Raw genomic sequence first — 57,671 nt, 5'->3', positions numbered from 1 at the left:
CAATTGCGCCGCCCAGGAACACGCCATCGCTTGTTATGCAGTCATAGGTCGTGGCGGTGCCAAGATCGATCACGATGCAGGGCCGGTGTTCGCGTTCGCCGAAGAGCCGAAAGGCTGCCAGTGCTCCCAGGAGCCGGTCCGTCCCAAGTTCTTCGGGATGCGGATATCGGATTTGGAGTGGCAAGTTCGAGCTCGAAATTACAAGTACGGTCGCGTCGGGATAAATCTCATGCAGAACGACAATCAACTCATCGGATGCCCACGGCACGACACTCGCGATGCCGATCGTAACGGGTTTCCCGAGCGGAGCGAGTGGAGCATCGAGCGTTTCGTGCGTCAGCGCACGATGCGTCAGCGTGCGTGTCGGAATATCGAACCGATGACGCAACGTACCCTGCTCGTCGAAGAAGCCAAGCGTCGTCGACGTATTCCCAATATCGACAGCAAGTAGTGACATCGTGCTTACGTAACGGAGAACGGAGAGAGGAGAGTTCTTTCTATGGCACGAAGAATTTCGTCGCGCACATTATTCACCGTTGTCGAGATCCGCGCTTGTTCAAGAGAGATGGCTGTTTCTGCGAGCGTGCCTTCAAAGCCCCACTGATGAACGTTCAGCCCGATCCCAATAAAGAGTGCGCGCAATGCATCGCCTTGCCAGACAGCCTCGGTCAGGATGCCGCATAGCTTCAGGCCATCGAGCAGGATGTCGTTCGGCTCTTTTATTGCCAGCCGTTCCGGTTCGATCGAAGTGCTGGCGAGTTCACGGACCGCCGCAATCGTGGCGTGCGCCGCCATCATTTGGAATGATTGTAAACTGTCTAGCGTCGCATGGCGAAGTACAGTGTCCGGCAAATGCTCAAGAAGAATTGTCATGAGCAATGATGCTCCCGACTGGTCGTGCCACTGACGGCCGGCAATGCGCCCGCGGCCACCAGTCTGGTGCCGGGCCTGGAACACATCGCCATGCTTCGCCTCGCCTGCAATCCATCGCTCTTTCGCAAGCGTGCTGGTGGAGAGGACTTCATCGAATTCTAAAATATTCCACATTTGTGAAATGTGAGAACAGGCTTCGGCGGTTACTCGTTACTTCGGACTCATTACTTGCGACGAAAGCTTGATCGTATATAAATTTGGCGGCGCGCTGGCGCGCTCAAAACGGGGACTTGAAGCGCTCGCGCAGATCGTGCGCGAGCGGTATGCCCGCGAAGTTGCCCGGGCTCGAAGAAGTAGCTCGAAGAAGAATGCCGAGCGGACGTCTGGTACGATCCGAGGTCTGGTCGTGGTCGTCAGTGCCATCGGCCATACGACGCGCCAACTCGCACATGCCGCTGAACTTGCCGAAGCAGGGAAGCTACCGGAAGCGGAAATTGCGCTCGACCGAACCATCGCGCAGCACGAACAACTGGCCGCCACACTGGGCCTCGATGGAGAAGACGATCTCTTCGAGGCGTTCGAAGAAATCGGCACAAGCGTTCGATCGCTTCTGGAGGGCATCGGAATCACACGCGAGCTTTCGCCACGTTCGCGCGATGCCGTAATTGCTCACGGAGAGCAGTTTGCAATGGCGCTCGTTCAGGCGTTGCTCATCGAGCGGGATATTCCGATGCATACCATCGATGCCCGCCGAGTCTTCATCACGAATGAATCCTTTGGACACGCCGTGCCGGACACGGTTGCCGTCGCAGATCGCGCCGAGAAGTTGATTGCTCCGCGCCTCCGGCGATCCGAAGTCGTATTGATGCAGGGATTTGTCGGGGCCACGCCAGATGGCGTAACGACAACGATGGGAAGCGAAAGTTCCGATCTCACGGCGACCTTGCTCGCGGCATCGCTCGGCGCCGAAGAAGTTGTAATCTGGAAAATGCTACCCGGCATTTACACTGCCGATCCTGAACTTGTACCACATGCGAGGCTCATTCGCTCGCTACGGTTCGATGAGGCGGAGGAAATTGGTCGCCGCGGCGCTCGCGTGCTGTTTCCATCGTTCGCGCATCCATTGATGCAATCCAAACCACCGACGGTCCTGAGGATTGCGACGCCATTCGGCAAGGGCGGTCATCAGGCGGCGCGACATACGATGCTCACGCGAGAGATCGCATCGCCCACTCGGACGCAACGCGCACTGGCCGTTGCGCTCGAAGAGAAACTTGTCATGATTCGGATTTCTCGTAAAGACCGAACTCCGAAGCCCGATCGCCGCAAACACGAACGAATGCAGGAAGCACTCGCCAGCGCGTTTGCCAGGTGGTCTACACCGGCGGAAACAATCGCGATCTTTTCACGCGATGATCGGCGCCGGATTGCGAGTGCAATCGATCGAGACGCATTCAGCGTGACAGAGCCCGCGTCGGTTGCGGCCATTGCTGTCGTAATCCGCAAAGGGAAGAGCGAACCCTTCGAGGGAAAATTCACGGCGCAAATTTCACGAAGCCTTCGTGCATGCCATCTTCATGCGATCATTCCAATCGAGCAAAGCCTCATCGCATTCGTGGATGATTCAGAAGGCCGGCCGGCGTTGCGAAAGCTGCATCACGAGCTGTTCGAAGTCTGAGCAGAGGTTATCGCTCGGACTCAACGTCGGCTCGCGACAAGAACTCGAGGGATACCTGCCAGATCGGGGACGATCCGCAAGACATACAGTCCGGCACTGCTCATAATGTCTGCAACACGCTCGCTCAGACCGAATCCAAGTTCCACGAGCAACCGGCCTGAAGGAGCGAGCAATGCTCCGGCCTGCTCGGCAAGTCGGCAATAGAAGGTAAGACCAGTACCCTCATCGGTCAGCGCTTCGCGAGGCTCGTGCTCGCGCAATTCCGGTTCGAGTGTCTCAAAATCCTCAAGGCTCACGTATGGAGGATTGCTCAGCAGCAGATGGATTGTTCCTTGCAGGGTGCCGAGCCATTCCGGCTGCATCATGTCGCTTTGGCGGAATTGCACGTTCGCAAGATCAAGTCGCGCTTGATTTTCTTCTGCAATCGCGATCGCTGTTGCGCTTACGTCCACACCATGCACTCTGGCGGCTGGTAGATGTTTTGCCATAGCCAGCGCGATCGCCCCAGAGCCAGTGCCGACATCGACAATCGTGATTCCTGCTGGCATGACAGCCGCTTCTTTGAGCGCCTCCTCGACCAGGATTTCCGTTTCGGGTCTCGGGATCAGTACGCCGGGTCGAACGATGATTGGTAGTCCAAAGAATTCCCACTCGCCGAGGATATACTGCAGCGGCTCGTGAAGCTCGCGCCGAACGATCAACTCGTTGAACGCATCGGCTTGCTCCTGCCGGACTTTTCCACGCCGTATGGCTCGCCACTCCGCGCGGCCTCGAACGCCACTGACGAACGCTGCCATATACTCGGCATTCGCTTGCGCATCGTCGATTCCGGCCGTCTTGAGTCTCATCGAGGCCTCAGCGACCAGTTCTTCCCAAGTCATTGTCGCGTCAGGCGATCGAAGAGACCTGCCAGCGTCCGCGTTGATTCGCGGCGTTCATAGCGGGAGATGACGTTCGGATCCATCGCAAATCCGGAGGCACCGCCAGCCCAATTGTCAAAGACTCGCTTAACGAGCCGCGCTTGCGAATCGATATCCGCTTGCGCGACAGCTTCGCCGGCTTGTGTCTCGCGCAGCAACTCACCAATGGCGCTGTGCGGCGGCGCAATTGCGATGATGGGCCGCATCGCGCCCAAATACTCATACACTTTGCCCGGCACGATGTGCGCGACGGTCGGGACTTCGTCAACGATGAGCAGCAGCGCATCGCTATCGAGCAACAGCTCCACCGCCTTCGCATGAGGCACGTATTCGATCTTCTCGACCATTGCGCGAATCATTGGCCGGTCCAGCATCTCGTGAATCTCCGAGCCGAACCGCCCGACGAAACGCAGATGCAATTTCTCCGGCTCGATCTCACGCCGCTCGATCAACTGCTCGATCGCTTTCAGAAAGCTTAGCGGATTCCGTGGACCATATAGCGAACCGGAATAGGTGATCGTACACTTCGCATTGTTCGGTCGCGCGGCGCGCTTCCGGATGTCCGGCTCCGGAAAATCCGCGCTATCGAAGCCGTTCGGGATGTGAATGAACTTCTCGCGTGGCAAATCCGGATATTTCGCCATCGCATCCTCCGCGATGCCTTGCCATGCAACTTCCACCAGATCCGCTTCGCCGAAGACCGAATGCTCCAGCGATCGATCGATCTTGCGCGGCAACAGCCAACGGTCCGGCGTGTTGTGGAATCCGGTCCACGGATCGCGAAACCCGGCAATCCATGGCGCTCTCGAGACTCGCCGCATCTTTCTCGCGATAAGCGCTGGAGTATAGGGCGGCGAGGATGAATAGATCATCTTCACCGGATACTCGCGCAGAATGCGCCGGCCTTCCTTCACCGCGCTCCAATACCACCCGATTCTTGCATCCGGGATGAACAGCGTGCCGCGGATAAACTCGGCGATGCGCTCCGTGCAAGAAAGCTTCGCGCCAGCCTCCTTAATCACATTCACATCCAGCGATTGCCCGGCTGGCTTGCTTGTGAAGCGGCGGTACAGCGCGTACGGCTCGAAGATCGGTGCGCGCCGGATGATGAGGTTCTCCGGCAGCTCCTTCACCAGCGATTCATCACGTGCTTGGTATTCCGGGTTCTCCGGAGCCAGCACGATCGGTGTCCAGCCGAACTCCGAAAGGTACTTGATAAACTTCGTGACCCGCTGCACCCCCGGCCCGCCGGCCGGTGGAAAATAGTAGGTGATGAACAAAACGTATTTCTTTTCGAGCATCGATGGATGATGGGTCATGCTAAGGATGTCCGGTCATGCGTGACACTACACGGTTTTGGCCGTTCGCGCTCCCGATGACAGGTAGATTTCAAGCATCGGTTCCTTCTGCATCAAATGTTAAGTCACTGGACTCTTCAGGCGGCGCTTCCGTCGGCTAAAGGAGAAGCAGGAACAAACGAATTCCGCGAGACCGAACGCCCAATGTTGGATTCATCTTTAGAGTTATTCAAAAAATCGGGAACGCGGTTCATGAAAAACAAACTCAAATGCTAAAATGAACCGAGGGAAGTATACTTTTCTTTTCAAGAAAATGGTGCCATTATTAAAAACAAACTCAAATACTAAAATGAATAGGTGGCATTGGGCAATGCGTGTTTCTCTTGGCAATTGACCAGGCCAGAATTCTTGTTATTGGCACGATTGTTTCATCGTGAACATTACTCTTTCGCTGCATGATCGTTGCGCTTCGGACAGGCAACCCAACCAAAACAACCCCGTGCTCGATGTTCGCGTGACCGGCCCCGAATTCTCGCTGGAGGAGAATCGGATGGCATTGCTACGAATCGCCGATGTGGCGGAGCAATTTGCCGCGCATAGCCGGGAAATCCTGCATCTGGTGCGTCAGCCGACCTCGCTCGGGCGCGATCATTTTGCGGTGCTTTGGTCGCGCGGCATCGGCTTGGTGGCGTTTTACGGCGAGTCGGGGTCAATTCGAGGCTCGCGTCGTGGCGCGTGGCTTTTGGAAAGTCCCGCGCATGTGCGCTCGAGCTTCGAAAATCCGTTCGAAACCCTGCAGAATGCGTCGAAAGAGCTCGAATCGCTCGCTGAGCGGCTGGGTCATGATGGTGCCTTGACGACCTCGCTTGTGGCGATTTTTAACGGCCCGGTCCGGGAAATCCGCGTAGAATCCGGTGAGAATGGCCAGCCATTCGCCTCGATGACTTTGGATTTTGCGCTTGCCCGGAACATCTCGCACCTCCCGAATTTGCTGCGAGCGATGGACCAAAAATCGCAGGCGCTGACGAATGGCGAGATGGAAATTCTGGCCGAAGCTTTCGAGCGCAACGCATTCGAGCATAGTGAGACGAATGCTCGCCACGATCGGGCAACGCAGGTGTCGGAGGTGGACCACATGTCGATCCGAGGTGCGATTTCCGGCTGGCAATCGCGGCGGTTGTGGGCGATTCCAAGTATTGTCCTGGCTGCGGCGATTGTGTACTATCTGGTGCGCTCCCTGGTGCATGCACCGTCCGTTCCGAAACCCGAGACTATACAGAAAGCGGCGCAAAGAAGCCAAGCGCCGGGTATGATCGTGATCGAACTTCCACGGGAAGTGCAGCTTTTCGTATCGCCGCGAATGTACCAAAGTCGTTTGGAACTTGACCGCGCGCTCGAGCATGGTGAAGGCGAGCGCTTCCTGCCTGCGACAGAGCAGATCGTGATCTTTGACAGCTTGACGCTGGCCAAGGGGGTCTATGGATATTTTAAGGTCGATAATGCGTGGCGAAAAGGCAAACTGTTGCAGACGTTCCAGCCTGCGGATACGATCCATATCGATAATTTCCTTGGACCCCTTCCATAATGGATGGATACCGAAATGGATGAATGATTAGAACAATTTCTCAACGCGTTCGTGAATAGAGTGAAGACAATGAATCACCAATTCCTACCACACACACTTTCATCATTCCTCATTCTGTTTTCAGTCGTGCTTGTTGCGTGCACGCTCGCGAGTTGCACCTATTATGTGCCTGCAAAGCTCTATGTGAACCGGGCCGGTGATTCACTGTTGGTCGCGCTCAATCCAGGGAGTTCCGCGCGATGGGATTCGCAGAAGGACAGCGTTGTACTCGAGTGCGGGAAATGCGATCCGGGTTACAATCGAATGGTAGAGCGATTCGATCAACATAACGATGCGGTGTACGAGGTGTCGCCGACTGAGGATCTTGTCCTCACGCTCTATTCCATGGGTAAAAAGGATTCCGTAATCGTGTTGCATGGCAGTGCGATCGCGCGAACCGACACGGCGCCAGCTCCGCTGAGTCGCTTCTATGCTCGACGAGCTCGACCAAGCACGACGACAACCGAAACAACCGCCGCACCACAAAAGAAAGTGGCGACGAAAAAGATTACGCAGCTTAAGGTGATTGCTCCAGAAGGAATTGCAATTTACAAGGATAAGACAAAGAAGGAAGTGCTGAAGATCTTGCCGCAAGGTACGATCTTGGGCCTTCTCTCGCGCGAAGGTGAAATCTATTCGGTGTCGGTCGATGGCGGAGAGGGATTTGTCGAAGCAGAAGCCGTACAGATCATTCAATAGATATCGTTCAATAGATGAGGAACGAAGATATCGGAGATCGAGAAATGGAGAGTGCAAAACGAGAGGCAAGAGATACTCGGCTTGGACCGGCGCGTTTGTCCTTCGTCGTTCTTTATCCACTATTCACTGTTTTTTTGATCGCATCCGGCTGTAGTTCGTCGGTTCCGAGAAATCCGGATACATACCACGTTGGTCAACATGGTTGGGAAGGAGATACGATTTACTTTCGAGTGTTTCGCACTTCCGAGCCGACGGCAATTCCATCGCTTCCAAAGATTATGCTGGAGTGCCAGTCATGCAATCTGGTGAAGAAACCCGAGCGGGTTATTTTCGATGAGTCCGGCATCGCGCATGTGTTCATCCCGGAAACGCGGGAGCTTATTAGCGCACGTCTGCACGTGAAAGGCCATGGCATTGACACGACGTTTATCCAGAAGCAGCGATCCCCAACAGAGGCGACAGAGCATTTTGCATTGCGTGATCCCTTGGTCGGTCGTGTGCTCGTCAATCAGCTTGCGCTGCTGTATCGTGACACCACGCAGGATTCGGTACTGACCGACGCGCAGGTTGGTGATGAACTAAACATCTACAGCGAACGAGGCAACTTCTTTGTCGTCCATCACCCGCGTTTCGCGGAGCCCTTATACCTGCTTAAAGAAGCTGCCATTCGATTGTATTGATTCTGACTAACCTCCGAGGAGGTATCGGTTGGGTATCCAATACTAACGGTGAATTTTCAGTAACAATCCGCGAAGGGCGGTGATGCGCCCTAACTTTTGGCTTTACACTACTGTTGGATTGCCTGAAAGACAGAAACAATTTTTCTCCGGCCGAAGTCTTTTTTCTAATTCCGGTCACTAATGTCATAGGGCGCATCACAAGCGATCCTTCGAAGAGTTCTCTTCAGTGAGTGCTCATCGGTCCGCATGGGTCCAGAGACAACGGTGGAAACGACACACGAAGATTTTTGGGAATTGGTCGATCGCGAACGCCACAGCCTCTGGCAGTTGGCGCGAGGGCTCGCGCGGTCGTATGATGAAGCGTGCGATCTCATGAGTGATACATGGGTCGCGGCCTATCGGAGTTTCCCGAACTTGCGCGATCCCTCCGCCTTTCATGCATTCGTAAGCACGATCGCAGTACGGTTGCATCGCCGCCGGAGATGGCGTGGGCGGCTCTTTGTGCCTCTTTCGGAAGCCGGTGAAGCACCTTACGAACTGACGAGTGAATCTGCTTACGATCTTGCAGTATTGATCGCTGCTCTAAACCGGCTTCCACTCCGTGAACGGGAGGCCCTTGTTCTTTTTGAGCTGTCCGGGTTATCTCTCAAAGAGATTCAGACAATTCAAGGGATCAGTCTTTCCGGTGTCAAATCGCGACTGGCGCGGGCGCGACGGAGCATCAAAACCATGCTGTCGGACACGCCAACAGAGCTATCGGAAGCGGTGCTGAGTACTGGGCTGCTTGATGCAACGCTTCGCTTTCAACAATCATGAGAGTATTCAAACGCATGCCGCAACGGAGCGAAGAGGGGTTCGATTACATCCAGCCGCTTCGTGCGCTGCATTCCCCGCTTGGCGTTGAGCGGATTCGCGAGTTTGTCCTCGATCGGGCAAGCACTGCTTCGTTCTGGTTCACGATTCGAGCAGCGTTCCGTGGCTTGTTTGCAGAGTGGGTGGCGCTTGGGACAATTGCCATATGTATGGTGAGTGCAGGGATCGCACCTTCGACGGGAAGTTATCCTGCATCCAACCCGACGGGTCGTGTTCCAACCGGCGTGGCTCATGCTTCGCGTGGAATCCCGATGGTACCTATGTCTTGCCCCGTTGGAGGTATCGCGCCCACTCGTAAACCGAGATTTGTCGCTGTGGCGAATCAACCAACCTTAATTGGTGAAGCTACGATTGCAGCGATGACTCTACCTGAAGAATCTGATTCGATCATCGCAGCTCCTCCGTCGGAGCCGGCTTGTACCAAGTCGCCCACATGCGCGGCGCTGAGTTCAAAAATAAATTATCGTGAAATGCCATCGACTTCGTTGTTCGCCCGATTCGATGGTGGATTCCTGTTCAAAGAATTTCATATGACAACCGAAGGCGCTGAACTCGGGATGATCGACGGTTGGAAGATGTTCGCGATTGAAGCCCGTTTAGGTACTGGTCATCGTGACAATCGGGATTCTGCACTCCATCATCTTGCAGATGGCTCCGTCCGGTTGTCGGAAACCGAATTGCAGTTTGGTATTCAGGCTGGGGCGACGACCCAATTGGGGAATTTTGTTTTAAGCGCCATGCTGGGACCCAGCTATTGGGTCACGACATCGATCATACTCGATCCAACAGCGCACACGCAAAGCACAATACAATCGCGGCGAGCTGGTCTTTCTGCCGAAGCGTCGATTGCATATTCACTCACTACGTCACTGCAAGCAGGCGTTGCCAGTCTGACGAGCTATCGCCGGCCGATCGACGATCGCTCTTCACCTTTCAATGCAGGCCTATCCGCATTTATTAGTTTCTCTCCGTAGACAGAAACAGCAGACGAGGACTCACCACACTCACTTTTTTCACGGAGTCCGCGCCAAGGGAACATACGATTATGACGAATACTGGATTCTCGAAGTTAGGTCTTCGATTATTGGACCGGATGACGGACCGCGCTCCGTTTTGGGTGCCGAGACTCTTTCAGCGGATGTTACTTGGCATTCTTGGCCGTCCCGTGGTCTATCAATGGTATTTGAGGCGATATCGGAAACAATGGCAGTCCGTTCGCTCGCCCTCGAAGATTCTACTCATTGTGGATATCAACATCGGCGATGCCGTTCTCGGGGCGCAATGCTTGCCGTTGCTGCAAGCCGAGTTTCCTGAGGCCGAGGTGCATCTGGCATGCAATCAATCTGGCGGTGAGCTTCTCGAGCGTATGCCAGGTATTTTCGTTCACAACATGTTCCGCGGCATGCGAGGGATGCCATCAAACGAGGACCTTGCGCGGCTTCGCGCGCTGCTGCACTGCGAGCGTTTTTCGGTTGTATTGAACATGTGCCCGTTCATCTCGAAGCGAACGCTCGCAACCCACACGCATCACCAAGTGCTGCAACTCTATGTGCCGTTCGCGGCATACGTCTTTCGAGCGTGGAAGACGAACGAAGAGCGCCACGTCTCGTTGCTCGCCCGCACATTTTTGCATGAGTTTCTCGAGAATCATGGTGCGGCTCGAATGGAGCACGATGAAGATCGGATCGGGGAATTTGAACAACATCTCAATACGAACGCGGTCTATCTTGGGATCGATGCCATCGAAGACGCCCGGCAATTTCTTAGGACTCATAACCTACGCGTCGGAAGCGGAATGATCTTTTACCATGTGGATGCAACCTCTCGGTTTGGGCTGGTCCCATTCAAGGTCCTGGTCCGCTTGCTTCGGCATGCGCTCGATAATGATGAGATCTCTTCGGTCCTGCTTGGACAGCCATTTACTTTCGCAAATCTCCACGAGCAACTAATTCGAGCCATCCCGCCCGAACTCAAAAAAAAGTTGGTAGTTATTCCGCACGTTCCGCTTGGGGTCTATACCGCGCTCATGGATGCGTGTGATATGTTCGTGGCCGGCGATACCGGTCCTTTACATATTGCGGCTTGTCGTAAGGTTTCGGCCGATGGCTATCCGGTGCTGCGGAATCAGACCGCGGTGCTGGCTATCTATGGTGCGACAGATTCCCGCATGTACGGCTACGATTCCACACTGCCATATCATGTACCCGCGAATCAGGATGTGCCGTCACGATCCGTTGCGGCGCCGACCCCCTGCCGGAATATTACCTGCATCAATAAGTACGGAAAATTCTGTCAGGAAGTCCGATGCTTCGATGAGCTTCCTGTGTCCTCGATCGAGGCGCACATTGACAGCCATTTCCACCGCGTTGCAATGAATCGGCCCTTCCAAATCACTATTCCGGCAGCGGACCGCTCTGCCATTTCAGAACGTGCCTTCGCTCATTAATACGATATTACTGTTTGGATGCGTCTACGTGTTAGGATTTCTTGCAGCGATTCCGGTCGGTGCCTCGCAATTCGAGACGGCTCGACGTGCCCTGGCCGGATACCTCGGTTCCGCGTTTGCCGTTGTTGCAGGTTCGGTATCGTCGGATCTCGTTTATGGATCGGCCGCGATGTTCGGGTTGGCATTGTTCATGCAGCGGCCCGAAGTCGAAGCTGTATTCTGGTTGGTCAATGCGATTCTCACGATGATCTTGGGAATAGCCGCCATCCGAGAAAGCCGGGAGGAGGAGGAGATGCCGCGATCGACGGCCACAGCCAAGCCGGGGGACACCCCAAGCCGATTGCGGAATCCAGCGATCGGCTACGTGACGGGATTCTCGCTGGCCTTCACCAACCCGATGATGATCGCGTGGTGGCTGTTGGCAGCTCGGTTCGTAAAGGATCTGGGGATTACGGGCGAGCTTACTCTCCAGACGCGGGTACTCTTCCTGGTTGCCGGAGGTCTCGGAATTGGCTCCTACTTGTCGCTGCTGGCAATCACCACCTACCGAGCAAAGAAGTCAATCACGAGGGAGCGTACGAAGAAGGTCACGATCGGCTTTGGAGTCGCGATGATCGTATTGGCAATATATTTTACCGTGAGAGCGATCATGGTGATCGAAGGATGAGAATCGGGGTGAATTGCGGGCTTATTCAATCCCCGCATGAATTTTGTCTAACGTTAATCATGTTGGCGTGACGCAACATAGAATTTGGTGTCTATAAGCAAATGAAATTAACTCGAAGAGGTTTTCTTGCCGGAGCAGGCAAACTAACGGGGGGCGTGGCGATGGGCCTGGCGGTTCTGCCTGTTATTGAGGCATGTCTTCCCACGTCTGCGCCGATTATCCCGATTGCGGCTTCAAATCCGGTTGGACCAGATGGCAAGGTTGCCGTTGACGTATCGGATATCACTCCGTCGCATCCCTACAAAGTGGCTTCCGGAATTACAGGGCCGGATGGGATGGGGGTCCTCATCACCTTGACCAACGGCACCACTTGGCATGCCTTCTCGCAACGATGCACGCACGCGAGCTGTCCGGTTGATTCTCAACTGGCCGGAACCGACATCCACTGCTCTTGCCATAATTCGTACTTCACCCTCGAAGGGTCCGTGGTTTCCGGCCCCGCGCCATCGCCGCTCGTCGCATACGATACGACATACGACGCGGCAGCGAAGGTGCTCCAAGTGAAGCTGGTCTAACCATTTTGAACCTCAAATGACCCACATCTTTCACCGAACGATCACCTCATTAAACCAGGTGGTGCACCAAATGCCGCGCATCAGATTCGGCATCATCTGCCAACTATCACTAACCGCATTAGTGCTTGTGCCATGTTCATCCGAAGCGATCCCGCGGTTTTCGCTGCTGACCGGCACGCGGTGCTCCGTCTGCCATTTCAATCCGCAGGGAAGCGGACTCCGTACCCAACTCGGATGGGAAATGATGAACGAAACCGGACTCGTAAAATGGCACGGGCCAGATACGTCCGGCATCCCGGCAACGAATACGATCTTTGGCGGCAAGTTCATTCCTGGTGCCGACATGAGATTTCAACTCGTGCGTGAGTCCAAGACCCATCAGGAATTGCTGATTCCCATGCAGCTTACCGGCTCGCTTGGATACATCGCAACTCCGGAACTCTCGGCATACACGAATATCAATTTCGCAAGCCTTTATGTCCGCAGTCTGACGAGTACGAAAGGGGTCTTCGGAACATCGGCGGGGTTATATCCTGGCGAGACCGATTACGACGCTGCCATTCAATACCAGCCGTCGATTTCGCTGCCCTCGATCCGGGTTGGTATGATCGAACCTTCGATCAGTATCCGGCAGGATGACCACACCGAGTTCGTGCATGAGGAAGCTGCGATTCAGGGGACCGTGCTTATCCCTCCGTATTACAATGAAATGGGAGCCGAGTTGACATACGAAGGCATTCGTTGGCTCACCGTCAACGCAGGGATTTTCAATTCGTACAATTTGGCGCAAGTCGATCCGACGATCGGCGTCGTCAAATCGAACTTTGATTTTTCGCGTCCCAGTATCTCCGGCCGCGTGATGCTCTGGCCGCAATTGCTCGATCAGGGCCTCAATGGTGAGGTCGGCGCATCGATCCTGGCCAACGGTTCCTTCAAGATGTACAATGTCTTTACAGGAGTCGGCCTTGCCGATAAAGCTACGATTTACGTGGAAGGCATGTATTCGAAAAACGCGGATGAACGGATTACAAGAAACTTCTCCGTACTCGGGAATCTGGAGTTAATGTCATGGCTCGATATCGAGTGGCGATATGACTATGGTCAGACGGAGCATTATCCCGGCGTCGATCTCGGATTCTCGCAGGCGTTCCTGTTCGGATTCGAGTTTTTCCCGGCTCCCTATATCGAACTCCGCCCGGAGTATCGCGTGACACAAAAGAATCCGCTCACGGGCACCGGCACGTTCACGGGACAATGGACCGGCCAGATCCACTTATTCTACTAATATTTCTCATGTCAAAGAACATTACGAATTACAAATTACGAATTGCGAATAGGAGGAATGATGATACCATTCGTCATTCGTCCTTCTTCATTCGTCATTTGTTGCTTGTCTTCCTCGTGATGGCGATGGGCGGTGGATGTATGTACACCATTTCGGGCAATCCTGACGTGAGCCTACTAACGGTCACGATGTCTCCGAGTCGTGCGACCGTGCCGATCAACGGCATACTCGATTTAACGGCGGACATCCGCGGCGTGTCGCACTCGGCCGCGATTACGTGGACCATCATCAAAAGTCCGGGCGGAGATTCTGTTGTCGGCACTGGATTATCCGCTCAATACCATGCCGCGAACTTCATTTCGCTCGCCGATACGATTATCGTGGTTCGAGCAAGTTCTGTCGAAGATCCGACCCGGTACGCCGAGTGCACCATCGTCATGACGACGTCACCGGATGCCCCGTTTACGATTTCGCCGATCGCCGTGACGATGCTGACGAACCGAATGCAGCAGTTCGAGATCGACACGATTCAGAGTGGGTCCATCCCGGCACTGACTTGGAGCATTGTCAGCGGACCCGGGACGATCACGAATTCGGGGCTCTACACCGCACCAGCATCCATTGAGCGCGATAGCTCGATCACCCTCATTCAGGCTGCATCCGCTACCGATACCTCGCTTGCGACGATCACGTTATTGAAAAGCACGGATTCGCTACGCTGTTTCTCGCGTGACATTCAGCCGATCATGCAGAGTTGCACCGGAAGTGGTTGCCATGATGGATCATCGCGCCCTCTTCTGGATTATCGACGGACTCTCAGTGATGTTAAGCCCGGCAATGCCCGAGCAAGTCGGTTATATCAACGGATCGTGGACTTCAATATGAATTCGAGAATGCCACCACCGCCGGCGCCGGCGCTGACACCAAATCAGGTTCTGATGATTGGACAATGGATCGATCAGGGGGCGATGGAGTGTCAATGAGATGATGTTCATAATGGCCTGTTCTTTCGTGATATTAGCCGCAGCATGGAGTTATTAGTACGTGAAGATTTAATGTCTAAACAAAGATTCACCCAGCCGTTGTAACTTCGAGGGTACTTCTGGCGTCTTTAGGAGGAGACAATATGACAACCAAACTTATGGGATACACAATGGTCAAAACACATTTCGTTCTCGCGTTTACGATCGCGATATTGCTGCTGGCTGGAAGCACGTTCGCACAAGGGCTTGCAGTTGCGAGCAATGGCTCCGAGACGGTTACGTTCAACGATAAAGTCGGCCATAACCAGTTTATCTGGATCAGCGACGCCCCGCTCGAGAGCATTAAGGGCTCCAGCGAAGGTGTGAGTGGAACGCTCACCCTCGATCCCCGGGATCTTTCCACATTGCGTGGTTCGGTCCAGACAAAATCTGCGACCATGAAGACCGGCAATGCGACCCGCGACAACCACCTGCAAAGTGCCGAATGGATTGACGCGCGGCGCTTCCCGGCGATTGGCTTTACTATTACGAGCATGAAAGACGTCAAGACCAGTGGCAATATTGCTACCGGTAATGCAATCGGGACATTCTCGCTGCATGGTGTGACCAAGACAGTGACAATTCCATTCAAGATGACCTACGTGCCAGAAAGCGACAAGACGCGGCAGCGGGCTCCAGGCGATCTCGTCATGATTACCGCAGACTTTACGATTTCGCTCAAAGACTTTAACATCGCCGGGACTGAAGGCAATATTGGCAGCAAGGTCGGCGAAACCATCAAGATTTCCGCGCAGCTTTTCGGCAATGCGGAGAAAAAAAGCACGACATAAGTGAAAAAGAATATCGCGTTCGTTCTGTTCATCGCCGCCGCTGGACTTCTGATTTGGTGGATGGCAAGTGGACATCAGATGTGGACCACGACTCAGCACATGATCGAAGTGAAAGATGAACTCTTCGGTACCGTGACGCAGACCTGGGAAAAGCAATTCACTCCTGGCCTCGAGTTGATCGGTCCGGCCATCGTGGTACTCGGAGGAGTTGGGTGGTTCTTGCTTCGGACGAAGAAGCAGCGAACGACGCATTGAAGGAATACCTGAATCGAAAGGACTCTGTCACCAGAGTCCTTTCGTCGTTTAGTCCATCGAGGTTCAGAATGTTTTGTCCCTGAATCGCATTTAGTAGCCTCATGAGTGAGCGATCGTTCACCGCCACGTGCTACCATGGACCGAAGAACATTCTTGAAAATGACTGCAACGTCTGCTGCGCTGAACGTTGCTTTCCGTGATATTTCACTGGCCGTCACCAACGGACGCTTGAAACAGATCCCAATTGCCGAAGATGAGCAGTACTGGTCGCTTATTCGCGATGAGTTTCCCATTTCGCGCGAAGTCCTCTATTTCAACAATGGCACGATGGGCCCCAGCCCGCTCGTGGTCACCGACCGAGTAACGAAACGCATCGAGCATGTCGATGCCACGGGTGACTACGGTGGGGATTACGAAGGAATTCGCAAAGCTATCGCCCGGGTCATCAATGCAAAGAGCGGTGATGATATTGCCTTCACGCATAACGTCAGCGAAGCAGTCTCCATTGTGTCAAGTGGTATTGACTTAAAGGCCGGCGATGAAGTTCTGCTGACGAATCAGGAACATGCCGGCAATGCGATTCCCTGGCTTGCACGGAAGAATCGCGACGGCATTGTCATCAAATTCATCCCACTCACGAACGAAAAGTGGGAGCCATACAGCGACGATGAATTCTTGCAGCGGATCAAAGACGCGATCACGCCGCGCACGCGCGCCATTTCAATGCCGCACCTGACCTGCACGACTGGCCATTTGCTGCCGATCAAGCGCATTTCGCAACTTGCTCGCGAGCATGGCATCTGGATGATCGCCGATGGCGCTCATCCGCCGGGAATGCTTCAGACGGACGTGCAGGACTTAGGAGTCCATGCGTATGCCTCATGCGGTCACAAATGGCTCTGCGGACCCAAAGGAATCGGATTCCTATACATCGCCTCCGACTTCCGGGAGCATGTGATTCCGACATGGAGTGGCGGAGAAGCGGATAAGTATTGGGGTTATGATGCCCGTTTGGAGTTCCTGCCAACCGCTTCGCGCTACGATTTCGCAACGCAAAACTTTGCGCTCTTCGATGGATTGCACTGTGCGATCGAGTTTCAGGAGAAGATTGGATTTGATAAGATCGAGCAACGTGTGATCCATCTGACGACCATGCTTCGCAATGGCTTGAAGGATTTGGCGCCGGGACATTTCCATTTCTTAACCCCGCCGAGTTCGATGACCGGTATTACGACGATCAAGCTGGAGAACATGGACTATAAGGATTTCTACGAAAAGATGTGGGCGAAGCGCAAAGTCCGCACCCGTATCGTGCCGGAGGGAGGCCTGGAAGCCAGCCGGTTCAGCGTCCACATTTACACATCGGAAGCCGATGTTGCCGCGTTTTTGGATACGGCAAAGTCCACGCTTTCATAATATGTGTGAAGGATGAACGCAGGGGGAAACTTGCTTGCTCCCAATGGCTGTTACGGCACCGCTTCGTTTTTGACCTTCATCGGTCATCCCTTAGCCTTCATCCATATTTGAAGCGGTCAGGTAGCTCAGTCGGTAGAGCAAAGGACTGAAAATCCTTGTGTCGGCGGTTCGATTCCGCCCCTGACCACAATCGCGTATCGCGGTTCCGCGTAAGCGAAGCGCCGCGTCGTCTCTGTCTCCCCCATGGCTGCCTCACAGCATTCCAACGAACTCCGCCTTTTCGTCTCATCGACGTTTCGGGATCTCCAGCCCGAGCGCGAGCAATTGGTCAAGAAAGTCTTTCCCCGCATCCGAAAGGAATGCCGTGCCCGGGGTGTGGAATTCATTGAGATCGATCTCCGATGGGGTATCACCGAGGAAGAATCCCGGACTGGCAAAACAATCCGGATTTGCTTAGAAGAGATCGACCGGTGCCGCCCGTACTTCATTGGGATTATCGGCTCGCGCTATGGATGGGTACCGGGCATCACGGAAATAGAAAAGGACCCGGAGATGCTCGAGCATTATCCGTGGCTCCGCGAGTTTGCCGAGCAAGAAAAGAGCATCATCGAGATGGAGTTCGCACACGGGGCGGTGTTGCGCAAAAATGATAGCGCCTTCTTTTACGAACAACAACAGAACCCCCTCCTTTTCAAAGAGCGTAAGCAAGCTTCAGAACTTGATGCACTCAAGCACACCATCCAATCCTCGGGCGCTTCGTATCGCCAATTTGCATCGCCTGAAGAACTCGGCGAGCAAGTCCTCAATGATCTCCTCGCGCTACTCGACCGCGACTTCCCTGTTCGCCAAAACCTGACGCCGCTCGAACACGAACGCATCGAACACGAAGCGTATGCGAGAAACCGGAGGCAGTCTTACGTTGCAAATCCAGAGTATTACGATGCCTTCGTAAAGCATCTCGCCTCCGATGGCCCACCTCTGATTTTTTGGGGCAAATCGGGTTTGGGAAAGAGCGCGCTTATGGCCTATCTCGCGCATGAGTATCAGTCGCAGAATCCAAACGCGTTCGTCATTCAGCATTTTATCGGTGCCGCCGAAGGAAGCGATCCCGAAGACGTGATGCGCCAGGTGATGGGCGAGATCAAAGAGCGCTACAATCTTTCAGAAGAGATTCCGAGCGGTGATAACACGCTCCGAGAGGAATTCCCGGTATGGCTTGCGAAGGTGGGTCAGAATCCCCGCCTTGAAAAGGCGGGGGAGCCTGAAAAGCTCATCATTCTCATCGACGCACTTAACCAACTCACCGGCATCGCTCCGGAGATGCACTGGCTACCGGATTTCATCCCGGCGAATGTTCGGCTTGTGCTATCGACGACGGAAGGGGTGCCGCTCGATCAGCTTCGCAAGCGCCAGTGGCAAGAGCTCGAACTGCAGCCGCTGACCGAATCAGATCGCAAGCGGATTGCAGAGGAATTTCTCGATCGCTACAGCAAAACGCTTGACGCCGCTGATCTCCATCTGCTGGCGGCAGACCCGAAATCATCGAGCCCGCTCTTTTTGCGGACTGTGCTCGACGAACTCCGGATCTTCGGCGGACACTCGGCGCTGCACGATCATCTCGAAGATTATCTCGCGAGCAAGGATGAGCGCGAGCTGTTCCAGAAGGTCCTTGCTCGGATGGAACACGATCATGGGGCTGAGACTGTGGGGAGCATCCTGACAGCGATATGGGCTTCACGGCATGGGCTGTCGGAGTCCGAGTTGATGGAGATCACCGGGATGTCCCGCATGGCGCTCTCACAGCTTATGATTGCGATGGAATACCACCTCATGCAGCGGGAGGGGTATCACACGTTCTTCCATAATTATCTGCGCGAGGCGATCGAGCTTCGATATCTGCCGAATGACGCGGCGCGCAAGGCCGCACACACCAAACTTGCCGGATACTTTTCGAAACGCGAATACAGTCCGCGCCGACGGGATGAAGAGCCGTGGCAATGGCGAGAAGCCGGAGATTTGGACGCACTCTTTCGCTGCTTCGCCGATCCCGATCTGTTCACGCTGTTCGAGAGCGAGGATCAGCGGTATCACTTTATTGCATACCTGCAAAGCTTCGAGCGGGATCGAATTTTCATGCTAGCTGCCAAGCTCCATTCGGCGATGCAAAGCGATGACACCTTCGAACGCCGTATCTCGCTTGCGCGCGTCGCCCGCATCGGGGGGTTCTACGATGCCGCTTCTGAAATTCTTGCGGCGGTTACTACACTCGCAGACCAGGCATTGCTCGACTATAAGACTTCGCTCGATTTGAAACGCGAGCTGGCGCAACTGTTTTGCGAGAAGCATGAGTACCGGCAGGCGCTTCCTTTGTCTGAGGAAGTCGTCTCAATAATTGAAGCGAAAGATGGCCTATGTGCAGAACTGTTCGATGCCATGATTGATCTTTCGACGGTGATGAATGGGATAGCCGACTATGAGGGGGCAGAACGGGTTATTCGAGGCGCGCTTACATTTGGCATCGTGGCCCCGAAAGCAAGACGCCTGGATGCGATGCAAAATCTGGCTGTCTTCATTCTCGCACAGGACCGTCGCGAGGAGGCGATCGCTCTGCACGAGTTGACGTTGAGCGATTCCATTAAATCGCAAGGGAAATTGCACCCGGCATCTCTTGCTTATTCGATGAATCTCAGTGCGGCATTGATCTTTGACAAAAGGTATGCGGATGCGCTAATCATCTTGAAAGACATTCTGCCCTCGATTAGAAATTCTCTTGGCGAAAAGCATAATTGGTATTTCGGATGTCTTGAATCTCTTAGCAAAATATTTCTCGAAACCGGCGACTATGACCAAGCCGAACGCACAATTATGGAGCTTGTCACCAAATCGAGTCAGGCTCAAGGGCTTGAAAGTGAAAGGACAATCCTATATCAACTTGGCCTCGGTCGTGTGTATTTTGCGAAAGGGGATCTCCCAAGGGCATTCGCAGCTTACCAGACGTACCTCCCTGCCCTCATTCTGCTGCTTGGGAGTGAGCATCCGATTGTGATCCGCAGCATTAAGACGCAAAGGGATATTGCCGCCGCCATAGAGCAGTTGGAGTAACGGTTGCCGCCCGATTCATGGTTCACACGGATCCAGCTCAGGGTGGAGCGAAGCAGAACGATGGGTAAGCGGTCGAAGGTCGTTTAATTTTGGGCTCGCACGCCTTGCGTGTCCGTAGAAGCTCGAACGCTATCGAGACTCACGAGGGAGGTGGGCTACCACCCCGAACGAAGCCTCATCGTTTGCATTGTGATGATTCATGAGTGAATCGTGCCCGCAGCTCTCGCCCCGTGCGTTTTAAGTAGAGAGGTCCCGCGCTTTCGCGCGGGACCTCGTTGAAACATCACAGTCGAGCTGCTCAAAGTGCGCTCCACTACTTCTTCTTGGGTGGTATCACCGGGGTCACGATTGTACTCGTGATAGCAATGACTACCGATGCAGTCTGCGCTCCACTTGTCGAGCTGAAGTTGAGCGTCATTGGGCCGGCCTGTCCCGGACTCACGTTTCCCCATCGCCCGGAGACGCTGTTCGGACTCCAGATGCTGTCGAAGGGGACCCAATGCGTCTGTGGGGTACAAGGGGTTGCTTTGTACATCGGCACAATGAGAGCCCGCGATCCGGCCGGAAAACTGGGATTTGACCCGGCATAGAATCCCGTAGTAGTATCCGGAAGCACAACGCCGGTCGGGAACGGCCCGCCGACTGGATCCGCCGATGCGTAAAGGATCGCAAAAGAATCAATCCCGGTCGTGGTCCCCTTCATGACCGAGAGGATCGGAGCAGGGCTGGTGAGCGAATCGAACTCGAACCATGTGGTATGTCCATTTGGAGATGCCGTATCGGTTGGCAGCCCATTGATCGGTGTGTGGAGAAAGATGAATTCAGCGGCGGGGTTACGTCCCCAGTTGGGTACGAATGACGAATCCGGTGGCAATCCAGGCTGGCTGCCTCCGCTGACGGTATCGCCCATCCCGTTTTTGGAATTTTTAGTGCACCCGGCAATCGCGAGAATTCCCGCGAGAACGCCGATCGCAACCGGCACGAAAAGAGTACGTTTCATAGCTGTATGAGTTTGTTGGATAAATAGCACCGCAAGGCGGAGACGACAAATCCCGCCATGTGACAAGCCACATCTCAGGGACAAATATACGACATTTTCCTGGTGACGCGAAGGAATTCCAGAATCCCGGCGTATCTTTGCAGCAATGCTCAGATCGCTCACTCTTATTATCATTGGCGCGTTTTTCATCTCTTCCTGTGGTCACAAGCAGAGCGCCGTCATGCACTCCGCACTCGGTGGCAAGAAATACGGCGGCCGCTACACGCTGAACGAGATTCGCGGCAATCCGTCCTCGCTGGATCCCGTCCGGATGAACAGCAAGGTCGAGGATGACATTGGTACCAACATTTATGATAAGCTCGTCGAGAATAATTCGAAGCTCGAACTCGTGCCGGAGCTTGCGAAGTCGTGGGATATTTCACCCGACGGCAAGACCTACACGTTCCACCTGCGGACGGATGTTCTCTTCCATGACGATTCCTGTTTTCCCGGCGGTCACGGACGAAAGCTGAATGCAAAGGATGTGAAATATTCCTTCGAGCGTGTCTGCAATCCTTCGACGCTAACAAGTGGGTTCTGGATTTTCCAGGATATCGTCGATGGAGCGAATGAGTATTTCGAATCGGCTGGGAAGACCACCCCCCAGCCCTCTCATACTGGCGTAGGAGGGGGAGTGTCCGGATTCAAAGTCATCGATGATTCCACATTCGTCGTTCAGCTTACGAAGCCATTCGCGCCATTCCTTGAGCATCTCACGACCAGCTTCGGCTACATTGTGCCGCGTGAGGCCATCGAGCGCTACGGCAAGGACTTCTTCCAGCATCCGGTCGGGACTGGTGCGTTTAAATTCAGCTATTGGAAGCCCGATCAGGAAATTCTGCTCACTCGCAACCCCAATTACTGGGAGCACGACTCCGCTGGCAATCAATTGCCGTTGCTGAATGAGGTCAAGTACACGCTCATCAAGGATGACAAGACGCTGCTGCAATCATTCCTGCAAGGTTCGGAGGATGAAGACTTCACAATCCCGACAGAGAGCTTCCAGCAGATTGTGACTCCCGAAAAAGAACTGACCGCGCAGTATGCAAGCAAGTACGCGCTGCAGCATGTCTCCGCGATGAACTCCTACTTCATGGAGTTCCTCTGCTCAAAGCCGCCATTCGATAACATGGCCTTGCGTCGCGCGATGTCGTTTGCGGTCGATCGCGAGAGTATCGTGAAGTTCGTGCTGAAGAGTGCGCCGCACTCGGTTGCAGAGCACGGGATCATCCCACCCGCATTCTCTCGCTATCCCATTGATGACGTGCACGGGATCGCTTACAATCCGGATAGCGCGCGCTTTTGGCTTGAACGCGCGGGCTTTCCGAATGGCCATGGAGCACCGCCAATCACGCTCGCCGTATACAACGAACCGCGCCCTATGCAGATCGCGGAGGCCGTGCAAGAGATGTGGAAGAAGATCGGACTCGACGTTCAGCTCCAGATCATGCAGTCCGCGCAACTGCTTGATGGCTCCGAAGATGGCAAGCTCGGCCTTTGGCTAACGCGCTGGTATGCCGATTATCCCGAGCCGGAGAATTTCCTGAATTTGCTCAACGGCCGGCTCATTCCAAAGCAGGAGGGTCTCAAGAGCTATCCGAACAGTGCCCGCTGGAACAGCGAGCGATTCAACGACCTGTTCTATCAGGCGATCGCCACAACAGACGAGGCGCAGCGCATGAAGCTCTATGCTGCGGCCGAGGACATCGCGGCCTACGAGGCGCCCTCGATACCGTTGTTTTACGAGGAGCACTATCGCCTGCTCCAACCGTACGTCCGTGATAATCCGCTCGACCCGATGAATCGGATCGACATGAAATATGTGTGGCTGGATAAGTAAGGTTGTGTGATCCTCGTCATTGCGAGGAGGGCGAAGCCCGACGAAGCAATCCCCACCACGAAGTCCTGCCAAGCGTGGATGCTGGCGCTCATCCTGGAAGGGATTGCTTCGTCGCTCCTTCGTCGCTCCTCGCAATGACGGGTCGTGGAGGACATAATTAGACCTTCCATGCTTGGGATGGATAAGTGCGAACCGGATGTTTGCCACCGCAATGAAACTTCAAAACGATCTACTTCTGAGAGCCGCGCGGCGTGAGCCGGTGGAACGCGCACCGGTATGGTTCATGCGGCAGGCTGGCCGTTATTTGCCCGAATATCGCGCCGTCCGCGCCAAGCATACATTTCTCGAAATGGTCCATACGCCCGAGTTGTCGGCGGAAGTGACGATTCAACCTGTCGATCTCGTAGGCGTCGATGCTGCGATCATTTTTTCCGACATTTTGGTCGTTCCGCAGGCAATGGGGATGGAGTTGGTCGTCGAAGAGGGCAAGGGCGGGCCACGATTTCCGGATCCGATCAGGCTTTACACCCAGATCAAACAGCTTCGCGATAAGAATACCACACAGGCGCTCTCGTATGTTATGGACGCCATCCGGCTCACAAAAGAGAAGCTTGCCGGCCGCGTGCCGCTCATTGGCTTCACCGGCGCGCCGTGGACGCTCTTTGCTTACATGGTCGAAGGCTCAGGCTCTAAGGATTTCCACGAAGCGAAGAAGATGCTCTTCACGCGTGGTGAGGATTCCCACCTAATGCTGCGCAAGCTCACCGATGTCATCGCGCAATATCTGATCGCGCAAGTTGAGGCGGGTGCGGATGTCCTGCAGATTTTCGACACATGGGCAGGAGCGCTCACGCCGGACGATTTCAAAGAGTTTTCGCTCGAGTATATCGCCGAGATCATTCGGCTTGTGCGCACGCATACCGTGGATGTTCCGATCATCGTCTTCTGCAAGGGCGCGAATCAATCGCTTTCGGAGATCGCATCGACTGGCTGCGATGTCATCTCGCTCGACTGGACGATTGATATTGCCGAGGTCAAAGAAGTCCTCGGAGGTGGAGTCACCTTGCAGGGCAATCTCGATCCGGCTGTGCTATACACGACGCCGGAAGTGATCGAGGACCGCGTCCGCCTGATCGCCGAACGGATGGGCGAGCCGACTGGGCATATCTTCAATCTGGGCCACGGCATTACGCCGGATGTCGATCCGGACAATGCTCGCGCGTTTGTCGAGGCAGCCAAGAACGCGTACAAACCGAAGGCTTGATGGCAGAGCTTCAAGCATCGTTGCGCGCTCGGGCTGAAGAACTCTTTCGCACGTTACAGCGAGAGATCACGCTCGCACTCGAAGTGCTCGATGGTAGCGGCACGAAATTCTTTCGCGAAACGTGGGAGCGGCCCGGCGGCGGTGGTGGCATCACGCAAGTTTTCAAGGATGGCGACGTATTCGAAAAAGCCGGTGTGAATTTCTCCGCGGTCCATGGTGAGGCGCCGGACTCGATGAAGCCCGGTGCAAGTGCAATGCAGTTCTTTGCGACTGGCGTCTCGCTCGTGTTGCATCCACGCTCACCCAAGATACCGACGGTGCACGCCAACTTTCGGTATTTCGAACAGTCCGATGGCGCTTCATGGTTTGGTGGCGGCTCGGACCTGACTCCATATTACCTCGATGTGGAGGATGCAGTCCATTTTCATCACACGCTAAAGACTGCATGCGACAAGCACGATCTCACCTACTATCCGCGCTTCAAGGCTTGGTGCGATGAATATTTCTGGATCAAACACCGCAATGAATCGCGCGGAATTGGCGGTATCTTTTTCGATCACCTGAGTGCGCCGAATCCGCGCGAGCGCGAGCAATTGTTCTCATTTGTCGAAGATGCCGGACGAGCGTTCTTGCCGGCATACGTGCCAATTGTCGAGCGGCACAAGGATGAAGTCTATGCAGAGGCGGAGAAACACTGGCAATTGCTGCGCCGTGGGCGGTATGTCGAGTTCAATCTAGTATACGATCGTGGCACGCGATTTGGCCTCGAAACAAACGGTCGCACGGAGAGTATTCTCATGAGCCTGCCGGCTGTCGCCCGGTGGGAGTATGATGTGCACCCTACTCCTGGCACACCGGAAGCTGCATTGGAAGAAGTCCTTCGGCATCCAAGAGAGTGGGCAAAACTCTAACTTGTCGATCGCATGAAATCACTCGGTCTACTCGTCGTACTAACCGTTTTGAGCATCTGCGCATCCGCGCAAACGAACAACAGCCAGCCACCAACACACCGCGATTCCGTGCGAGAGCGATTTCTGGATCACGGAGCTTGGCTGCATCCACTGTTTTCGAGAGAACGAGCAATGTATATCGATAGCGCCATTGCGCTCTCGCACGACGATGCCTATCTCTGGCAGCAGCGCGCGATGCCCTACTTCAAGCAAATGAAGTACGAGGTCGGAATGCCGTACCTCGATAGTGCGGTCAAGTACGATTCCATGATGTGGCTCGACTATCGGGCCTTCATCAAGTGTATCTTTTCGAAGCAATATCGCGAGGCAATCCAGGACTTTCGGGCCGCACAACGGCAGCGTCCCACTGCGGGAGTGATGGACCATGAGTACAACTTCTATCTCGGGCTATCCTATCTACAGCTCTGCCAGTACGATAGTGCAGAATCGCTCTTCTCAACCTGCATCAGGCATGATGGTGAAGCCGGTAAGGACTGGGTCCATTACATGCACATGTTCTATATCGGCATAGCACAGTATGAAGAGCAGCGCTATGGCGCCGCTGTATTATCCTTCGACCGCGCGATCGAGTCATATCCACATTTTGCAGACGCGAAGTACTACAAAGTCCGCTGCATGATGGCCCTCGATCCAACGAACCCTCCGCTTGCATTGATGATAGAGGGACGAGACGATATCAAGAACGGACTCACGATCAACGAAGACAATGCCGTTTACGAGAAGTACCCCTATCAGATTGGGGCCAATGCGTTCGATGACATGATCGTGCAAGCCCAAAAACATTTGGGCAGGCAACAAAGTCAGTAAACATGACTGAATCACGCAGCAAGATCGCTATCGTTCTCCTTCAATTCGGCGGACCCGATTCGCTCGAAGCTGTCGAGCCGTTTCTCCTAAATCTTTTTAGCGACCCGGATATTTTCGAGCTGCCCTTCGGCGCGAAATTCCAGACGTTTGTCGCGCAACAAATCTCCAAGCGACGTGCTCCATCAGTTCGGGAGAAGTACGCGGAGATTGGAGGAAAGTCACCGATCGTTGAGCGGACGGAGGAGCAGGTCCGCGCGTTGCAGCAATACTTCGATGCGAAGCACGCAAGTCTCGGTGTCACGGTGCGTCTTGCCGGTCGGTATTGGAAGCCATTCACGGCCGATACAATGTCCGCACTTGTGCATGATGGGGTTCAGGAGGTGATTCTTCTTCCGCTCTATGCCCAATACGCTGTGGCAAACGCTGGTTCGAGCTTCAACGAGTGGGACCGCGAGTTGGCGCGACAACATGCTGCGTTCCGTGAGCGCCGCGTTCGCGAATATTATAAGAATGAGAAGTATCTCGAAGCGATCAACACTCGGATCGAGGAGGGGCTTGCGCAATTTCCGAATCCGAAAGATGTACTGCTGCTCTTTTCCGCGCACGGCACACCCCTCGACATGGTGAAGCGTGGCGATCCCTATTCGGCTCAAATCCGTGAGACGATGGAGTTGGTCATGGATATGCGTGGGCACGACCACGAGTACTTGCTCTCGTTTCAGAGCAAGGTGGGCCCGAAACGATGGCTCAAACCTTCGACGCATGACATGCTTATCAAGTTGGGCGCTCGAGGTGTCACGGACATGCTTGTTATACCGATTGCGTTCGTGAGCGATCACATCGAGACCCTGCACGAACTTGACATCGAAGAGCGCAAGACCGCCGAAGCATCTGGCATCACGAACTACCGCGTGATGAAAGGGTTGAACGCACATCCGCTCTTCATCGAATGCCTGGCGGATGTGGCCCTGAAAGAAATCGAAGCACTGAGACACGAATGATGGACCTACGCCTCTTCCTGGAAGACATCGCGCGTGGCGCGGGCGAGATCACTCTAAAGTATTTCCGCCAGCCCGATCTTGAGATCATCACGAAAGGCGACGCCAGCCCCGTGACGCGCGCCGATCGTGAATCGGAAGAATATCTGCGTGCGCGGATTCGCGAGCATTTTCCAAACGATGTCATTCTTGGCGAGGAATTTGGCGAACAGGGCTCGAACTCGGCACGCCGGTGGATCCTCGATCCGCTCGATGGCACGAAGAGCTTCGTGCATGGCGTGCCGATCTATGGTGTGTTGATCGCGCTGGAGCAATCGGGTGAAGTCACGCATGGCATCGTGCATCTTCCCGCGCTTGGTGAAACCGTCTCGGCTGGCGTTGGCGAAGGCTGCTACTGGAATGGGAATCTGGCCCATGCGTCGCATCAGTCCCATTTGTCCCATTCTCTTCTTTGCACGACAAGCCCCAGACGCCTCGAAGAACTGATCGGACGCGCCAAGTATGACGCGATCACCCGCACATTCGGTATCTACCGCGGATGGGGCGATTGCTACGGGCACATTCTCGTTGCGACTGGCCGCGCCGAAGCGATGCTCGATGCACGCATGGCGATTTGGGACAGCGCGCCGCTCGGCGTGATCGTTTCGGAAGCCGGTGGCGAGTATTTCGATTTTAGTGGGGCGCGACGCATCGATGGCGGACATCTCGCAAGCTGCGCACCCGGCGTGGCAGATGAAGTGCGGCTGATGCTAAGCTAATTCGGTCACTGCCGAAAATCCATGGTCGTGTCGCCCATTGTTACAAAGGCGACTCGCCAGGGTTTGCCACGTTGGCGGACCATCCAAAAGAACGGTTCACTGCTGGGATTTTCGAAGATGAGGCCGTTACTCACCCTGACTGTGCCCGTTTCCTCGATTTCAGCGGTATCGATCAGAGCTCCGTTGAGCGCTGTCCGCAAGTCACGGTCGGCATCCAATCTCCATTCGTCGGAATTAGTGCGGTTTCCAAGGCTATCGCAGAACGTCCCGAACCATTGCCGCAAATGGCCTCCGATGGAGTCGTTTGCAAACGCCGCTTGCAACTTCGCTGTCGCGATCATCGAATCTCGTGCCGCGATGTCGTTACGCACGACAGATCCAGCGAAATTGCGCGCGGCGCGAATCTCTCCCGCTCGGCGATTATCGCAACTTGAGACCGAAACGGTTAGCAGGATCAGTGTGAGGAGGAATGAATAAGTGTTGCCGAGTTTGTTAAACATAGCTTACGAATTCGTGGGAGGAATGGAATAAATCAGATGAGTAAGGACGTCGCGACACAAATGATTCCTCTATAGCGTGTGCCGCCCACACGCTATAGATTTAAGAGGTCGAAGAGATTGGAATTGATCGAAGAAATGTTGACTCATCTTGCTCATCCCCATAATCTCCGCAAATCCTTGTTCCGACAATGCCTGACTATATCATCGTTGGCGCCGGCATCACCGGACTTACGTGTGCTTATCGGTTGAAGCAGCGCGGCGCGAGCGTTCTCGTTCTCGAAGAAGCAAATCTCGCCGGCGGCAAGATTCTCACCGAGCGGGTCAATGGATATTTGCTTGAGTCCGGCCCGAATTCTCTGCGCATCGAAAACCGGGAGACGGTGGATCTCATCGAATCAGTTGGATTGACAGCGAGAGCGGTGGAAGCCAGTCCGAATGCCAAGAAGCGGTTCATTCTTCGCAATGGCCGGTGGGTGCAGGCGCCGGTGGGTCCGATTCAGGCAGTCACGACGCCATTATTCTCATTCGGTGGAAAGCTTCGCGTGTTGGGAGAGATATTTACATCGCCATGCACCGCAAGAGACGAAACCATCGAGAGCTATTTTCTGCGACACTTTGGGCGAGAACTGTATGAGCAAGCAGCCGATCCATTTGTGACTGGCATTTATGCTGGTGATCCAACAAAGCTCAGCGTACGGCATTCGTTCAAGGTCTTCTGGCAGCTCGACCAGCAATATGGCTCGATGATTCGAGGCATGCTCATGCGCAAGAAAGACCCGAACCGGGTGAAACCGCGCATTATCTCATTTCCGAATGGCCTCGGCGAGCTGATCGAGCGGATTCGCGAAGAGCTTGCGGGTGACATACAATTCCATAAAGAGGCGCTGACTCTCACTCATGGTGCGACTGGCTACACGCTCCGCTCCGCGAGCGAGAGCTTTACGGCGCCGAATATCATTCTCGCACTGCCGGCGCATAGCACCGCACCGCTCATCGAATCCATCGCGATCTCGCTGGCAGCCGAACTGGCGGCAGTTGACTATCCTCCAATAGCCGTCGCATATCTTGGCTTTCGCGAAGATCAATTCCTGACGAAGATCGAAGGATTTGGCGGACTGATTCCGAGCAAGGAAGGCCGCAGTATTTTAGGCGCGATCTATTCTTCCTCGAACTTTGCGGGCCGCGCGCCCGATGGACACGTTTTGCTAACCGTGTTGGCGGGCGGCGCTCGCAACCGAGCAGTCATGGGATGGAGTCATGATCAGATCCTTCAAAATGCCGAGCGAGAAGTGCGAGCGCTCTTCCAGTCGAATGGCGCACCCGTGTTCCGACATGCCAGGCTCTGGAAGCGCGCGATCCCGCAGTACAACGTTGGATACGATTCGGTATTGAATGCCATTTCCGCTGCCGAGAGCGCAAATCCTGGACTGCATTTCGTTGGTAATTATCGTGGTGGCATTGCCATGGGCGCTTGCATCAAGAGTGCAACGGAACTCGCCGCCAGCCTTGTTTGAGGCCCGAATTCGCTTATTAATATGCATACGCACGAACATTCAGAGGAAGACTTACTTGTAACCGCGCGCTCGCGGACACGGCGGACGCGCATGACGGAAATGCACCGCCGCGTGGTCCGGGAGACCTCGCTCGAGCCGCGCAATCTTATTTTGCCGCTCTTCGCCATTGAAGGCGACGCGAATTTTCGCAAGCCGATCAAATCCATGCCGGGTGTCGATCAGCTTGGTATCAACGGCATCCTCCGCGAGTGCGAGTCCGCACTCGAAGCAAACCTGGGTGGTGTGATCCTGTTCGGCATTCCCGAGCATAAGGATGAGTTTGGCTCAGAAGCCTATAACGATCGAGGCGTGATTCAGGAAGCAGTCCGCGAGATCAAGAGTCGCTTTCCCGAGCTACTCGTCGCGACCGATGTGTGTCTCTGCGAGTACACGGAGCACGGTCATTGCGGTGTGGTCGAGCGAACGCACGATGGCCGCATCGAGATTGTCAACGATAAGACCGTTGAGCTGCTTGTGCGCGAAGCCGTCAGTCATGCCGAGGCCGGCAGCGATCTCATCGCGCCGAGCGATATGATGGATGGTCGCATCGGCGCCATCCGCGAGGCACTGGACGCAAGCGGCTTTACCTCGCTGCCGATCATGAGTTATTCGGCGAAATATGCCTCGGGCCTTTACGGCCCGTTCCGCGATGCGGCAGGAAGCACCCCGACCTTTGGCGACCGCCGATCACACCAGATGGATGTTGCGAATTCCGATGAAGCGCTCCGTGTCGTTCAGCGCGACATCGAAGAGGGCGCGGATATTATCATGGTCAAGCCTGCGATCAGCTCTCTGGATATTATCCGCCGCATTCGCGAGCAATTCGCGATGCCGACTGCCGCGTATCAGGTGAGTGGTGAATACTCCATGATTCTTGCAGCCGGAGCCAACGGCTGGATCGACGAAGAGCGCGTGATGATGGAATCGCTGCTTGCGATCAAGCGTGCAGGGGCTTCGATTATCTTGACCTACTTCGCATTGCGGGCGGCAAAAGTGCTGAGCAAATAGATTTTATAGAATCTATAGAGTCTATGAAACAGAAATCGACTACTCGTAGCCAATCCCTTTTCGAACGAGCTAAGCGCTCCATTCCCGGCGGTGTAAATTCGCCAGTGCGGGCATTCCGCTCTGTTGGCGGCGATCCGCTGTTTCTCTCGCGCGGTGAGGGCGCGTATATCTGGGATGCCGATGACAACAAGTACATCGACTATGTCGGCTCATGGGGTCCGCTGATTCTCGGGCATTCGCATCCCAAGGTCGTCGAAGCAATCGAGAAGCAAGCTCGCATTGCAACCAGCTTTGGCGCGCCGATTGAACTCGAAATCGAAATGGCCGAGCTGGTCAAAAAGCTGATGCCGTCAATCGAGATGCTCCGGTTGGTTTCGAGCGGCACGGAAGCGACCATGTCCGCTGTCCGCTTGGCGCGAGGGTTTACGGGCCGTGAGAAGATCGTCAAGTTCGAAGGCTGCTATCATGGCCACGCTGATTCATTTTTGATCAAAGCCGGCTCGGGTGCGCTCACGCTTGGGAGTCCGGATTCGCCAGGCGTCACGCGGGGCACCGCGCAGGACACGTTGAATGCCCGCTACAACGATCTCGCCAGTGTCGAGATGCTCGTCGCGCTGAATCCCAGCGCGATCGCAGCGATCATCGTGGAGCCGATTGCCGGCAACATGGGTGTCGTCCCAGCCAGTGAGCATTTTCTCAAAGGACTTCGCGCTCTGTGTGATCGCGAAAAAATCGTGCTGATCTTCGATGAAGTGATGACCGGCTTTCGCGTCGCGTTGGGCGGCGCGCAGTCGCTCTATGGCATTCGTCCCGATCTTACTACGCTCGGCAAGATCATCGGCGGCGGTTTGCCCGTCGGTGCCTTTGGTGGGCGGCGTGACATCATGGAGACGCTCTCGCCAAGTGGTCCGGTCTATCAAGCTGGTACGCTCTCCGGTAATCCGCTTGCTATGGCGGCAGGACTTGCCACGCTCCGGATTTTGCAGCAGGAGAATCCATATCCCGAATTGGAGAAGAAGTCTGCCGCACTCGCTAACGGCTTCATGGCCAATCTTCAATCGGCCGGCATTGCGGCGACGCAGACGCGTGTCGGCTCGATGCTCTGCCTGTTCTTTACCGCGAATCCGGTGACGAATTTCGATCAGGCTTTTAAATCGGACACTGCGGCATTCGGCAACTATTTCCGCGCAATGCTCGAACGTGGTATCTATCTTGCGCCTTCGCAATTCGAGGCAATGTTTGTGTCGGCGGCGCATTCGAACGCAGACATCGAGCGGACGATTGAAGCGCAACGGGCTACAGTATCTGAGATAGCTGCGAATTCATAGTCTCCTGGTGTCATTGCGAGGAAGCCCGACGGGATGACGAAGCATTCATTTGCGAGAAAGACTCGGTCTTCGTGCCTGGGATTGCTTCGTCGTGCTTCGCACTCCACGCAATGACGGTGTTTTCATTGGATTTACTCACGATTCTCTTGTGTTCTCCGTCCCTTCCAAACGCCACTATTAGTTCGCCAACTATCTCATGGCCCACAGCGGAGATTCCGTTCTAATTCTCGATTTCGGTTCACAGTACACGCAACTGATCGCCCGGCGTGTCCGGGAGCTTGGCGTCTATGCGGAAATCCTGCCCTGTAATGCGCCGCTCGAAGAGATTGCCACCCTGAATCCACGCGCGATCATTCTTTCGGGTAGCCCATTCAGTGTGTATGCGCCGGACGCACCGAGGCCCACGCCTGAAATCTTCCGGATGGGGAAGCCGATCTTGGGCCTTTGTTATGGTCTGCAACTCATCGCGCACGAAATGGGCGGTGAAGTCTCGAAAGGTGCGCACCGGGAATATGGCCGAGCTGAGATCACCGTCGAAGATAAGACATCAAAGCTTTTCAAAGATATTCCCGAGCGCTCCACCGTTTGGATGTCGCACGGCGACAAGTTGGACAAGATTCCTTCAGGCTTTCATGTCACGGCGCGGAGCGTGAATGCGCCATTCGCCGGCATTGCCAACGCGGACGAGTCCATCGTCGCGATTCAGTTTCATCCCGAGGTTGCACACACGGAATTTGGCAAGGAGATTCTTTCGAATTTCCTGTTCGAGATCGCGCACCTGGAAGCGACGTGGAATCCGGCGGATTTCATCGAGTCCACGGTAGCTGAAATCAAAGCGCGTGTGGGCGATGATACGGTCATTTGCGCGCTTTCGGGCGGCGTCGATTCAGCGGTCGCGGCTGTGCTGGTGCATCGGGCCATTGGCAACCAGCTTAAGTGCATACATGTCGATAACGGCCTCATGCGCCGCGGCGAGAGTGCGGAAGTCGTCCACACGTTTCGCGATCACTTTGGCATCGATCTCGATTTTCACGATGCGTCCGATCTCTTTCTCGACCGTCTCGCCGGCATTAGTGAGCCGGAGGATAAGCGCAAGATTATCGGCAAAGCATTTATCGATGTACTGGCCGGGGAAGCCACGAAATTCCGCGATGCGAAATTCCTGGTGCAAGGGACGATCTATCCGGACGTGATCGAATCGCTATCGTTTAAAGGTCCATCGGCAACGATCAAGTCGCACCACAATGTGGGCGGCTTGCCGGAGAAGATGCACCTGAAGCTAATCGAACCGTTGCGCGAGCTGTTCAAGGACGAGGTCCGCAACGTGGGCCGGGCGCTCGGAATACCGGAGCATTTCATCGACCGTCATCCATTCCCGGGACCGGGACTTTCGATACGCGTCATTGGCGAAATCACGCGAGAGAAGCTCGAACTGCTCCGTTCGGCGGATGCGATCTTTATTGAAGAACTCCGCTCTAAGGATTTATATGGATCGACCTGGCAGGCGTTTGCCGTGTTGCTTCCGGTGCAAACGGTTGGTGTAATGGGTGACGAGCGGACGTATGAGAAAGTTGTCGCGCTGCGGGCCGTCACCTCAGTCGATGGCATGACGGCCGATTGGGCGCGCCTGCCGCACGAGTTCCTCGCGCATGTCGCCAACCGTATCGCCAACGAAGTCCGAGGACTCAGCCGCGTCGTTTATGACATCAGCTCCAAACCGCCGGCGACGATCGAGTGGGAGTGATTACTCCGCAGCGTCTTTATGCATCTCGCCAAGCTGCATGCGGACGAACCCCGTGACGGTCACGCCCTGGCCGGCTTCCTTGAGTAGATCGGTGATCGTCTTCGCGGCGTCCTTGATGAAGCTCTGCTCGAGCAGGCAATTATCCTGATAGAATTTCTCCAGCTTGTTCTTGGCGATACGGTCGATGATCTCGTCTTTCTTCCCTTCGTTTTTGGCCTGCGTGCGGTAGATATCCAACTCTTTCTCAACTTGATCGGTCTTGATATCATCGCGCTTGAGCGCCATCGGGTTCATCGCGGCAATTTGCATGGCAATGTCACGTCCGAGCGCTGCGGCAGTGCCATCCTTGGCGCCGCTTATGGCCACGAGCACGCCAAGCTTCGAGCCGGGATGAATGTAGCTCGTGACGAAACCCGAAGGTTCAGAAACCATCTCAAAGCGCCGCGCTTCGAGCTTCTCGCCCAACCGTCCGGTTTGAGCGCCCACTTCCTCGGCGATGGTCGCGCCATTCGAAAGCTTCGAGAGCAAGAACGCTTCGTGCGTACTCGGGTTCGCCGCGAGTGCCGCATCCGCGATCTCTTGTGCGAACTGAATGAACGTCTCGTTGCGCGCGACAAAATCGGTCTCAGAGTTGACTTCGGCCATGATGGCGCGGGTCTTATCGCCGGCAACAGCACTGACGATCACACCTTCTTTTGCCACGCGATCGGCGCGTTTGGTCGCGGATGCCGCGCCACGTTTGCGCAAGAATTCAATCGCCTGCTCTTCGTTGCCATTGGCTTCTTCGAGAGCCTTCTTACAATCTGCCATACCTGCGCCGGTCTTATCGCGCAGGTGCTTTACGAGTGCGGGAGAAATTGCCATCGGGAGTGCTGAGTTCTGAGTGCTAAGTTCTATTGTGTATTCTCAAAAGGACCTATACGTCTAATAGGCCCTATAAGTCTCATCGGTCTACTCTGCTGCAGTTGCAGGCACCGGCTGCACCGGGCTGATCTCGAAGTCAGAAGCTTCGAGTTCGATACGGCGGCCACGGCGCTCGATCGGAATGCGGTCCTCGCGTGACTCGCTGGATACGCTTTCATCCGTCTTCTTCGCACGGGCTGCTGCGCGGCCATTATTGATGGCATCAGCGAACGCGTGCACGAAGATCTGCACTGACTTCAGTGCATCGTCATTGGCCGGAATCGGATAATCGACCAAGTCGGGATCGACGTTCGTATCGACCAGCGCGAAAATCGGAATACCGAGCTTGCGTGCTTCCTCGACAGCGATGTGCTCCTTCTTGATGTCAATGATGAGCATGGCGGAAGGCAGTCCACGCATCTCGACAATACCGCCGAGTGTGTTCGTGAGCTTCTCTTTCTCGCGGGAGAAATCGAGACGCTCGCGTTTGGTGAAATTATCGATTGAGCCTTCTTCTTCCATCTTCTCGATATCCTTCAGGCGCTTGAGCGACTTGCGGATCGTCGTGAAGTTGGTGAGCATGCCGCCTAACCAGCGGTCGGTGGCGAAAAACTGCCCTGAGCGTTCGGCTTCCTCGCGGACCATCACGCGGAGCTGCTTCTTGGTGGAGACGAAGAGGAATCGCTTGCCTTCGGCCGCGAGCTTTTCAGCCGCTTCCAGCGCCTCTTCGGCGAGTGCCTGCGTCTTCTTAAGATCGATGATGTGGATGCCGTTGCGCTCCATGAAGATGTACGGTTTCATCTTCGGATTCCAACGGCGGGTCAGGTGACCGAAATGCGCACCTGAAGCGAGGAGGTCTTCTAAACTGATTCTCATGTCAATGTTTGGTTATAATCTCTACGGAGCCACATCTGCTATCCATTGCTGGACACCGGGCAGACCGGCTGGGTCCGTATCTGTTTTGAAAATCGTAGGGTCTAACGGCGTTAGCCCGCTTTACCGGCAACAGGGGCTAATGCCATTAGCCCCTACCGGACATTGTAACCGCAAGGGTTACAATGGAAAAATTATCGCTTGGAGAACTGGAATTTCTTCCGTGCGCCCGGCTGGCCAGGTTTTTTGCGCTCGACCATACGCGGATCGCGCGTCATCAGGTCGGCTTTGCGCAAGAGCGGCTTGTTCTCTTCGTTCATCTCCGAGAGCGCACGGGCAATCGCCAGGCGCACCGCGCCGGACTGTCCCGTGGTGCCGCCGCCATTGACGTTGGCCTGGACGCTGAAGCTGCCGAACGTGTTCGTTACCTTGAACGGACGAACGACGTCATCGCGGTGCAGCGAATTCGGGAAGAAATTCTCGAACGTGCGGCCATTGATGCTGATCAACGCTTCCTGACCGCTCACGGCCGGAGTGAGGAAGACCCGCGCTACCGCGTTCTTCCGGCGACCGATGTAAATATGTGCTTGTTTTGCCACTGTAATATTCTAATACCGTCATTGCGAAGAGGGCTTTAGCCCTCTGAAGCAATCCCGCTCAAAGTGAGCCGAACTGCTTCGTAAACCTGTCAGGGATTGCTTCGTCGCTCCTGCGTCGCTCCTCGCAATGACCCTAAATACTAAAGACTTAATGCTACCGGATTCTGCGCCTCGTGCTCGTGCTTCGGACCAGCGTAGACCTTCAGTTTCATGTAGGTCTTGCGGCCCAGCGAGTTCTTCGGAAGCATGCCCTTGACCGCTTCTTCGATGATGCGCTCGGGGTGCTTGGCCATCAGCTCGCTGAATTTCTCGTGGCGGTCGCCGCCCGGATAGAGCGTATTATGATAATACGTCTTCTGCTCCATGCGCTTGCCAGTCATCTTGATCTTCTCGGCGTTGATGACCACGACGAAATCGCCGGTATCGACATGCGGCGAGAACGTCGCCTTATGCTTGCCGCGCAGGATGGTCGCAACGCGCGTGGCCAAACGGCCTACGGTCTGTCCATCGGCATCGACGAGATGCCATTTCCGCTCAACTTCGCTCTGCTTCGTGGAGCGTGTAATCCGCCCGTTTTCGATGGTATTCTTGCCTGCCACGTCGTTTTCCTCTAAAATCTTCTATTATCGCCCCTTTTCAAGGAGCGAGCAGGGGCCAGTTATTCACATTTTCAGTGTAAAACCCCTTTTTTTCAGCCGCGCTATAAGCCTTTGGGAGGGGTGAAAGTTCCGTCAAGGACTCCAATTAGGGCTTGCTTAATTATAACCATATCTAGTCTTGCTTCAATCGAAGGTCTTACCTCGCGGTTTGAATCGGAAAGATCCTGTCTCTAGCCCATTTTCATTGAATGACACCGAGTCCATAATACCAAAGGATTCGTCCCTTATTGTGCGGCCATATTCATCACGGCAATGACGCATCGTCGACCCGCCGCGAAAGCCCTGCCAGCTTTCAATGCGGTTCTTTTCGTCAAAAGTGCTCGTCGCAATGAACTCCCACTGAGAATCTTTCCAGTAAAATATCGAATCGATCTCAAGCCCTTTGTCCGCATCATGGCAGTAAAAGTCATGTTCCAAGTAATCTATACTGCTGTCACAACAATTTCCGCCCCCGTCCAGCCATCAAATCCGCAGCAAGATTCCGTTTCACTCCACCCTTGGCTTATCACAAAAATGTTTCGCCGATCGGTGGAGCAAGGCGCAATGGCTATGCATTGCGCCTCTCTAAAACAGCAGCACCCGCCATGAGGCGGGTACTGCAACGGTGTCAAGAAAAATCTTCGCGTTATTTGTCGCGCCCGTGACCGTTGCCGTTTCCATGGCCTTCGTTGCCGTGCCCCTCGTTGCCGTTGCCTTTATTACCATGGCCTTCGTTACCGCGGCCGGGATTGTTGTTGCCTCGACCCGGATTGTCACGAACCTGATAGCTTTGCACTGCGCCGCCTCTTTGCTTGAACTGGCCCTTGTGCTTGCCGTTGTCGCGCCATCCGCCTTCATAGTAATCGTAGCCCGTACCACGGTGGACATAGCGCGGAGCCACCCAGATCTGGTGCGGTGCCGGCGGAGCCTCCCACCGACCGGTATGCCACGCATAGTCTTCATCGAATTGACTATAGGTGTAGTAACCGGGAATCCAGATCGCTCCCGGAACGACCGAGCGGACCACAACTTCGTGCCGGGGCAGTGGCGGCCCAATATTAATGCTAAGGTGGACTTGCGCGAACGCCGGCGCGGCCAGCGCGACGAGTCCGAAGAATAGGAATAGTCTTAATGGAATACGCATGATGGTACTTCTTTCTGTATTTTGCAGATATACTTTAGAGCGGGGATCGCGGCTCAAGGTTGCCAAGGCTTGGGACTTGCGCTGAGTGCGAACCATGTGCCAACATTTTTTCGATACGAATAATAGGAACATCGCCGCCTCCTGAGTACTCTTGCTAAATGATATACATTGCGGTATGCAGCGCGAAAGACGGCAACGCTTTATGAATATTCGATGAATAATTCTGGATAGTATATAGAATTATGATGTTCATGCAACAGCCTGAGGGTCGAACCTTGTTATATAGGGTGAAGGGGGTCGTCTTCGCTTCGACTTCAAGGCTTGAAATTTCAGGGGGACATTCGCCCGTTACAGGGGTCCAGTCACTTGAAATGAGAGGCCAAGAATACGAAGCCTCGAGGATTCCCGGTTGCGGGCAGAATACTTACATCCGGACGGAGCCGGCGTCTCGCGTATCTGCGCTCCAAAAGAGCTTTGTTCGGAGCAGATCGAAATACGAGCGCTCGCGGCGGCGCAGGAGTTTCAGCCGATTGGGAGCGGCCTGAACTGTTACGACCGAGGGCGTTCGGACGATCGCTTGTTCTTGTCCATCGGCGACGACAAGCGCCTGTTGGGGGGCATCAGCAAAGCTGCGGACGCGCACGCGTGCTTCTTCGGGGACGATGATGGGACGAATATTCAGCGAGTGCGGAGCGATCGGTGTCACAAGCATGACACGGCTCGTCGGCTCGATGATAGGGCCACCAGCACTGACTGCATAGCCAGTCGATCCGGTTGGCGTTGCTATGATAATTCCATCGGCGCGAATACGGCCAAGCAGTGCATCATTCACAAAAATCTCGAACGTGAGCATTCGCGTCGAGCCGTAGTTATCGATGACAATTTCATTCAGAGCATCGAGCGCGATTTCCGGCGCGGTGCTGCCGACTCGGGCTGGTTCGAGATCGTCCTGATTGACACGTGGCAATTCAGTGGTTTCGCTACTGACCGTACTGCGCAACATCAGGCGATGCTCGGTGACAAGTGAGTCGCTCGCGAGCTCGTCCAGGAGCAAGTCCATCTCTGCCGGCGGATGCTCGGAGATGAAGCCGAGCTTTCCTAAGTTGATGCCGACGAGTTTCGCATTGGGGTTCGTGCGTTCGATCGCTCGGGCAGCCATGAGCATCGTGCCATCACCGCCAATGGAGAATATCACATCGCTCGTACGGGCCAGATCATAGAGTGACGCTAACACTTCCACCGTGCCCGGAGCCATAAGGGAAGCCATGCCATCGGCCAGGACAATCTGCGAACTCGGAAATCGCTCTACGATCTTCCTCAGCAGGAGGGTAAGTGTTTCGCGCGAGCCGGCGCGTTGCTGGTGACCGAAGATACCGAAACGCATCATTTGAGAATTTGCCTTTCGGCAGCCGTCAGTGTGTTCTTGAGCAACATCGCAATTGTCATCGGCCCGACGCCGCCAGGCACAGGAGTAATTGCGCTGGCGATATGCCGTACGGCCTCGAAATCCACATCGCCCACTAAGCGATATCCCGATTTCTTCGACGCGTCCTCGATCCGGTTAATCCCAACATCGATGACAACCGCGCCAGGCTTGACCATGTCGGATGTAATTGCCAGCGGCACACCCATCGCGGCGATGAGAATATCTGCTTGTCGCGTGATCTCTACAAGTCGTGAACCAGCTCCGGTGTGTGCAATCGTTGCGACCGCATTCGCTTTCGGATTCTTTTGCGCGAGCAGCATCGCGAGCGGCTTGCCTACTAAATTCGAGCGACCCACAATTACGGCATGCTTCCCGCTGACTTCGATTTTCTCTCGATAGAGAATTTCGATCACGCCAGCCGGCGTGCAGGGAGCAAAGAAATTGCCTTTGCCAATCAGGAGTCGCCCGGCATTGATTGGATGGAATCCATCGACATCTTTATCCGGCGAGAGTGCCTCGATTATATGTTCTTCGTTGATATGGCGCGGCAAGGGAAATTGCACCAGCAAGCCATGAGTCGCGGGATCTGCATTGATCGCTCGAATGAGATCGATCAGTGCACTCTCGGAAGTATTTTCTTGAAGTGCAATCGTCTCGTGCGAAAATCCGGCTTGCTCTGCAGCGAGGCCTTTGTTGCGGACATATACTTCGCTCGCGGGATTATTGCCGACCAGGATGAACACCGCGCGGGGCTGAATTCCTGTTTTCTTCAGAAATTCGGCAGCCTCCAGGGCAATCTCGTTGCGGAGTTCTTCAGCGATCCGCTTCCCATCGATGATGCGAGCTTCAGCCATTACTGACTTCGGGCTCTTCCGTTGCCGGGATGCCTTCTTCAGGCTGTTCGAGTGCCATGTCGGATTCGTCGATCGCATCGACATCGATGAGAGGCATCCGCGTACGTTCGAAATCCGGAAACATGAACGGCTCGATCTCGAGTGTGGCACCAGTAGCCACGTCGATCGTGAGACTTACGCCTGCAATGCGAATCCCATCCTTCGCAATGTCATACTTGTAGGGCGTCTGATTCAGGAACCGGCGCACTGCAATATCGATCTTCATTCCGATCACACTTTCGTACGGGCCGGTCATTCCGACATCCGAGATGTACGATGTGCCATTCGGCAGGATTTGAGCATCGGCAGTTTGCACGTGCGTATGCGTGCCAAGCACGGCGCTGACCTTGCCGTCAAGATAGCGTGCCATCGTCTGCTTTTCAGCCGTCGCTTCAGCATGCATATCGACGATGACGATCTGCGCGAATTCCGCGATCTTATCCAGCGCCCAGTTCGATACGCGAAAGGGGCAGTCGATCGTCTGCATATATGTGCGGCCCTGAAGGTTCAGCACGCCGATCTTAATGCCATCCGCAGTCTCGCCAATATGAAGACCCGAGCCAGCATTTTCGCGCGGGTAGTTCGCGGGACGCAAAATGCGACGATCGTTCGATAGCATCTCGCGGGCATCCCATCGATCCCAGACATGATTTCCGCTCGTGATGACCTGCACGCCAGCTCCGAAGAGATCAGCGGCATGCTTCTTTGTCAGCGATTTGCCGTCGGCGATGTTTTCGCCATTGGCGATGATAAAATCAGAGGCATACTTCGCTTTGAGTGAGGGCAGCATCCGCACGACCATCGCCAGCGCGGCCGTACCGACGATATCGCCAATAAAAAGTACGCGCACCTCCGACTTGGTCGCCGGGAGCGATGGGGAGCCGTTCGAGGATGGATTTGTCTGATCGTTCACTGGCGGAGGAACAGAAACCGAGGTGGATAAGGCTCCCCGGCCTATGAAGGAGACGAAATCTTCTGCCTGATAACTAATAAATTCTTCGCTTCCGCAGTGATTCTGGAGATTGCACCCTAATTGAATGCGAGCAGAAATTCTCAATAGAGCCGGATTTCCCGCAAATGTATTATATTGGATCCCGGTCATGGTACGAACGTCCCGTTTTTGGCAACGCGTCTTCGCGCTTCTCGTAGCGGTAATTTCATTGTGCCCAAGATTGGCGACTGGGCAAAGCTGGGTTCAGATCGGTGCTTTGGGGCCGGCGAATGAAAATCTTCACTGTGTCTATTTTTGGAATTCCCAGGTCGGGGTAGCCTCCGGACCATTTCAAGGGCTGTATTATTATCGGAATGGCTTCTGGACCCAAAGCACTTATAGCGGGCTTACGCCTCAATCGTTGCGCGTCATCGATGGAGTGCTCTATTCCGCGGCGAACCTCGAGGTTTGGAAATCGCTCGATAGCGGTGTAACCTGGAGTCAGATAACAGTGCCGGAAACCGCCGCGTGGGATGTCTACCGTGCCAGCGATGGAAAGATCCATGGCCTCCGCGCACCCGGCAGCTTCGCTCGGATCGACTCCAATATTTGCGCGGCCATTAATGATGATGGCCTATGGGCAAATTATTCTTTGGATGTGGGACTCACATGGTCAGTTGGAGCCATTCCTTCGGGGAGTGCTGTCGGTGGATGGGGGATCTATGGCGATACCTGTCGCCGAGAGTTCTTTGCAATGGGAGAAGATGGTCCAGTGAGATATTCCCTCGATAGCGGAAGAAGCTGGCATTTTGCCTCGCAACAGACAGGATTGCGAGAGGACCTGATGGAAGGTGCCGATGGCGTCCTGTATCATTACGAACCGTCAGGAGTCTACCGCTCCGTGGATGCAGGATTCAGTTGGGATTTCATTCGTGGGCCGGCGGCAAGCGGTGAGGATTACCACTTCTGTGTATTCGGTCCACAAGGAGATACGATCGTCGCGACGAGCGCGAATGAGGTCTGGATCTGCAAAGGAGCCTCGCTCAATGCTCGTCCCAAAATCCCAGTAACGGTGCTGGATACGGAATTGCCATGCGGGCCTGCGACGATTCCAGTTGTCATAACCGGATATGGCCGCCGACTTTCGGGCCATCTCATCCTGCACTCCGGTCAGCGGACCATTGATACGACTTTCGTTTGCGCACCCGACGGTGTCACCGTACTCTGGCTCGCTATAGACTCTTCGCAAAAAGATGAAACACTTCACATCACGCTACAAGCTTCTGATGGCTGTCGGGACTACGAGTGGCTCCAAGACGTCGCTGTCCATCGCGTCTCTCCATTGCCACAGATTCAACTTGAACCGAAGCTTACCGCGAAGACTTGCGATTTGTTTCCAATTCCGATAATCTTGTCTACTTCGGATTGCGGCTCTGTCGTCTTTGATTCACTCCAGCTCGATACCAATGTTGTTGTAGTTTCTTCGTCGGAAACACTTCCCGATACGCTCATTGCTGGTCAGCCTGACACCGTCCGGTTTGTAGTCTTCGCGCGCCATCCGGGAAATCTCATCATCAAAGTGCATTGCCACGGTCTGCTCCTCGAGGGAAATAAGATATTCGATACGATTCTCAATATCCCACTGTCAGCAACGCCAGTGGTTTCGCCGATCATCAAAGCTCCTCATACGCTGACGGTTTCGAATTGCATTCAATCGATCGTGCCGATATTCCTTCAGGCGTCACCATGCGATAGCGTCCAGTTTTGGACCTGCAATATTGCAGTCGATCCAGCACTGAAATACCAGAGCAACCTCTTATTTCCCAGGACGGTCACCGCAGGCACTTGGGACACACTCCGGCTGATATTTCCGCCACAGGGACTTGCCCGTGCCACCGCGATTTACTTCCATCTCACGGGGATCGACGACCAGACGCTTCGGCCGTTCGATACCACGTTCGAAATAATTGTCACCTTCACAAATGAAAGCGGCGATCTGGAGCCAGACGTTTCGATGCTCCAGCTCGACACTACTTCAATGTGTTCCACCTTCGACACTGTCGTTACATTTCGCAATTTTGGCTGCGACACCATCTGGGTAACAAAGAACACGACGCTTTGGCAGTCCGGGTGGAGCGCGAGCGATGTTACCCTTCCACTCCGGCTGCCACCCGATAGCGCATTTTCCATTCGCGTACATTTTACTCCCACTTCGCCCGGATCGAGCACTCAATTCATTTCGTATTTGCTCGATGGGCTGACAAAGAAAGGCGTCACCAGTCAGCAGGTCCGGCTCTCTGCGGATGCAGTACCCGGCAATGCTATTCTCTCACTAAGAGACCCGTTGCTCGATTTTGGAGAGATGACGATTTGCAATGCGGATACTATACAGTACTTCACAATCGCCAACGATGGATGTGATACACTCTTGCTTTCCAGCATGCAAATCGATCCGGCAGGTCGGTTTGCACTTTTGGATACAGCGAATATTTCACTCGCACCGGATTCCTCTCACCAGTTCAAGGTGCGTTTTAGCTCTGGTGATACCGGCATCTTTTCCGCGACATTTCATGTCCATGGTATTGGCGCGTACGACGAGAATCCAACTGATAGAACACTTCCACTTGAGGCTCATGTGACGCATGGCTCTCGCATTGCCGCGCTTAATGTAAAGACACTAGCCTTTGATAGCGTCCATGTTTGCGAAGAGCGGGATACAGCAGTGTGGGTGAAGAACTCTGGATGCGATGTGGTGACCGTATTTGGAGATTCCATCAGTGGAATCAATCGGTCTTATTGGACCGACATGTCTTATCCTATATCAATTCCGCCTGGCGATTCCATCCTCGAACACTTGCACTTCTCGCCTGACACAATCGGGCAGCCTGCGGCCGTGAGTGCTGTCTTGCATCTCAATAGTAATTCCGATTCCGGTCAGCTCACGATGCCGCTGCTGGCAAGCATTGAATATCCCTCTCATTTCTCACTCATGCTTGGTAACAATGATATACCTAGTGCATTTACAGATCAGGATATTGTTGTTCGGCTAACTCGGCAAGGTCTGATCCCAACGGGACTCAGCAAGTTTGCATTCAGCATTCAGAACGATAATGACCTGTTGGGCTATCAGAGTATCGAGGAGGCTGACATCCAGTTGGTCAACACTGTGCGGCTGACTGGCGGTGACATGTTGCGCTCATTCACATTCACCCCGGTCGTGGATCGTCCGACGATTGCAACGCTGCATTTCCACTCCTATCTCGCTCCGCAAAATAGCACGGCTATCACATTTACTTGTGATAGCATTCTTCCTTCGAGTCCGCTTCCGGTCTCATGCATAGCCAAACTAGATTCGACCGAGAGTTCAAAGTTCCATATCGAACTCGTCTGTGGTCAAGGCACAATCCAGAATCAGCTTCGCGGATTGCCGATTTTTGTTTCACACGTACAAGTCATGGATAGAATGGCGCACTTCACGATCGAGCATGATGAAGGTGCCCGGCCGGCCAGCGCGGAGATCCTCGATATTCTGGGAGAGAGGCGAGAGAGAATGCAGATTTTACTTGACATTCAGAACACTGCCATCGACTGGGACCTGAGCAATCTTCCTTCCGGCGCATATTTTCTTCGCGTTACTTCGGAAGGCTTCGTTGCCACCCGGCGGTTAATGATTCTTGAGTAGTGGCACTGGTCCCGGCTGTGCGCCGTTCATGGTCACGGTATTATGCAACCAGTCCAACTTATCCAGCTTGATCGCATGCCTTACCAGGAGGCATGGGATTTTCAGCGAGAGATATTTCAGAGTGTCGTTCACGGCGAGACCGAGGATACATTAATCCTCTGTGAACACCCTCATGTTTATACATTCGGTCGGGGAGCCGAACTTGCGAATTTTCTTCTGACCGATGAAAAGCTGACTGCGCTCGGCGCCGAGAGATTCGAGATCGAACGAGGAGGGGATGTGACCTATCACGGACCTGGGCAGCTTGTGGGATATCCGATCCTGAATCTCGCGCATTTCAAAGAGGACTTAGGCTGGTATTTACGCGCGCTCGAAGACGTTATCATCGAGGTGTTGAAGGCGTATAATATTTCTGGATTTCGCGTCGCGGGCAGAACGGGCGTTTGGGTCGGTGGGCCCGCCAACGAAGAGAAGATTTGCGCGATCGGTGTTCATGCATCGCGCTGGTGCACCATGCATGGCTTTGCATTTAATGTCAATACCGATCTCTCCTACTTCGCGCATATTGTGCCCTGCGGTATTCGCGATCGTGGCGTGACGAGTCTCGCGAAGGTGCTCGGCTCACACCAGCCGATGGATGAAATTATTCTTGCGACTGAACGCGCCTTCGAGACAGTTTTTAACGTTCGTCTAACGCGCGAACTAGTGACAGAAGGCTGAACCTATGCCCTCGGATCGAAGTCTGATGTCTCTCGGAGTTTTTCCCAGAGCTCCCGTTCTTTCGCAGTCATCTTCTCAGGAATTTCGATATTTACCACAGCATAGAGATCCCCGCGCGAGCCATTAGAACGGTAGAGTCCCCGATTCGCAAGGCGAAGCCGGTGGCCATTCTGAGTGGCGGGCGAGATTGTGAGGCGCACATTTCCATCGAGCGTTTCCATCGGTATTTTCGCACCGAGTACAGCTTCCCATGGGGCAAGATCCAATTCGCGGTGGAGATCGAACCCGTCGATATCATAGTAGGGATGATTTTGATACACCAGCGTCAGAAGCAGATCGCCAGCAGTCGAAGTACCGGCCTCCCCTTGGCTCGCGAGCCGAATTTGTTTTCCGGCGAAAGAATGCTCCGGGATTTTAACCTTATATGTCTTGGTGGTGCCGTCCGCGCGGCGGATCGTAAACTGTTTGGTTGTCCCATGAAATGCTTCTTCGATGGTGACAGGTAATTCGGCCTCGACGTCGCTGCCACGCGTGGCAAATCCAGTTCGGCGACGTTGAGTAGCGGCGCCGAACCCCATACCAGGTCCGAAGAATTGCTGGAAGAATTCGGAGAAATCTTCACCGCCACCGCTGGTGAACGTATAGCTGCCGCCGCCAGGGTATCCGCCCTGTGCCGGACCCCACTCGGGAGTGGGTGTAAATTGCTGACCGGTCTTCCAGTTCTCACCGAAGCGATCATACTTCGCGCGCTTTTCTTTATCACTCAGTACTTCGTAGGCTTCGTTGATCTTCTTGAATTGCTCCTCGGCGGTCTTATCGTTCGGATTCAGATCAGGATGGTGCTGCCTCGCAAGTTTGCGATAGGCCTTCTTGATCTCGTCCTCGGTTGCCGTCCGGGGCACGCCAAGGATTTCGTAGTAGTCTTGAAATTGAACAGCCATACGCTTCTGCTAACAATTTGTGGATGCTCCTCGTTACTTGCAAACTATGCTTCTCAATACGCTACAGGCTATTCTCTTCGATATCGATGGTACTCTTCTCGATACGTTCGATTTTATTTACGGTGCGTTCGAACATGCATTTGAATTGCATGGGGTCGAGCGGCTTTCACGGGAGAGGATCTCCCATCTCATGGGCGGTCCGCTCGAAGAAGTCTACATGGAAATGGCGCCCGGCCATGATGTAACAGCTTTGTGCCAAGCGCATCGGACGTTCCAGTCTGAGAATCTGCACTTGGCGAGGTTGTTTCCCGATACCCTGAGCGTTCTCGAAGGCTTCCGCGCGCGTGGCATAAAGATCGGGGCAATCACTACGCGCTCGATCCGCACCTCCATTCGGTCACTCGAACAAACCGGTATCGTTCACCTTTTCGATATTATCATCTCTGCGGAGGATGTCGTTCGTGTTAAGCCCGATCCCGAACCATTATTGAAAGCGCTCGATGTCTTTGGTGTAAAACCGGCAGATGCTATAATGGTCGGTGATACGGCAGCAGATATCATGGCCGGCAAGAACGCAGGAGTAAAGACTGTGGCCGCTCTGTATGGGTTTGGTGGAGAGAGACTGCTGGAGCTACAGCCAGACTACGCGATCGCTTCGCTGATAGACCTATTCCAGTTCCTATAGAACCGATCCGTCCGGTCGTTTAACCTCGGTGGATCATCCCAAATAGCTTTGTAACGGTCTCGTCTTCGGGGTGTGCCGCAGTCGGCGAATCGCCTTTTCTTTGATCTGGCGGACGCGCTCGCGGGTCAGAGCGAATTTCTCGCCAATCTCTTCAAGCGTCAGCGGGTGAATGTCGTTGAGGCCAAAATACAGTTCAAGTACTTCGCGTTCGCGGGTGGAGAGTGCGGTCAGGGCGCGGGAAACTTCCAACTTGAGCGAATCACTCATCAGCGTGGAGTCCGGCGGCGTCTGCGCCATATCCTGGAGCACATCGAGCAGCCGATTATCTTCGCCAACGGCAAACGGCTGATCGACTGAAAGATGACGACCCGAAATTTTAAGGGTCTCGGCGACTTCGTTCGTCGTCATATCGAGCTTATCGGCCAATTCGGCGGCGGATGGCTCGCGCTCGAACTCCTGTTCAAGCTGGGAGAATTTCTTCGAAATCTTATTCAGAGCGCCGACTCGGTTCAGCGGCAGACGCACGATGCGCGATTGTTCCGCGAGTGCCTGCAGGATGGATTGACGAATCCACCAGACAGCATAGGAGATAAACTTGAAGCCGCGGGTCTCATCGAATCGCCGGGCCGCCTTGATAAGGCCCAAATTCCCCTCATTGATCAAATCGCCGAGCGAAAGACCTTGATTCTGGTATTGTTTCGCGACCGAGACGACAAAGCGCAAATTGGCTTTGACCAGGATTTCAAGCGCCCGCTGGGATGCACTCTGCATTTCCGGCGCTTCGCTCTTAATTAACTTTGCCAGACGAATTTCATCGTCCGAGTTCAGAAGATCGACCTTGCCGATTTCCTGAAGGTACATATCGAGCGATTGACTCTCGCGGTTGGTGTATTGCTTCGAAATGCGCATGGTTAGACGGTTACCAAGGTTGTTCGGGACCGAGGTTGAAAAGCACGGGCGGAAGGCCCGCCAAAGGCGAACAGGCCAATCATCTCCCGAAATGAAGTCAATTCAGCCATTAAATACAAATGCTGATGCGATTGTGCCACCATGAACGGCCACTCATTTTCGTAGGTTCCGAGCCAAATTTGGATTTCGCGAAAAAATGTCGTATATTCCCGGAACCGCTCGACCATCCAGTGCAGCCGCTGGCTGGCCTAATACACGATTACATTGTTTCCGCCAAGTTCACGCGCACGCTCAAGCGCAAGTTCCGCGCCGGCAATTAGTTCGTCCACCGAGCCGTCCCGTCTGGCCCCGGAAACGCCGGCCGAGACCGTCACCGAAAAGCTTCGCCGGCCCATCGCGATGACTTCGCTCACGATCATCTTTCGCATCTTTTCGCTCCAGAGATAGGCATCCTCATCCGGCATCCGAATGAGCAGGGCGGCAAGCGTATGCTCATCCGTGCGCGCAATTACATCGAATGGACGCGCACCAAATCGCAAGAGTCGCGCAAGCGAAAGCACGATGGTGTCCGAATCTTCCTGCGAGAAGCGCGTGGCAAATTCCGAAGCACCATCGATTTCGAACAAGACCAGGGTCAACGGCTCATCAAATTGCGTCGCGCGCGCCAGTTCTTCGCGCGTGCGCATGTGAAGCCCATGTTTATTCAGAAGATCTGTCAAAAGATCGGTGAGTGCCCGCTCGCTGACAATTTCACTGAGTGCCATGATTTCGAGTGCCGCAGCTGCACTCCGCGAGAGGTGCTCGAGAGTCTCAACGTCTGCATCAGTGTAATGCGCTCGCTCGGAATGTTCGATCGCCAGTGCTCCATAATTTCGATTTGTGGTCCGGATCGGTATCACTAAGAATGCATGGCCCATAGCGCCGGGCCGGTCTTCTTCCACGTTGTATCGGATGCTCTGCAATCCGAGCGAGTCCTGCCGAACGCTCTGTCCACCGGCGAGACATTTGCCGACAAGGCTCTCTTCGAGCGAGATCGCTGTCATCGGTGGAACGTAAGCGCCACCGTGTTTCGACTGAAGGCTGGAGATCGACCAAGTGCGCCGTGCGGAGTCGAATGAAACCGATGCCAGCCAGTCCCAGTCGATGATTTCGCTGGCGGCTTGTGTGAGCGCGCGAAGCACATAGTCCGGATTCCGACGCTCCCGAAGCAACCGCGCAGATTGGTCAGGGCTCACTATCTGATTCAGCATTCGGGCCGCATCCAGTGCGCGAGCCGATGCCAGTAAATCATACTTCTCTATGTACGATCGAATCAGTGCCGAAAGAAGTCGTGAATGGCTCGTCAAGATCCGGAGCGTTTCCGGTGTAAATTGCTCCGGAGTTGCGGAGTCCACGGTCAGAACAGCGACAAGACCTTCACCAAAGAAGACGGGCATTCCCGCGAAAGACGAAATACCGATCGCTTCACCGTAGTAGGGGATGAGATCACGTTCGGCTTGAGGAGCAATGACCGAGTGCAACTCCGGTTTACGTTTGGTCGCAACGCGGCTGACCGCGTCCAACTCGATCGGGAAGCGCTTGTCGGAGACAAGGAATTGATACGCACGATCGTCGAGCGCAGCGCTTTCGAGTACCAAATGCTGCCGCTTCGAATTCACCCAAAAGAACATTGCCGATGTGGCAGCGACCTGTTCGCGAAGGATGTCCAATTGCTCGGCCAGGATGACAACGAAATCGCTCCGGGGATCGCGCGCATCGCTTGCGCGGCGGGGCTGCGAGTCGAACGATCGAAGTGAGTCCAGGTACACCTGCATCGTCGGCTCGATTCGTGGCTCATCGGATGTCCTCGGGTCCTCGGCCGGTCGCTCGGCAGCTATCTGGGACTCATCCGGATATGCTTCATCGGCAGGCTCGACCACTTCGACGAAATCCTCAAGGATGGCTTCGGCACGAAGTTCCTCCTCGATCGAATCGTCTTGCCACGGCTCTGGGATAGACTTGGCTTCCGGCAGCACCTCATCAAGAATGTACTCCGAGTTCATTTGCGTGCTAGCCTCATCAATGCCAATCTGCTCAACCGGCAATGAATCGTCAATCCATTCGGTCGTCTGCTCCTCGGGCGCAAATCGCAAGTGCTCTGGTCCTTCTGATATGGGGGGGGGCTGCGAGGCTCGTGTAATATGCACTACGGCCCGCTCGTGATCCGCGAAGTATGGTTCGTGGCCAATCGCATAATCCGGAGTTGGATCGAATGTAGTATCGGCTGGCGGCGTCTCCGATTCAAGCTGAGAATCCGAATCGCGATGACGTTTGAAAAATGGAAGCTTATTCTGAACACCGATCATCTCATCGCGAAGCGATTTGAGACGTGGCACAGCCCGACGAAAGAGCGGTGCTTTTTCCCGCTGCGTCCGTTCTTCGCGTTCGCGCCAGACGCGACGTTCCTCATCGACTTGCGCTTGCTGCTCGGCACGGGTGATTTGAAAATCGTCGAAGACAATCTTCTTCACTGGCTGCGAATTGCGGCCATTCGAGGTACTGCCCTGCACACCAGGTGTCGTGCTGGACGTACCGTCTACCTTTGATCCACGATAAGGCTTGCGATCGTCGCTTGATATCATCTACTACCGCTGGGCAATCGTACGGTCCGCGTAATCACCATTCGGACAGTCCACATTTCGGCTTCTGCGCCGTCTGGGCGCGCGCAGATCAGAAATACGAACCTCATGGAGTGTCAACGAATTCCGCGAACACCCATGATATCGAACATTTTCATTCGAACGGCTATGGTTTGGCGACTGGTGTCTCTGCGATCAACTCTACGGTCAGAGTCTCCGATCCATTCTGAGAGATGGAACGACGCTCGCCCGGGTGCTGGGTATTCTCCACAACAAACGTGAAACTCCGCTTCTCATCGAGTGCGCGATGGAACAGCACGCCCGTTGCATCGTCGACGCGGGCGACACCATGCGAGGTCGCAACGAAATTACTGATCGTTGCTTTGGTGGGGCCTTCCTGCAGGACGAGTTTCTTTGGGGTTGTTGTCGTATTGTCTTCCAGCACTGCAAGGACACGTCCATTACGTCGCTCGAGCCCGCGGACAGTCTCTGAGGCCGCAACCGTAACCGGGAAGCTCAGTCCCTGAGCAATATTGAGATTAACGTCGGAGCTATGGCGCCACGTTGTGTCTTTGATTAACGCTCGCGTCGGGCTATGGACCAGAACACGCATCAGATATGAATTGGCAATTTCCTGGGCCTGTTGCGTTGCCATTTGTTGGATGCGCGGATTCGATCGGAGGGAATCCGGGACCTGACTCATGAGGGCACCCGAGATCGCACTGACATCGGTCATGGCCGCAAGATCGCCATATTTGTCGACGCGTACCTTGATCGTCTTGCCGATCATAATATTAAATTGCCTGTAGCGCTCGTTGGCGCGGTCCTTCGCGTTATTGCTCGAGTATCGCGTGTGCGTTGTGTCCTGATCGGCCGACAGACTGATCGAATCAACTCGAACGGTAAGTTCGACGCTGCTATCGCTTCCCGTAGTTCCCGTCGTGGCCGTCACATAGAATTCATTCTGACTGGTCCCGGCATGCTTGTCTGTCTGGCCGCCCGGCTGTGCATCGGTTGCTTCGGCAGTCATGCGGTCGATGACGTGATAGCGCCGGACGCTCCCGGCTACCGGCCGAAAATAGAGATGATGATTCGTGTCCGCAATGACAACAGGCTCGGCCTTTACAGTCGTGTCGATTGTGGTCGTCGTCGTGGTTGTAGGAGCGGTATCCTTTTTACCGCATGCAACAAGAATTGTGAGTCCGGCGAAAAGAAGGGTGGTCCTGAAGTTCAAAGGAGTATTGCTATGGTTTAATAGTGGAAGGCGCTCGAGTGCCGAGGGTATCCACAGGGATGGTTTTTGAATTCTCGGGTGAGGAACGCTCGTGTTTCGGTACCGGTGCCTCGTGGGACTCGATTTCTTGTACCGTGATCCGCCCTCCTTGCTTGCCTGCGCGAAGTACCGGAATCGGCGTGACGTCCGTCGTAACGAGCCTCGTGATCTCTTCCGGCACCGTATCGATATCGATTGCGAGAACAACGTTCGCAGTGTCTCGGTAGGAACCATGCTTCAAGAAATTCTCGTGCATCAGAATGTTGCCTTGCCCGCCACCCTGAAATTTCAGAATACCCATGGGCGTCGCGATGCCCTCAAGATAATCAATATGCTCCTGTGGATCCGAGTAGACGACGCTCACATTCGCGGCACGTTTGCCAGCCGATGAGAACGAGACTTTTCGAACCATTGGGATTTCTGTCGCCGTGGAAGGCGATCGGTACTCTGCACCGGTGGCGGCCAGCCCGCCGAAACCGAACTCCAGCAGTTGCCCCATCCGCAATGAATCCGATAAAGACAATACCGCATGGACCATGTCGTAGTCATAGCCTTTGCCGATGGCATTTTGATGAAAGTCGGCGAGGTTCTGAAAATCGTGAACGGTGCCATCGGGCCGCATCGTAAAGCGAAGTGTTTGACCGAGGAATTGGGCGCGTGGCAGTGTCTTGATGTCTCGAAGGGTATGTTCGAGGTCCCAATCGACTGCGGAGTTGAAATGAAAGAAGTCCTCCGCATGCTTCCCTTCGCCAAACATAATCCGCGTCTTGAACGAGTCGAGCGTTGCGCCAATGACGGCCGAACCATCGGGAAGAGTCTTTTCGATCGCGTAGGTAAAGGAGTATACCGTCGTGCGAATGCTTGGCTTGGCATCCATCGGATCGACCTGAGGAAAGTGCATCATGAGCCGGAGGACCTCAGTCGTTTGCACGCGCCAAAGATCCCCTTCCTTAAAGTGCAGGCGGAATTCCTGCGAAGCAGGATTGTGCTGAGCGACTGCGAGCGAAGAGGCGAAGGAAAGGAGAAGTAAGATTGCGAGTTTCAACTTCATGCGACCAAAGTTCAACGAAAGCGGTAAAGGCTATAGGCTGCGAGTGTCATCCCGTCCCAAATTTCGCCCGACGAAATCTGTCGATCGATTTCGGGAAGCGTAAGTAACACCGGTTCGAATTCTTCCGAAACTTCCGGATGAGCGCTATTGGAATGCAGGCCGGTAGCGAGGAAGACGTAACACTCCTCATCGCTCAGACCGTTCATAGGATTGAACCAGCCCAACGGGATTAATCTATCGGCCAAAAGTCCCGATTCTTCCAGCAATTCTTCGCGGGCCGATACCTCGCGCGTAAGCCCTTCCTTTATTCCGCCGCCAACAAATTCCAAACTCTCGCGCTGGTTCAGATAGCGGAATTGCCGAAGCATGAGAACGCGGCCATCATCATACTCGGGTATCACGAAGACCGCGCCACGCGTATGCGCATAAAAAAAATCGCCCTCCGAGCCATCGGGATGGGTATACCGATCGTGTCGGTACTGCCACCACGGGTTCTCGTGCAACGTCTCGCTCGCGAGCCGCTGGAGGCGAGTAAGCATCGCTTACTTCTTAGTCCGACCGTTCACCTTCAGCGGACGCATCAAAGCTGGAGGCACATCGATCTCCATTCGGAGTAACGCCGCCGCAAGCGTTTTGCCTTGCGCATCTTGCTTCAAGCTCACTGTGCCCCCACCACCGAGCGTGTTGTGCAGCAGAAAGTTGAGCGCCCAAAGGTTCGGTAGTTCGTATCGCTCGACCGGACCCAGGCAAATCCCCTTAAAGTGTTTCTTGACCGCCGCGCGCGTCACCTTTTCCTTGATGAGGGGATAGTAGCGCTCTTCGCGAGCGATGAGACCCACATTCGCCGCGTCGCCTTTATCGCCCGAACGTGCATGACAAATATCGAGGAGCTTGATCTTCATTTTCTTTCTTGGAGGTATTTAGTTGTTTGAGAATTGAGTTTGTTTTTCATAATTCTCCTTCACATGGAAAGAAAAGCCGACTCAATTTGAATATTTGAGTTTAATTTTCATAATGGCACCACTTTCTTGAAAACTCCGAGAAGCGCGTTCCCGCAAGTCCAAAATTGCGCTGGCAGAACAGCAGCGAGTTCGTGCTCGTGCCAAAGATCCCGGCTCCTAACCAATCTCACAACATTTTTGGAATAGCTCAGCCCGAATTGTCGTATTTTTATACCGCTTATGAAGCACTCGTTCACACGTCTCTTGGTCTTTGCGCTCCTCGCACTATCGACTTCCGCTGGTCGTGGGCAGTGGGTGCAGACGAATGGGCCGTATCATGCCCCCGTTTACTCGCTCCTTTCGATCGGGGATAAGTTGGTCACAGCGACTGAGGGCGGACCTTACAGGAGTTCGAATTCAGGTCAGACTTGGATTAGCAGTTTATCAGATGCTGCCTTCGATCCTTGGTTGGTCAAATCTCGGAATACCATCTATCTAACGCCATACTACGGTTCATCAAATCCGACGTGGTTTTCGACAGACACAGGTCAGAGTTGGAGGAAACTGCCAGATTCCCAGACGGTTATTCAAGCGGCTATAGATACCGTACTTTTTGCCTTTGATAATTCGAACAGTACTGTCATTCGTTCAATCGACGCTGGCCACCACTGGTACTTAGCCAACAAGGGACTTCCGACCGGCCGGGGCATTTCGGATACAGTTGACCGCCCATGGCCTGTCGAGCAATTGGTTTCCAATGGGATGGAACTGTTTGCAATTCTACATTCGGATCCGTATGGTTATTTTCTCCATGGGTTGAGCCTGTACCGATCGAATGATTTCGGCCAATCATGGAAACCGGTCAATGTGCTGCTGCCCCAAATCAGTTATTATAGCAATGGTGGTTGCGCCTCAGGGAGTAGCGTCGTGGTAGCAATTGACAGTGAGTCGTATTTTTCTAATGATGATGGACTGACATGGGATTCTCTTCGCTTGGTGGCTCTGAGCGTGCTTCAGGTATCAAATCGCGTCCTTCTTGGTACGGATCGTGGCCTTCTTGTCTCCACTGACGGGGGCAAGCGATGGACGGAATCCGACTCCGGGCTTCCGAACAAGACTTTCAGAGGGCTCGTACAAAATAACAACGGGATCTTTGCAGGAACCGGTGCCGGCGTTGTTCGCTCGACGGACTCGGGTGCAACGTGGGTTCTTGAAGATCACGGATTGTATGGGTCAGTCGTTAATCAGCTGGATGTGTTTGGCAACAGCATTGTGTCACGTGAGGACGGTGCGATCTCTTCGTCTTCGGATATGGGCGATTCATGGGAGCTCAGGGAAGGCAATCTTGGCTCTCTGCAATGCTTGGTATTCGTTGGCGATGCACTGCTGCTGTTCTCCTACGAGAATGGGGTTCTTGTTTCTTGGGACAGCGGCGGGCATTGGTTAAGGAGGAACTTTGACTCGAATTCTAACAATTACTACTGGTACGCAGCCGTGAGCAGCCGAGGCATTGTGATCGCCTCGACCTATTCCTATTCGCAATCTCGTCCTGCTCTAATTAGATCACCTGACACAGGTAAGACCTGGGAAATGTTATCTGTCGCCCTAAATTGGGGTTACGTTTGGAGCCTTGTCGGATACGATAGTCTTGTCTTCGCCTTGGCTGACAGTGGAATATTCAGAAGCCTCGACCTTGGAACCCACTGGGAGAAGGTGGCGACAAATTCGATCTCTGGCAGACTCTTTCGTTCGTCTGGGATTCTCTTCAAGTACACCTACGATTTGGGTTTGTGGAAATCGACCGACGACGGGGCAACGTGGCTGCCTGCTAATAATGGTTTGCCAAAGAGCCGGATATATGCTCTTGCTTCCCGCGATAGCCTGTTGTTTGCGTGTAGTGATTTTGGGGTGTTTGCTTCAACCAATCAAGGGTTGTTCTGGCAATCTGCGAACACTGGGCTGCTCAGACTGAGTGTTTCCGCGTTAGCCATTCTAAATTCAGATATTTACTGTGGTGGATCCGTGCAAGGAGTCTGGCGCCGCAACATTCGAGAGATGGTCTCATCACTTTCGGTGCCAATCAAGAAATCATCACGTGCTATGTTGGTCTGTTATCCCAACCCCCTTACCACTTCCACCACCATCACGCTCTCCTCACCCGCTGCGGGCTTCGCGCAGGTCACAGTCGTGAACCTGCTCGGCCAGGAAGTCGCGCGGGTGTTTGCGGGTGCGGTGGATGCGGGCGAGCACTCCTTCGTGTGGCAAAAGCCCTCGGGTTTGCCGGCGGGAATGTACGAATGCATCGTGCGAATAAATGGCAGCGCCGAGCGGGTGGCGATGATCGTGGAATAAACGAAGCCAGCGCCTTTTCGAAACCCGGAAGCATCTCGCCCGTTTTAGCGTTTGATGCTGATTCTGGCTCCAAAATCCCCGTTTAAGGTCAAATTTAGCGAATTGGACTTAGGAGCGTGAACGAATCCGGGCGTGGAAGCGGCTGACCGATCATCCGCCACGGCACGTCCCAATTATTTGATATGCTAAAGTTTATAGAGAAGATTTTTGGCTCCAAGCGGGAGAAAGACGTCGAGTTACTGCTGCCGCTCGTTGATGAAATCAACGCGCATTATGAGGGGCTTGCCAGCCTGACCGATGACGAACTCCGCGCGAAAACGGAGGAATTTCGCGCCCGCATTCGAGAAGCGACGCATGAGATCACCGAGGAATCCCACGAGTTACGTGAGCGACTCAAAGAGGACGTTCCACATGCGGAGCGCATGGAGATCATCGAGCGCATTGGCGTCCTCGATAAAGAACTAGACGAGGTGACTAAGGTCACGCTCGACGAGCTGTTACCGGAAGCCTTCGCTGTCGTCAAGGATGCGTGCCGCAGGCTGGTCGGCTCGACCTTCACCGTCGCCGGGCAAGAGATGAAGTGGGACATGATCCCATTCGACGTGCAGCTAATTGGCGGCATTGTTTTGCATCAGGGCAAGATCGCGGAGATGGCAACGGGCGAAGGTAAGACGCTCGTGGCTACGCTGCCAGTATACTTGAATGCTTTGCCGGGTCGTGGCGTGCATATCGTGACGGTTAACGATTACCTTGCATTGCGCGACTCGCAATGGATGGGCAAGATCTACGAATACCTCGGGCTGACCGTCGGCGTGATTCTGCAATCGCAGAACCCGTGGGAGCGCAAGCCGATGTACGAGGCCGATATCACCTACGGCACCAACAACGAATTTGGATTCGACTACCTGCGGGATAACATGGTGCAGGATGCGAACGAGATGGTGCAGCGTCCGCACTATTATGCGGTCGTGGATGAAGTCGATTCTGTACTGATCGATGAAGCGCGTACGCCGCTCATCATCTCGGGTCCGGTCGAAAGCGCCGATCACAAGTTCGACGAGATGAAGCCGATTGTCGA

General features: G+C 54.4%; 52 protein-coding genes and 1 tRNA gene (2 of these 53 cut by a window edge). 32 read left to right on the top strand and 21 right to left on the bottom strand.

The window, feature by feature from the left end; genetic code table 11:
- Together Q8902_11260 and Q8902_11255 are read right to left on the bottom strand one after the other, a co-directional pair.
- A protein-coding gene (locus Q8902_11260; protein ID MDP4200134.1) for a type III pantothenate kinase crosses the window boundary here: on the bottom strand, nucleotides 1-457 show its 5' portion. The gene continues 374 nt to the left of window position 1, outside the view; only the first 457 of its 831 coding nucleotides appear in the window; it begins with the start codon at nucleotides 455-457; its stop codon lies off the left edge, out of view.
- Between the two features lie 5 nt (nucleotides 458-462).
- Complete coding sequence (locus tag Q8902_11255) at nucleotides 463-1,047, bottom strand: biotin--[acetyl-CoA-carboxylase] ligase (protein MDP4200133.1); 585 nt, start codon at nucleotides 1,045-1,047, stop codon at nucleotides 463-465.
- A 67-nt stretch (nucleotides 1,048-1,114) separates the two neighbouring features.
- Between Q8902_11255 and Q8902_11250 the strand changes: the two genes are divergently transcribed.
- Complete coding sequence (locus Q8902_11250) at nucleotides 1,115-2,551, top strand: hypothetical protein (protein ID MDP4200132.1); 1,437 nt, start codon at nucleotides 1,115-1,117, stop codon at nucleotides 2,549-2,551.
- Between the two features lie 20 nt (nucleotides 2,552-2,571).
- On the opposite strand, the gene prmC is transcribed toward Q8902_11250, so the two are convergent.
- Both prmC and Q8902_11240 read right to left on the bottom strand, forming a co-directional pair.
- Nucleotides 2,572-3,432 carry a peptide chain release factor N(5)-glutamine methyltransferase gene (gene prmC, locus Q8902_11245; GenBank protein MDP4200131.1) on the bottom strand — a complete coding sequence of 287 codons (861 nt, stop codon included), beginning with the start codon at nucleotides 3,430-3,432 and terminating at the stop codon, nucleotides 2,572-2,574.
- A complete protein-coding gene (locus tag Q8902_11240) occupies nucleotides 3,429-4,790 on the bottom strand; it encodes a hypothetical protein (GenBank protein MDP4200130.1) in 1,362 nt (453 codons plus the stop codon). Before Q8902_11240 ends, prmC begins: the two co-directional genes overlap by 4 nt.
- A 412-nt stretch (nucleotides 4,791-5,202) precedes the next feature.
- Between Q8902_11240 and Q8902_11235 the strand changes: the two genes are divergently transcribed.
- From Q8902_11235 to Q8902_11165, 15 genes are all read left to right on the top strand, one after another.
- Nucleotides 5,203-6,354, top strand: coding sequence for a hypothetical protein (locus tag Q8902_11235; protein MDP4200129.1), 1,152 nt, complete (start codon nucleotides 5,203-5,205; stop codon nucleotides 6,352-6,354).
- 69 nt (nucleotides 6,355-6,423) lie between these two features.
- Nucleotides 6,424-7,092, top strand: coding sequence for a hypothetical protein (locus tag Q8902_11230; protein MDP4200128.1), 669 nt, complete (start codon nucleotides 6,424-6,426; stop codon nucleotides 7,090-7,092).
- Nucleotides 7,093-7,106: 14 nt separating this feature from the next.
- Nucleotides 7,107-7,772, top strand: a complete 666-nt coding sequence (locus Q8902_11225; GenBank protein ID MDP4200127.1) for a hypothetical protein — start codon at nucleotides 7,107-7,109, stop codon at nucleotides 7,770-7,772.
- A 246-nt stretch (nucleotides 7,773-8,018) separates the two neighbouring features.
- On the top strand, nucleotides 8,019-8,588 hold the full coding sequence (locus Q8902_11220) for an RNA polymerase sigma factor (GenBank protein MDP4200126.1): 570 nt from the start codon (nucleotides 8,019-8,021) through the stop codon (nucleotides 8,586-8,588).
- Nucleotides 8,585-9,619 (top strand): hypothetical protein, encoded by a 1,035-nt coding sequence (locus Q8902_11215; GenBank protein MDP4200125.1) that lies wholly within the window; start codon nucleotides 8,585-8,587, stop codon nucleotides 9,617-9,619. The genes Q8902_11220 and Q8902_11215 overlap by 4 nt, the downstream gene beginning before the upstream one ends.
- Nucleotides 9,620-9,690: 71 nt before the next feature.
- A complete protein-coding gene (locus tag Q8902_11210) occupies nucleotides 9,691-11,091 on the top strand; it encodes a glycosyltransferase family 9 protein (protein MDP4200124.1) in 1,401 nt (466 codons plus the stop codon).
- 28 nt (nucleotides 11,092-11,119) lie between these two features.
- Nucleotides 11,120-11,758, top strand: coding sequence for a LysE family transporter (locus Q8902_11205; protein MDP4200123.1), 639 nt, complete (start codon nucleotides 11,120-11,122; stop codon nucleotides 11,756-11,758).
- Nucleotides 11,759-11,859: 101 nt separating this feature from the next.
- Complete coding sequence (locus tag Q8902_11200) at nucleotides 11,860-12,333, top strand: Rieske 2Fe-2S domain-containing protein (protein MDP4200122.1); 474 nt, start codon at nucleotides 11,860-11,862, stop codon at nucleotides 12,331-12,333.
- 16 nt (nucleotides 12,334-12,349) lie between these two features.
- Entirely contained in the window at nucleotides 12,350-13,618 is a 1,269-nt protein-coding gene (locus tag Q8902_11195) for a hypothetical protein (protein MDP4200121.1), read from the top strand.
- Nucleotides 13,619-13,626: 8 nt separating this feature from the next.
- Nucleotides 13,627-14,601, top strand: coding sequence for a hypothetical protein (locus Q8902_11190; GenBank protein MDP4200120.1), 975 nt, complete (start codon nucleotides 13,627-13,629; stop codon nucleotides 14,599-14,601).
- Between the two features lie 143 nt (nucleotides 14,602-14,744).
- The gene (locus Q8902_11185) at nucleotides 14,745-15,431 is read left to right on the top strand and encodes a YceI family protein (protein ID MDP4200119.1); all 687 of its coding nucleotides are present in this window, start codon (nucleotides 14,745-14,747) and stop codon (nucleotides 15,429-15,431) included.
- Complete coding sequence (locus Q8902_11180) at nucleotides 15,432-15,686, top strand: hypothetical protein (GenBank protein ID MDP4200118.1); 255 nt, start codon at nucleotides 15,432-15,434, stop codon at nucleotides 15,684-15,686.
- Between the two features lie 135 nt (nucleotides 15,687-15,821).
- A complete protein-coding gene (locus Q8902_11175; GenBank protein MDP4200117.1) occupies nucleotides 15,822-17,102 on the top strand; it encodes an aminotransferase class V-fold PLP-dependent enzyme in 1,281 nt (426 codons plus the stop codon).
- 114 nt (nucleotides 17,103-17,216) lie between these two features.
- A tRNA-Phe gene (locus Q8902_11170) sits at nucleotides 17,217-17,289 on the top strand.
- A gap of 56 nt (nucleotides 17,290-17,345) precedes the next feature.
- Entirely contained in the window at nucleotides 17,346-20,204 is a 2,859-nt protein-coding gene (locus tag Q8902_11165; GenBank protein MDP4200116.1) for a DUF4062 domain-containing protein, read from the top strand.
- 313 nt (nucleotides 20,205-20,517) lie between these two features.
- Here Q8902_11165 and Q8902_11160 read toward each other — a convergent pair whose 3' ends face one another.
- On the bottom strand, nucleotides 20,518-21,204 hold the full coding sequence (locus tag Q8902_11160) for a hypothetical protein (GenBank protein MDP4200115.1): 687 nt from the start codon (nucleotides 21,202-21,204) through the stop codon (nucleotides 20,518-20,520).
- Between the two features lie 145 nt (nucleotides 21,205-21,349).
- On the opposite strand from Q8902_11160, the gene Q8902_11155 reads away from it, so the two are divergent.
- From Q8902_11155 to Q8902_11130, 6 genes are all read left to right on the top strand, one after another.
- A complete protein-coding gene (locus tag Q8902_11155; GenBank protein ID MDP4200114.1) occupies nucleotides 21,350-23,083 on the top strand; it encodes an ABC transporter substrate-binding protein in 1,734 nt (577 codons plus the stop codon).
- 211 nt (nucleotides 23,084-23,294) lie between these two features.
- Nucleotides 23,295-24,347, top strand: a complete 1,053-nt coding sequence (hemE, locus tag Q8902_11150; GenBank protein ID MDP4200113.1) for a uroporphyrinogen decarboxylase — start codon at nucleotides 23,295-23,297, stop codon at nucleotides 24,345-24,347.
- Nucleotides 24,347-25,258, top strand: a complete 912-nt coding sequence (gene hemF / locus Q8902_11145) for an oxygen-dependent coproporphyrinogen oxidase (GenBank protein ID MDP4200112.1) — start codon at nucleotides 24,347-24,349, stop codon at nucleotides 25,256-25,258. The genes hemE and hemF overlap by 1 nt, the downstream gene beginning before the upstream one ends.
- Before the next feature lie 12 nt (nucleotides 25,259-25,270).
- Nucleotides 25,271-26,125, top strand: a complete 855-nt coding sequence (locus Q8902_11140; GenBank protein MDP4200111.1) for a hypothetical protein — start codon at nucleotides 25,271-25,273, stop codon at nucleotides 26,123-26,125.
- Nucleotides 26,126-26,127: 2 nt separating this feature from the next.
- Nucleotides 26,128-27,126 (top strand): ferrochelatase, encoded by a 999-nt coding sequence (gene hemH / locus Q8902_11135; GenBank protein MDP4200110.1) that lies wholly within the window; start codon nucleotides 26,128-26,130, stop codon nucleotides 27,124-27,126.
- Nucleotides 27,123-27,881: an inositol monophosphatase family protein gene (locus tag Q8902_11130; GenBank protein ID MDP4200109.1), complete on the top strand. Its 759-nt coding sequence runs from the start codon at nucleotides 27,123-27,125 to the stop codon at nucleotides 27,879-27,881. Before hemH ends, Q8902_11130 begins: the two co-directional genes overlap by 4 nt.
- A gap of 5 nt (nucleotides 27,882-27,886) precedes the next feature.
- Here the strand turns inward: Q8902_11130 and Q8902_11125 are convergent, their stop codons facing one another.
- The gene (locus Q8902_11125) at nucleotides 27,887-28,381 is read right to left on the bottom strand and encodes a hypothetical protein (protein ID MDP4200108.1); all 495 of its coding nucleotides are present in this window, start codon (nucleotides 28,379-28,381) and stop codon (nucleotides 27,887-27,889) included.
- 188 nt (nucleotides 28,382-28,569) lie between these two features.
- On the opposite strand from Q8902_11125, the gene hemG reads away from it, so the two are divergent.
- The 4 genes from hemG to guaA all read left to right on the top strand — a co-directional run bounded on the left by hemG (nucleotide 28,570) and on the right by guaA (nucleotide 34,014).
- Complete coding sequence (gene hemG, locus Q8902_11120; protein MDP4200107.1) at nucleotides 28,570-29,895, top strand: protoporphyrinogen oxidase; 1,326 nt, start codon at nucleotides 28,570-28,572, stop codon at nucleotides 29,893-29,895.
- Nucleotides 29,896-29,916: 21 nt separating this feature from the next.
- Nucleotides 29,917-30,942 carry a porphobilinogen synthase gene (hemB, locus tag Q8902_11115; GenBank protein MDP4200106.1) on the top strand — a complete coding sequence of 342 codons (1,026 nt, stop codon included), beginning with the start codon at nucleotides 29,917-29,919 and terminating at the stop codon, nucleotides 30,940-30,942.
- Nucleotides 30,943-30,965: 23 nt separating this feature from the next.
- Nucleotides 30,966-32,270 carry a glutamate-1-semialdehyde 2,1-aminomutase gene (hemL, locus tag Q8902_11110; GenBank protein MDP4200105.1) on the top strand — a complete coding sequence of 435 codons (1,305 nt, stop codon included), beginning with the start codon at nucleotides 30,966-30,968 and terminating at the stop codon, nucleotides 32,268-32,270.
- 196 nt (nucleotides 32,271-32,466) lie between these two features.
- Nucleotides 32,467-34,014, top strand: a complete 1,548-nt coding sequence (gene guaA, locus Q8902_11105) for a glutamine-hydrolyzing GMP synthase (GenBank protein MDP4200104.1) — start codon at nucleotides 32,467-32,469, stop codon at nucleotides 34,012-34,014.
- Here guaA and tsf read toward each other — a convergent pair whose 3' ends face one another.
- From tsf to rplM, 4 genes are all read right to left on the bottom strand, one after another.
- Nucleotides 34,015-34,878, bottom strand: a complete 864-nt coding sequence (gene tsf, locus Q8902_11100) for a translation elongation factor Ts (GenBank protein ID MDP4200103.1) — start codon at nucleotides 34,876-34,878, stop codon at nucleotides 34,015-34,017.
- An 87-nt stretch (nucleotides 34,879-34,965) separates the two neighbouring features.
- Nucleotides 34,966-35,793, bottom strand: a complete 828-nt coding sequence (gene rpsB, locus Q8902_11095; GenBank protein ID MDP4200102.1) for a 30S ribosomal protein S2 — start codon at nucleotides 35,791-35,793, stop codon at nucleotides 34,966-34,968.
- Between the two features lie 191 nt (nucleotides 35,794-35,984).
- On the bottom strand, nucleotides 35,985-36,389 hold the full coding sequence (rpsI, locus tag Q8902_11090; protein MDP4200101.1) for a 30S ribosomal protein S9: 405 nt from the start codon (nucleotides 36,387-36,389) through the stop codon (nucleotides 35,985-35,987).
- A 140-nt stretch (nucleotides 36,390-36,529) separates the two neighbouring features.
- Nucleotides 36,530-36,955 (bottom strand): 50S ribosomal protein L13, encoded by a 426-nt coding sequence (rplM, locus tag Q8902_11085; GenBank protein MDP4200100.1) that lies wholly within the window; start codon nucleotides 36,953-36,955, stop codon nucleotides 36,530-36,532.
- A gap of 345 nt (nucleotides 36,956-37,300) precedes the next feature.
- On the opposite strand from rplM, the gene Q8902_11080 reads away from it, so the two are divergent.
- Complete coding sequence (locus tag Q8902_11080; protein MDP4200099.1) at nucleotides 37,301-37,636, top strand: hypothetical protein; 336 nt, start codon at nucleotides 37,301-37,303, stop codon at nucleotides 37,634-37,636.
- 37 nt (nucleotides 37,637-37,673) lie between these two features.
- Here Q8902_11080 and Q8902_11075 read toward each other — a convergent pair whose 3' ends face one another.
- From Q8902_11075 to Q8902_11060, 4 genes are all read right to left on the bottom strand, one after another.
- The gene (locus Q8902_11075; GenBank protein MDP4200098.1) at nucleotides 37,674-38,171 is read right to left on the bottom strand and encodes a hypothetical protein; all 498 of its coding nucleotides are present in this window, start codon (nucleotides 38,169-38,171) and stop codon (nucleotides 37,674-37,676) included.
- A 424-nt stretch (nucleotides 38,172-38,595) separates the two neighbouring features.
- Nucleotides 38,596-39,558: an NAD(+)/NADH kinase gene (locus Q8902_11070; protein MDP4200097.1), complete on the bottom strand. Its 963-nt coding sequence runs from the start codon at nucleotides 39,556-39,558 to the stop codon at nucleotides 38,596-38,598.
- Complete coding sequence (locus Q8902_11065) at nucleotides 39,555-40,451, bottom strand: bifunctional 5,10-methylenetetrahydrofolate dehydrogenase/5,10-methenyltetrahydrofolate cyclohydrolase (protein MDP4200096.1); 897 nt, start codon at nucleotides 40,449-40,451, stop codon at nucleotides 39,555-39,557. The genes Q8902_11070 and Q8902_11065 overlap by 4 nt, the downstream gene beginning before the upstream one ends.
- A complete protein-coding gene (locus tag Q8902_11060; GenBank protein ID MDP4200095.1) occupies nucleotides 40,444-41,403 on the bottom strand; it encodes a TIGR00282 family metallophosphoesterase in 960 nt (319 codons plus the stop codon). The genes Q8902_11065 and Q8902_11060 overlap by 8 nt, the downstream gene beginning before the upstream one ends.
- Before the next feature lie 187 nt (nucleotides 41,404-41,590).
- Between Q8902_11060 and Q8902_11055 the strand changes: the two genes are divergently transcribed.
- Nucleotides 41,591-45,103 (top strand): choice-of-anchor D domain-containing protein, encoded by a 3,513-nt coding sequence (locus Q8902_11055; protein MDP4200094.1) that lies wholly within the window; start codon nucleotides 41,591-41,593, stop codon nucleotides 45,101-45,103.
- Between the two features lie 42 nt (nucleotides 45,104-45,145).
- Nucleotides 45,146-45,823 (top strand): lipoyl(octanoyl) transferase LipB, encoded by a 678-nt coding sequence (gene lipB, locus Q8902_11050; protein MDP4200093.1) that lies wholly within the window; start codon nucleotides 45,146-45,148, stop codon nucleotides 45,821-45,823.
- Between the two features lie 2 nt (nucleotides 45,824-45,825).
- Here lipB and Q8902_11045 read toward each other — a convergent pair whose 3' ends face one another.
- Nucleotides 45,826-46,764, bottom strand: a complete 939-nt coding sequence (locus tag Q8902_11045; GenBank protein MDP4200092.1) for a J domain-containing protein — start codon at nucleotides 46,762-46,764, stop codon at nucleotides 45,826-45,828.
- A 46-nt stretch (nucleotides 46,765-46,810) separates the two neighbouring features.
- On the opposite strand from Q8902_11045, the gene Q8902_11040 reads away from it, so the two are divergent.
- Nucleotides 46,811-47,449, top strand: coding sequence for an HAD-IA family hydrolase (locus Q8902_11040; GenBank protein MDP4200091.1), 639 nt, complete (start codon nucleotides 46,811-46,813; stop codon nucleotides 47,447-47,449).
- 33 nt (nucleotides 47,450-47,482) lie between these two features.
- On the opposite strand, the gene Q8902_11035 is transcribed toward Q8902_11040, so the two are convergent.
- The 6 genes from Q8902_11035 to Q8902_11010 all read right to left on the bottom strand — a co-directional run bounded on the left by Q8902_11035 (nucleotide 47,483) and on the right by Q8902_11010 (nucleotide 54,202).
- Nucleotides 47,483-48,358 carry a sigma-70 family RNA polymerase sigma factor gene (locus tag Q8902_11035; protein MDP4200090.1) on the bottom strand — a complete coding sequence of 292 codons (876 nt, stop codon included), beginning with the start codon at nucleotides 48,356-48,358 and terminating at the stop codon, nucleotides 47,483-47,485.
- A 248-nt stretch (nucleotides 48,359-48,606) separates the two neighbouring features.
- A complete protein-coding gene (locus Q8902_11030) occupies nucleotides 48,607-50,979 on the bottom strand; it encodes a GAF domain-containing protein (GenBank protein ID MDP4200089.1) in 2,373 nt (790 codons plus the stop codon).
- 163 nt (nucleotides 50,980-51,142) lie between these two features.
- Entirely contained in the window at nucleotides 51,143-52,210 is a 1,068-nt protein-coding gene (locus Q8902_11025; protein MDP4200088.1) for a DUF6263 family protein, read from the bottom strand.
- Between the two features lie 10 nt (nucleotides 52,211-52,220).
- On the bottom strand, nucleotides 52,221-53,300 hold the full coding sequence (locus tag Q8902_11020; protein ID MDP4200087.1) for a hypothetical protein: 1,080 nt from the start codon (nucleotides 53,298-53,300) through the stop codon (nucleotides 52,221-52,223).
- 11 nt (nucleotides 53,301-53,311) lie between these two features.
- Nucleotides 53,312-53,839: an NUDIX hydrolase gene (locus Q8902_11015; protein ID MDP4200086.1), complete on the bottom strand. Its 528-nt coding sequence runs from the start codon at nucleotides 53,837-53,839 to the stop codon at nucleotides 53,312-53,314.
- Between the two features lie 3 nt (nucleotides 53,840-53,842).
- Nucleotides 53,843-54,202, bottom strand: a complete 360-nt coding sequence (locus Q8902_11010) for a hypothetical protein (GenBank protein MDP4200085.1) — start codon at nucleotides 54,200-54,202, stop codon at nucleotides 53,843-53,845.
- Nucleotides 54,203-54,481: 279 nt separating this feature from the next.
- Between Q8902_11010 and Q8902_11005 the strand changes: the two genes are divergently transcribed.
- Both Q8902_11005 and secA read left to right on the top strand, forming a co-directional pair.
- Nucleotides 54,482-56,593, top strand: a complete 2,112-nt coding sequence (locus tag Q8902_11005) for a T9SS type A sorting domain-containing protein (GenBank protein MDP4200084.1) — start codon at nucleotides 54,482-54,484, stop codon at nucleotides 56,591-56,593.
- 182 nt (nucleotides 56,594-56,775) lie between these two features.
- A protein-coding gene (gene secA / locus Q8902_11000; protein ID MDP4200083.1) for a preprotein translocase subunit SecA crosses the window boundary here: on the top strand, nucleotides 56,776-57,671 show its beginning. 2,182 nt of this gene lie beyond the right edge of the window; the window shows 896 of its 3,078 coding nt (coding positions 1-896); the start codon lies at nucleotides 56,776-56,778; its stop codon lies beyond the right edge, outside the window.

The sequence above is a fragment of the Bacteroidota bacterium genome (genome assembly GCA_030706745.1).
Classification (GTDB): Bacteria; Bacteroidota; Ignavibacteria; order Palsa-1295; family Palsa-1295; genus PALSA-1295.
The sequence above is the reverse complement of the archived record's forward strand: the minus strand, read 5'-3'. Positions and strand labels throughout refer to the sequence as shown.

What these genes read in the sequence shown, in the direction of transcription:
- Q8902_11195 (MDP4200121.1), top strand. Translation starts at nt 12,350, where the DNA reads ATGACCCACATCTTTCACCGAACGATCACCTCATTAAACCAGGTGGTG.
- Q8902_11215 (MDP4200125.1), top strand. Translation starts at nt 8,585, where the DNA reads ATGAGAGTATTCAAACGCATGCCGCAACGGAGCGAAGAGGGGTTCGAT.
- Q8902_11175 (MDP4200117.1), top strand. Translation starts at nt 15,822, where the DNA reads ATGGACCGAAGAACATTCTTGAAAATGACTGCAACGTCTGCTGCGCTG.
- prmC (MDP4200131.1), bottom strand. Translation starts at nt 3,432, where the DNA reads ATGACTTGGGAAGAACTGGTCGCTGAGGCCTCGATGAGACTCAAGACG.
- Q8902_11035 (MDP4200090.1), bottom strand. Translation starts at nt 48,358, where the DNA reads ATGCGCATTTCGAAGCAATACACCAACCGCGAGAGTCAATCGCTCGAT.
- hemB (MDP4200106.1), top strand. Translation starts at nt 29,917, where the DNA reads ATGCATACGCACGAACATTCAGAGGAAGACTTACTTGTAACCGCGCGC.
- Q8902_11210 (MDP4200124.1), top strand. Translation starts at nt 9,691, where the DNA reads ATGACGAATACTGGATTCTCGAAGTTAGGTCTTCGATTATTGGACCGG.
- hemF (MDP4200112.1), top strand. Translation starts at nt 24,347, where the DNA reads ATGGCAGAGCTTCAAGCATCGTTGCGCGCTCGGGCTGAAGAACTCTTT.
- Q8902_11230 (MDP4200128.1), top strand. Translation starts at nt 6,424, where the DNA reads ATGAATCACCAATTCCTACCACACACACTTTCATCATTCCTCATTCTG.
- hemL (MDP4200105.1), top strand. Translation starts at nt 30,966, where the DNA reads ATGAAACAGAAATCGACTACTCGTAGCCAATCCCTTTTCGAACGAGCT.
- Q8902_11125 (MDP4200108.1), bottom strand. Translation starts at nt 28,381, where the DNA reads ATGTTTAACAAACTCGGCAACACTTATTCATTCCTCCTCACACTGATC.
- Q8902_11020 (MDP4200087.1), bottom strand. Translation starts at nt 53,300, where the DNA reads ATGAAGTTGAAACTCGCAATCTTACTTCTCCTTTCCTTCGCCTCTTCG.
- Q8902_11240 (MDP4200130.1), bottom strand. Translation starts at nt 4,790, where the DNA reads ATGACCCATCATCCATCGATGCTCGAAAAGAAATACGTTTTGTTCATC.
- hemG (MDP4200107.1), top strand. Translation starts at nt 28,570, where the DNA reads ATGCCTGACTATATCATCGTTGGCGCCGGCATCACCGGACTTACGTGT.
- lipB (MDP4200093.1), top strand. Translation starts at nt 45,146, where the DNA reads ATGCAACCAGTCCAACTTATCCAGCTTGATCGCATGCCTTACCAGGAG.
- Q8902_11220 (MDP4200126.1), top strand. Translation starts at nt 8,019, where the DNA reads ATGGGTCCAGAGACAACGGTGGAAACGACACACGAAGATTTTTGGGAA.
- Q8902_11075 (MDP4200098.1), bottom strand. Translation starts at nt 38,171, where the DNA reads ATGCGTATTCCATTAAGACTATTCCTATTCTTCGGACTCGTCGCGCTG.
- Q8902_11155 (MDP4200114.1), top strand. Translation starts at nt 21,350, where the DNA reads ATGCTCAGATCGCTCACTCTTATTATCATTGGCGCGTTTTTCATCTCT.
- Q8902_11165 (MDP4200116.1), top strand. Translation starts at nt 17,346, where the DNA reads ATGGCTGCCTCACAGCATTCCAACGAACTCCGCCTTTTCGTCTCATCG.
- Q8902_11200 (MDP4200122.1), top strand. Translation starts at nt 11,860, where the DNA reads ATGAAATTAACTCGAAGAGGTTTTCTTGCCGGAGCAGGCAAACTAACG.
- Q8902_11130 (MDP4200109.1), top strand. Translation starts at nt 27,123, where the DNA reads ATGATGGACCTACGCCTCTTCCTGGAAGACATCGCGCGTGGCGCGGGC.
- Q8902_11010 (MDP4200085.1), bottom strand. Translation starts at nt 54,202, where the DNA reads ATGAAGATCAAGCTCCTCGATATTTGTCATGCACGTTCGGGCGATAAA.
- Q8902_11045 (MDP4200092.1), bottom strand. Translation starts at nt 46,764, where the DNA reads ATGGCTGTTCAATTTCAAGACTACTACGAAATCCTTGGCGTGCCCCGG.
- hemE (MDP4200113.1), top strand. Translation starts at nt 23,295, where the DNA reads ATGAAACTTCAAAACGATCTACTTCTGAGAGCCGCGCGGCGTGAGCCG.
- Q8902_11070 (MDP4200097.1), bottom strand. Translation starts at nt 39,558, where the DNA reads ATGATGCGTTTCGGTATCTTCGGTCACCAGCAACGCGCCGGCTCGCGC.
- Q8902_11080 (MDP4200099.1), top strand. Translation starts at nt 37,301, where the DNA reads ATGACGCATCGTCGACCCGCCGCGAAAGCCCTGCCAGCTTTCAATGCG.
- Q8902_11160 (MDP4200115.1), bottom strand. Translation starts at nt 21,204, where the DNA reads ATGAAACGTACTCTTTTCGTGCCGGTTGCGATCGGCGTTCTCGCGGGA.
- Q8902_11185 (MDP4200119.1), top strand. Translation starts at nt 14,745, where the DNA reads ATGACAACCAAACTTATGGGATACACAATGGTCAAAACACATTTCGTT.
- Q8902_11140 (MDP4200111.1), top strand. Translation starts at nt 25,271, where the DNA reads ATGAAATCACTCGGTCTACTCGTCGTACTAACCGTTTTGAGCATCTGC.
- tsf (MDP4200103.1), bottom strand. Translation starts at nt 34,878, where the DNA reads ATGGCAATTTCTCCCGCACTCGTAAAGCACCTGCGCGATAAGACCGGC.
- guaA (MDP4200104.1), top strand. Translation starts at nt 32,467, where the DNA reads ATGGCCCACAGCGGAGATTCCGTTCTAATTCTCGATTTCGGTTCACAG.
- Q8902_11015 (MDP4200086.1), bottom strand. Translation starts at nt 53,839, where the DNA reads ATGCTTACTCGCCTCCAGCGGCTCGCGAGCGAGACGTTGCACGAGAAC.
- Q8902_11225 (MDP4200127.1), top strand. Translation starts at nt 7,107, where the DNA reads ATGAGGAACGAAGATATCGGAGATCGAGAAATGGAGAGTGCAAAACGA.
- Q8902_11065 (MDP4200096.1), bottom strand. Translation starts at nt 40,451, where the DNA reads ATGGCTGAAGCTCGCATCATCGATGGGAAGCGGATCGCTGAAGAACTC.
- Q8902_11255 (MDP4200133.1), bottom strand. Translation starts at nt 1,047, where the DNA reads ATGTGGAATATTTTAGAATTCGATGAAGTCCTCTCCACCAGCACGCTT.
- rpsB (MDP4200102.1), bottom strand. Translation starts at nt 35,793, where the DNA reads ATGAGAATCAGTTTAGAAGACCTCCTCGCTTCAGGTGCGCATTTCGGT.
- Q8902_11055 (MDP4200094.1), top strand. Translation starts at nt 41,591, where the DNA reads ATGGTACGAACGTCCCGTTTTTGGCAACGCGTCTTCGCGCTTCTCGTA.
- Q8902_11040 (MDP4200091.1), top strand. Translation starts at nt 46,811, where the DNA reads ATGCTTCTCAATACGCTACAGGCTATTCTCTTCGATATCGATGGTACT.
- hemH (MDP4200110.1), top strand. Translation starts at nt 26,128, where the DNA reads ATGACTGAATCACGCAGCAAGATCGCTATCGTTCTCCTTCAATTCGGC.
- Q8902_11005 (MDP4200084.1), top strand. Translation starts at nt 54,482, where the DNA reads ATGAAGCACTCGTTCACACGTCTCTTGGTCTTTGCGCTCCTCGCACTA.
- Q8902_11030 (MDP4200089.1), bottom strand. Translation starts at nt 50,979, where the DNA reads ATGATATCAAGCGACGATCGCAAGCCTTATCGTGGATCAAAGGTAGAC.
- Q8902_11190 (MDP4200120.1), top strand. Translation starts at nt 13,627, where the DNA reads ATGTCAAAGAACATTACGAATTACAAATTACGAATTGCGAATAGGAGG.